This is a genomic window from Desertivirga arenae (assembly GCF_017355785.1).
GTDB classification, from domain to species: Bacteria; Bacteroidota; Bacteroidia; order Sphingobacteriales; family Sphingobacteriaceae; genus Desertivirga; species Desertivirga arenae.
Map to the genome: position 1 here is coordinate 115,343 of NZ_JAFEWE010000007.1, position 57,671 is coordinate 173,013.

General features: G+C 42.0%; 40 protein-coding genes (1 of these 40 cut by a window edge). 30 read left to right on the forward strand and 10 right to left on the reverse strand.

Annotated elements, in window-relative coordinates:
- The 3 genes from J4N24_RS15185 to J4N24_RS25900 all read left to right on the forward strand — a co-directional run.
- Nucleotides 1–630: the 3' portion of an alpha-L-fucosidase gene (locus J4N24_RS15185; protein ID WP_207534552.1), read on the forward strand. Its footprint begins 1,023 nt before the window's first position; 630 of the gene's 1,653 nt are visible here — the last part of the coding sequence; its start codon lies off the left edge, out of view; it ends in the stop codon at nt 628–630.
- A 168-nt stretch (nt 631–798) separates the two neighbouring features.
- Nucleotides 799–2,412 carry a family 43 glycosylhydrolase gene (locus J4N24_RS15190; protein ID WP_207534553.1) on the forward strand — a complete coding sequence of 538 codons (1,614 nt, stop codon included), beginning with the start codon at nt 799–801 and terminating at the stop codon, nt 2,410–2,412.
- A gap of 73 nt (nt 2,413–2,485) precedes the next feature.
- The gene (locus J4N24_RS25900; protein WP_207534554.1) at nt 2,486–2,611 is read left to right on the forward strand and encodes a helix-turn-helix domain-containing protein; all 126 of its coding nucleotides are present in this window, start codon (nt 2,486–2,488) and stop codon (nt 2,609–2,611) included.
- Between the two features lie 194 nt (nt 2,612–2,805).
- Here J4N24_RS25900 and J4N24_RS15200 read toward each other — a convergent pair whose 3' ends face one another.
- From J4N24_RS15200 to J4N24_RS15225, 6 genes are all read right to left on the reverse strand, one after another.
- A complete protein-coding gene (locus J4N24_RS15200; protein ID WP_207534555.1) occupies nt 2,806–3,774 on the reverse strand; it encodes a pectinesterase family protein in 969 nt (322 codons plus the stop codon).
- 1 nt (nt 3,775) lies between these two features.
- Nucleotides 3,776–4,762 carry an alpha/beta hydrolase gene (locus J4N24_RS15205; RefSeq protein ID WP_207534556.1) on the reverse strand — a complete coding sequence of 329 codons (987 nt, stop codon included), beginning with the start codon at nt 4,760–4,762 and terminating at the stop codon, nt 3,776–3,778.
- Nucleotides 4,763–4,847: 85 nt separating this feature from the next.
- Entirely contained in the window at nt 4,848–6,482 is a 1,635-nt protein-coding gene (locus tag J4N24_RS15210) for a RagB/SusD family nutrient uptake outer membrane protein (RefSeq protein WP_207534557.1), read from the reverse strand.
- Nucleotides 6,483–6,495: 13 nt separating this feature from the next.
- The gene (locus tag J4N24_RS15215) at nt 6,496–9,783 is read right to left on the reverse strand and encodes a SusC/RagA family TonB-linked outer membrane protein (protein ID WP_207534558.1); all 3,288 of its coding nucleotides are present in this window, start codon (nt 9,781–9,783) and stop codon (nt 6,496–6,498) included.
- A gap of 159 nt (nt 9,784–9,942) precedes the next feature.
- Nucleotides 9,943–10,971: a FecR family protein gene (locus J4N24_RS15220; protein ID WP_207534559.1), complete on the reverse strand. Its 1,029-nt coding sequence runs from the start codon at nt 10,969–10,971 to the stop codon at nt 9,943–9,945.
- An 82-nt stretch (nt 10,972–11,053) separates the two neighbouring features.
- Entirely contained in the window at nt 11,054–11,635 is a 582-nt protein-coding gene (locus J4N24_RS15225; RefSeq protein WP_207534560.1) for an RNA polymerase sigma factor, read from the reverse strand.
- A gap of 326 nt (nt 11,636–11,961) precedes the next feature.
- On the opposite strand from J4N24_RS15225, the gene J4N24_RS15230 reads away from it, so the two are divergent.
- The 22 genes from J4N24_RS15230 to J4N24_RS15335 all read left to right on the forward strand — a co-directional run bounded on the left by J4N24_RS15230 (nt 11,962) and on the right by J4N24_RS15335 (nt 47,911).
- The gene (locus tag J4N24_RS15230; RefSeq protein ID WP_207534561.1) at nt 11,962–14,043 is read left to right on the forward strand and encodes a glycoside hydrolase family protein; all 2,082 of its coding nucleotides are present in this window, start codon (nt 11,962–11,964) and stop codon (nt 14,041–14,043) included.
- 72 nt (nt 14,044–14,115) lie between these two features.
- Nucleotides 14,116–15,027 (forward strand): poly(ethylene terephthalate) hydrolase family protein, encoded by a 912-nt coding sequence (locus tag J4N24_RS15235; RefSeq protein WP_207534562.1) that lies wholly within the window; start codon nt 14,116–14,118, stop codon nt 15,025–15,027.
- A 352-nt stretch (nt 15,028–15,379) separates the two neighbouring features.
- Nucleotides 15,380–17,719, forward strand: coding sequence for a GH92 family glycosyl hydrolase (locus J4N24_RS15240; RefSeq protein ID WP_242691645.1), 2,340 nt, complete (start codon nt 15,380–15,382; stop codon nt 17,717–17,719).
- A 416-nt stretch (nt 17,720–18,135) separates the two neighbouring features.
- Nucleotides 18,136–19,866 (forward strand): RagB/SusD family nutrient uptake outer membrane protein, encoded by a 1,731-nt coding sequence (locus tag J4N24_RS15245; RefSeq protein WP_207534563.1) that lies wholly within the window; start codon nt 18,136–18,138, stop codon nt 19,864–19,866.
- Nucleotides 19,867–19,891: 25 nt separating this feature from the next.
- The gene (locus J4N24_RS15250) at nt 19,892–20,341 is read left to right on the forward strand and encodes a DUF5004 domain-containing protein (RefSeq protein WP_207534564.1); all 450 of its coding nucleotides are present in this window, start codon (nt 19,892–19,894) and stop codon (nt 20,339–20,341) included.
- An 11-nt stretch (nt 20,342–20,352) separates the two neighbouring features.
- Nucleotides 20,353–21,345 (forward strand): DUF4961 domain-containing protein, encoded by a 993-nt coding sequence (locus tag J4N24_RS15255; RefSeq protein ID WP_207534565.1) that lies wholly within the window; start codon nt 20,353–20,355, stop codon nt 21,343–21,345.
- A gap of 92 nt (nt 21,346–21,437) precedes the next feature.
- Complete coding sequence (locus J4N24_RS15260; RefSeq protein ID WP_242691646.1) at nt 21,438–24,509, forward strand: SusC/RagA family TonB-linked outer membrane protein; 3,072 nt, start codon at nt 21,438–21,440, stop codon at nt 24,507–24,509.
- A 21-nt stretch (nt 24,510–24,530) separates the two neighbouring features.
- Nucleotides 24,531–26,309, forward strand: a complete 1,779-nt coding sequence (locus J4N24_RS15265) for a RagB/SusD family nutrient uptake outer membrane protein (protein ID WP_242691647.1) — start codon at nt 24,531–24,533, stop codon at nt 26,307–26,309.
- A gap of 85 nt (nt 26,310–26,394) precedes the next feature.
- Complete coding sequence (locus J4N24_RS15270; protein ID WP_242691648.1) at nt 26,395–29,358, forward strand: SusC/RagA family TonB-linked outer membrane protein; 2,964 nt, start codon at nt 26,395–26,397, stop codon at nt 29,356–29,358.
- Nucleotides 29,359–29,389: 31 nt separating this feature from the next.
- Nucleotides 29,390–31,276 (forward strand): DUF5005 domain-containing protein, encoded by a 1,887-nt coding sequence (locus tag J4N24_RS15275; protein ID WP_207534568.1) that lies wholly within the window; start codon nt 29,390–29,392, stop codon nt 31,274–31,276.
- 60 nt (nt 31,277–31,336) lie between these two features.
- The gene (locus J4N24_RS15280; RefSeq protein ID WP_207534569.1) at nt 31,337–32,728 is read left to right on the forward strand and encodes an SGNH/GDSL hydrolase family protein; all 1,392 of its coding nucleotides are present in this window, start codon (nt 31,337–31,339) and stop codon (nt 32,726–32,728) included.
- A gap of 6 nt (nt 32,729–32,734) precedes the next feature.
- The gene (locus J4N24_RS15285; RefSeq protein ID WP_207534570.1) at nt 32,735–35,068 is read left to right on the forward strand and encodes an alpha-L-rhamnosidase-related protein; all 2,334 of its coding nucleotides are present in this window, start codon (nt 32,735–32,737) and stop codon (nt 35,066–35,068) included.
- A 175-nt stretch (nt 35,069–35,243) separates the two neighbouring features.
- Nucleotides 35,244–35,711, forward strand: a complete 468-nt coding sequence (locus J4N24_RS15290; protein ID WP_207534571.1) for a hypothetical protein — start codon at nt 35,244–35,246, stop codon at nt 35,709–35,711.
- Nucleotides 35,708–35,929, forward strand: coding sequence for a glycosyl hydrolase-related protein (locus J4N24_RS15295; RefSeq protein WP_207534572.1), 222 nt, complete (start codon nt 35,708–35,710; stop codon nt 35,927–35,929). Before J4N24_RS15290 ends, J4N24_RS15295 begins: the two co-directional genes overlap by 4 nt.
- 56 nt (nt 35,930–35,985) lie before the next feature.
- The gene (locus J4N24_RS15300; protein WP_207534573.1) at nt 35,986–36,894 is read left to right on the forward strand and encodes a prolipoprotein diacylglyceryl transferase; all 909 of its coding nucleotides are present in this window, start codon (nt 35,986–35,988) and stop codon (nt 36,892–36,894) included.
- Between the two features lie 95 nt (nt 36,895–36,989).
- Nucleotides 36,990–39,197: a GH92 family glycosyl hydrolase gene (locus J4N24_RS15305; protein WP_207534574.1), complete on the forward strand. Its 2,208-nt coding sequence runs from the start codon at nt 36,990–36,992 to the stop codon at nt 39,195–39,197.
- 25 nt (nt 39,198–39,222) lie between these two features.
- Entirely contained in the window at nt 39,223–40,323 is a 1,101-nt protein-coding gene (locus J4N24_RS15310) for a beta-1,2-mannosidase (protein ID WP_207534575.1), read from the forward strand.
- 66 nt (nt 40,324–40,389) lie between these two features.
- Nucleotides 40,390–43,044: a glycoside hydrolase family 2 protein gene (locus J4N24_RS15315; protein WP_207534576.1), complete on the forward strand. Its 2,655-nt coding sequence runs from the start codon at nt 40,390–40,392 to the stop codon at nt 43,042–43,044.
- Nucleotides 43,045–43,086: 42 nt separating this feature from the next.
- Nucleotides 43,087–44,508 (forward strand): MGH1-like glycoside hydrolase domain-containing protein, encoded by a 1,422-nt coding sequence (locus J4N24_RS15320; protein WP_207534577.1) that lies wholly within the window; start codon nt 43,087–43,089, stop codon nt 44,506–44,508.
- 148 nt (nt 44,509–44,656) lie between these two features.
- Nucleotides 44,657–45,490, forward strand: coding sequence for an alpha/beta hydrolase (locus tag J4N24_RS15325; protein WP_242691649.1), 834 nt, complete (start codon nt 44,657–44,659; stop codon nt 45,488–45,490).
- Between the two features lie 58 nt (nt 45,491–45,548).
- On the forward strand, nt 45,549–46,727 hold the full coding sequence (locus tag J4N24_RS15330; protein WP_207534578.1) for a DUF5005 domain-containing protein: 1,179 nt from the start codon (nt 45,549–45,551) through the stop codon (nt 46,725–46,727).
- A 134-nt stretch (nt 46,728–46,861) separates the two neighbouring features.
- Complete coding sequence (locus J4N24_RS15335) at nt 46,862–47,911, forward strand: LacI family DNA-binding transcriptional regulator (protein WP_369806234.1); 1,050 nt, start codon at nt 46,862–46,864, stop codon at nt 47,909–47,911.
- A gap of 328 nt (nt 47,912–48,239) precedes the next feature.
- Here the strand turns inward: J4N24_RS15335 and J4N24_RS15340 are convergent, their stop codons facing one another.
- Complete coding sequence (locus tag J4N24_RS15340) at nt 48,240–48,452, reverse strand: hypothetical protein (protein ID WP_207534579.1); 213 nt, start codon at nt 48,450–48,452, stop codon at nt 48,240–48,242.
- Nucleotides 48,453–48,481: 29 nt separating this feature from the next.
- Here J4N24_RS15340 and J4N24_RS15345 point away from each other — a divergent pair, with 29 nt between their 5' ends.
- From J4N24_RS15345 to J4N24_RS15360, 4 genes are all read left to right on the forward strand, one after another.
- Entirely contained in the window at nt 48,482–50,794 is a 2,313-nt protein-coding gene (locus J4N24_RS15345) for a TonB-dependent receptor (RefSeq protein WP_207534580.1), read from the forward strand.
- A gap of 41 nt (nt 50,795–50,835) precedes the next feature.
- Nucleotides 50,836–51,432, forward strand: coding sequence for a hypothetical protein (locus tag J4N24_RS15350; RefSeq protein WP_207534581.1), 597 nt, complete (start codon nt 50,836–50,838; stop codon nt 51,430–51,432).
- A 141-nt stretch (nt 51,433–51,573) separates the two neighbouring features.
- On the forward strand, nt 51,574–52,578 hold the full coding sequence (gene mgrA, locus J4N24_RS15355; RefSeq protein WP_207534673.1) for an L-glyceraldehyde 3-phosphate reductase: 1,005 nt from the start codon (nt 51,574–51,576) through the stop codon (nt 52,576–52,578).
- A 2-nt stretch (nt 52,579–52,580) separates the two neighbouring features.
- Nucleotides 52,581–53,558, forward strand: a complete 978-nt coding sequence (locus J4N24_RS15360; protein WP_207534582.1) for a pectinesterase family protein — start codon at nt 52,581–52,583, stop codon at nt 53,556–53,558.
- A 50-nt stretch (nt 53,559–53,608) separates the two neighbouring features.
- Here J4N24_RS15360 and J4N24_RS15365 read toward each other — a convergent pair whose 3' ends face one another.
- Nucleotides 53,609–54,568 carry a bestrophin family protein gene (locus tag J4N24_RS15365; RefSeq protein ID WP_207534583.1) on the reverse strand — a complete coding sequence of 320 codons (960 nt, stop codon included), beginning with the start codon at nt 54,566–54,568 and terminating at the stop codon, nt 53,609–53,611.
- 121 nt (nt 54,569–54,689) lie between these two features.
- On the opposite strand from J4N24_RS15365, the gene J4N24_RS15370 reads away from it, so the two are divergent.
- On the forward strand, nt 54,690–55,883 hold the full coding sequence (locus J4N24_RS15370) for an alpha/beta hydrolase family protein (protein ID WP_207534584.1): 1,194 nt from the start codon (nt 54,690–54,692) through the stop codon (nt 55,881–55,883).
- A 114-nt stretch (nt 55,884–55,997) separates the two neighbouring features.
- Here the strand turns inward: J4N24_RS15370 and J4N24_RS15375 are convergent, their stop codons facing one another.
- Together J4N24_RS15375 and J4N24_RS15380 are read right to left on the reverse strand one after the other, a co-directional pair.
- Nucleotides 55,998–57,122 (reverse strand): alpha/beta fold hydrolase, encoded by a 1,125-nt coding sequence (locus J4N24_RS15375; RefSeq protein ID WP_207534585.1) that lies wholly within the window; start codon nt 57,120–57,122, stop codon nt 55,998–56,000.
- 98 nt (nt 57,123–57,220) lie between these two features.
- Nucleotides 57,221–57,613, reverse strand: coding sequence for an SPW repeat protein (locus J4N24_RS15380; RefSeq protein ID WP_207534586.1), 393 nt, complete (start codon nt 57,611–57,613; stop codon nt 57,221–57,223).
- Nucleotides 57,614–57,671: the final 58 nt, after the last annotated feature.

Sequence of the window (57,671 nt, forward strand, 5' to 3'; positions counted from 1 at the left end):
GTTTGGGATATTGAAAGGGGGCAAAGCAACACTATAGAGCCCTTGCCATGGCAAACCGATACTTGTATTGGAAGCTGGCATTATGATAGAGAGGTGTATCGTAATAAAAGGTATAAAAGCGCTAAGACCGTAATCCAAACCTTAGCTGATGTGGTTAGTAAAAATGGTAACCTCTTGTTAAGCGTGCCAGTGAGGGGTAATGGAACAATCGACGAACAGGAACGTGAGATCGTTGAAGAGATAGGTGAATGGATGGCGGTTAATGGAGAGGGGATATATGACACCCGTCCCTGGAAGGTATTTGGAGAAGGGCCTGCAATGCATTCTTTGGCCCCTCTTTCTGCACAGGGATTTAATGAGGGAAAGGGAAAGCCTTTCACTTCTGCTGATATTCGTTTTACATCAAAAGATAATGTGATCTATGCAATTGTTCTCGGATACCCTGAAAATGGGGAAGTTTTAATTACAGGTCTAAACAGTAACACAAGGGCAGGAATGAATCAATTATCCAGTGTAGAAATGCTTGGAAATTCGCAGAAGCTCTTATTCAAAGAGGACGATATGGGCTTAAGGATTCAACTTCCAGAAAAGCCAAAGTTTAATTACGCCTTTACATTGAAAATTGTGTGATCTGGTTATAGGGTTATGTAAAAAACGTATTACGCGGGTGAAAAAAATGTCAGGATTCTTGTTCCTTCTGCCTGCATTTGCAATATTTCAGGCTTGAAGGGAGTTTAACTCCAGTTTTGAGGAAAGCGTAACCTTCAACTTTTCTTCTTAACCAATCAAACACATCAAATGTTCGTAAACGTAGATTTTGCAGCCTTTTACAGCCTTTCACGATTGCTTTTTTTCCTTATTGTACCAGGAATGATCCTGCCAGTGAGTGCGCAGAAGTTGAATATAAAAAATGACAGATTTTGGGACACAAAAGACGGTAAACCTATTTACAGTCAGGGGGGAGGGATCTTTAAGTTTAAAGATCCTAAAACAGGAATGGAAAAATTTTACTGGTACGGTGTGCATTATAAGGAAGCTGAGATATATAGAAATGCGCCTGAAAAGACCTTGCCCAGGAGTACCTTTGAGGCAGTTACCTGCTATACCTCTACAGATCTTGTGAACTGGGCCTTTGAAAGTAATGCAATGATAAAGGAAGAAGCTTTGCCCGATGGAAGATGGACATGGGTTGGCAGGCTGGGAGTGTGTTACGTTAAAGAGATGAATAAGTATGCCATGCTGGTCCAGCATGGAAATCAAGTTTTGATAGCTGTGGCGGATGCCCCCGCAGGCCCATTTAAGTGGCATCAAAAGATAAGCATGCTTGAGCGCATTGGAACTACAAATACTGGAGATCAGACAGTTTTCACTGATGAGGATACTGGTAGGTCATACCTTATTTATTCTTATGGACGCGGAAGAAATAGGATCTATGTATCGGAGATAGGTGTAAGAGATGGCAAAATAGATCTGCTGGATTGTACTAAGATCTTCGAAGGCGCTGGTCGCGAAGGAAATTGTATGTTCAAATACAAAGGCAAGTATTATATGGCAGCTTCCAATCTCTATGGCTGGGATGCTTCTTTGGCTTATTACCTGGTAGCAAATGATATCCGCGGCCCTTTTGTGCCAACTAATAATATGTTAGTCATGGACGGAAGCGGCAATGACTATGCTCATGTTACGCAGACTGGATTCTTCGTTACGATTAAAGGAAGCAAGCAGGAAACTGTAATTTATTGTGGCGACCGCTGGGCTGATTTTGCAGGTAATGGTTTAGGATATAATCAGTGGGTTCCGATCTCTTTTGCTGATGATAAGCCTTATTTCAATTCTCTGAATTCATGGGACTTAAATGTTAGAACGGGTGAGTGGAATGTAGCAAGGGATAATAATTATGTCCTGAACGGTAGTTTTGAGGCTGACAGAAAAAGGATCCCAAGCGTGGTTAAACCTGAACAAACTTTTCTTCTTGGTTGGGAAACCACTATAATCACTGGAAACAAGATCTCACTTGATACGACCAGTTCTCCTGCGCTTAACTACTTTAATACGGAAGAAGACCGAAGAACGGTAATAGGCGAAAAGAGCCTTAACATAAGTGATCAGATTGCTTTTGAACGTAATGTTTCTCAAACAGTCAAATCAACCCCTTATGTTACCTTAAAAGATGGTTTCTATACCTTAAAAGCTACAATTAAGAATACAAGTGGATTTTCCAAATTGCTTATGTATGCCGAAAGTGGAGGCAAACGTCTTGAGAATAAGGTGAAGACTGAACATCCTACCTGGAAAGTAATCGAATTAAAGCGTGTACCAGTAAAAAACGGTAAAGTTGAAATAGGTTTTAAAGCCGGGGGTAAGGCTAACTCCAGCTGTCGGATAGACGATGTTTCTTTGATCCTTGAATAAGTTTCTTTTTCAAAGGAGGAGCACTGCCCCTTAAGCAGGTCAGTGCTCCTGGATTTCTGAGCAGGGTCAACTTATGAAGCTTAAAACTATTTCTCAGATCTGTTATATTGTAGGCTTCACCACCCCCAGCTATTTCACCCGGGCCTTTAAAACTAAATATGGAATAACCCCTTCAGATTTTATTGCAAAACGCGGTTGAAATAGTAAAACCTGGATTCCTGACTAATCCAGATCCTATTTGAACCAGCGTTATTCTAAAGGCTCGCTGTGGGATTATTTCAACTAATTTAAAAAACGAGCCTCAGATGGGCTGAGGCTGCGTATTCGAACCAATTAAGAGTAGCCCATACGGAGCTACAATCAATTAAAATAATTGAATAAGGGGCTTGATCATTAATACTTATACCAGCCTTGTTCTTTTTCTAAGGCGGTCCTAGGGGAATTAAATATCTTTTCCGGAGTATAAAGTTTTGCCTCTCTTGCTGTCAATTGCTTAGACCAGCTAACACGGCTTCCCGGAATATAGCCTGCTCCGGTGTTTGCGAATTCTGCATAAAACGCGGTCTTTTCAGCTTCAGGTTTTTGCCAGTTTTCCCAGCCTTCAGGTAGTATATGAGGCCCCATATTACAGCCAATAAAAACAGTTTTAGCATAGATCCTCCAGGGCCTTCCCAAATACACCTTTGTGGCAGAGCTATCTGCTATCAGATTACAGTTTAAAAATACAAAGCCATAGGGTACGCCTGCAGGGGTATTCGCGGCCGTGATATAAGAATTTGTTTTGCTTTTGATGGTGCAGTTTTGAAAGACGGCGGTGGAAGGGCCGAATATGAAATCCGTTGTGCCTTCCACATAGCAATCCACAAACAGTTGTCTGCAGTTCTCTCCCGCCAAGTACATGGTATCCTGGCAGCCAATAAACCGGCAATTTTTAAACACGGCACGATCTGATTCCAGGTGTAAAGCTACTGCCTGGCCAACAGGCCCTGCAGAATTAATAAAGGTTATGTTTTCAGCCCTGAAGTCGTTCCCCGCGATCTTTGCAGTGTAGGAGGTGAATGTGTTCGTTTTTCCCCTTCCAGAATAATCATTAAATGTGATGATAGTTTTGTCAACTGATTCACCTATAAATGTCACTTCTGTATTGGAACTCGGCAATTCTATTTTCTCATTATAAATTCCATTCTTTATCCGCAAAGTGATACGCTTCAAGGGAAAAACCCTCATAGCATTTATCGCGTCTTGAATTGTCAGGTATTCTGCACTTCCATCTTTCGCTACAGTGAACTCATATTTATAATTTTGAGCATACAGTGTTAAGGAAAATAAAAGAAAGAATGCTGTGTATAGAAGCTTCTTCATATCAACGCGGGTTGTTAGTCAATACTTTTTTTAGAAAAGTGTCAATGTACGTTACTGAGGGCTTAAACCATGGCTCGAACAGAATAAATGAGTGCGGCGCCTCAGGAAACGTTTGCACTTCAGAATATATATTCTTTTTGTCAAGTTCTCTTCTGAAATCATCCCGTCCGGCATGCATCATATTAACTGAACTGTTCAGGAATAAAACAGGAGCCTTATTCTCTTTTGCGTGGGCGAGGGGCGATGCATCTGCCCATAAGGCCGGGTTCTCCTTCTTTGAATATCCAAACCAGTAAGTGCCTGCAGAGGTAGAGCGGCTGTCGTCTCCTTCTCCCGACTCGGGATGAACGAAGGATAGAGTTCCGTCAATATCCACGATAGCCTGAACACTGGTAGAGTAATTTGCATGGCAACTGCTGTCCTCATACTGCAGATTGTTTGCCGTTGAACCTATGAAAGCTGCAAGTTCGCCTCCTGCAGAAAAGCCAAGTACAGCGATACGACCGGTATCTATCCGATATTTACTGCCTTCTGCTTTCATCCAGCGTAAAGCAGCCTTGAGGTCATAAACAGCAGCAGGGTACAGTGCTTCAGTAGAAAGTCTGTATTCTGCAGTAAAGCAGGCAAAACCTTTTTTCGCAAGGTGTTGCGCAAGCGGGTAGTGTTGAGCTCGGTTTCCGGTTCTCCAGCCACCGCCGTGGATGATCAGAATTGCAGGAGCTTTCTTCTTACGTATGGGAAGGAATGCATCCACTTTTAAATTCCTTGATCCAAGATTGCAGTAAGTGATATTTCGCAGCTCTTTCACCTCTCTGAATTTCTGCTCCTTGACGATCTTTATATCAGGAAACTGCCTCACCGTATTTCTAAAGGCGGAATAGGTAGAATAAGAAGTGTCTGGCTTACCGGTGAGGCCGGAAGTATTTTGTGCTACCAGTGGCGACAAGTATCCTGTCAGCGCTAATAGCAGGGAAAGGTATTTATACATGTTAAGGGATATAATGATAACGAAGCCCACAAGGCCGCCTTGTTATTCACCCATGGGCTAAAATAACAAGGCATTTCCTGTAGTACTAATTCGCGTAACCTGGGTTCTGTTTTAGCTTGGGATTCTTATTCAGCTCCTGTAGAGGAATTGGGAAAATTGTTTTATTTGCTCCATTTGGTGAATGAGAAAGCCAGGATTTGCTCGTAAAAACACCGAACCTGATCATGTCCTGGCGTCTGTGAGCTTCTGCTGCAAACTCCCAACCGAGCTCATCCAGGAACCTGCCGTATTGAATATCTCCAACGGCTTCCGTTGTAGTAGCCAGGTGGTTCTTCAGTCCGTATTTATATGAGGTACTACCTTGTAATTGAGCCCCGGTTACTGTCGCCAAAGAGGGATTGCCTGAAAAGCTTCGTTGGCGAACCTCTGTTACCAGGCTTGCAGCTGCGTCCGGGCTTCCTGTCCTAAGTAAACACTCCGCTTTCATCATCAGAATATCCGCATACCTAAAGAGAGGAAAGTCATTATTCATATTATTGGGTGATGAATTAGCTGCAATCTCGAACTTATTGATACGGTAACTGTGGATTTCCTGAGTTGAGTCAATACCAGGGCATTCATTCACATAGACAAGATTTTGACCAATCATGGTACCATAAGCGCACTTCAGCGGTGTTCCGCTGGAGGAGTATTGCTGACCCATCATCCAACCGTCCGTTAATCTTTTATCCTGGGGATGATAAGTGTCAATAAATTGGGGAATTGCATTTAAACCTCCATATCCTCCAGATTTGGCATTAAAAGTGAATTGGTTTTGAGGCGACATTGTCCAGGCGGCAAGGAAAAAACCTCCTGCATAAACCTCATCATGCGGAATTGCATATATTATTTCTTTAGAATTTTGGTTTTGAGCCTTGAAAACGTCTTTTTGAACCGGCTCAAGAATAAATTTCTTAGAGTCGATAATTGCATTACAAGCTTCTATACATTTACTCCATTCGGCTTGCCCAGTATATACCCCTGCGTTTAAATATACCTTTGCCAGTAAAGCGTAGGCAGCCCATTTATTATTGAAACGAGCATAAGTGCTCACATCGCTGTTTTCAGAAAGAGAGGGTATCGAAGCGGTAATCTCTTTTACTATAAAGTCGTAAACCTGCTTCCTTGTACTTTGTTCAGGTAAAAATCCTTCAGGAAGATCAAATTTATCTACTAGAGGAACGTTACCGAAATTGTCACAAAGTACCCAGTAATAGGATGCACGAAGCACCTTCAATTCTGCAAGTATACTTGCTTTATTGCTTTCATCAGTAGGTATTGCACCAGACTCTACCTGATAAATAACCCTGTTGCAATTAGTAACACCCGCGTAAGTTTTAGTCCAGAGATCCTGCCCATGAGCCTGTTCAGATGTCCACTTATGTTCATGCATACGTCTGTGCAAACCTCCGTCAACGAAACCATAAGGTTTTGCTGGTACAGCCAGCTCATCTGCTGCGATCTCCTGGGTAATGTAATAGCCTGTGGCATTAGACATCAAAACATCCCTCCAATTGGCATAGGCAGGTGCTACTAAAGAACCAATATCATTTTTTCCTGGGGTAAACGTTGATGCAATTATGCTGGAGTAACTCTCGTCTTCAAGTTTAGTACATGAGGGTACACTTAATGTTAAAATTGCGCTGCTTAATATAATGATGTAATTGCTGATCTTTTTCATGATAACGCTTCGATTAATTGATGTTTAAACTTAGCCCTAAGGTGTAAACCCTTGTTGTAGGGTACTTATCCCTGTCGTCATTACCAGGGGATAAGCCTAAGCGGTTCACTTCCGGATCCATTCCTTTGTACCCAGTTATGGTAAAGGCATTCAGAGCAGATGCATAAACCCTTGCAGATTTAAAATGACGGGAAGGAAGGTTTAAGCGGTAACCGAGGGTAATGTTATCTACCTTCCAAAAATCTCCGTTTTCAATATAGTAGCTATTATACTCTGGCGAAATACTATTGTTTAAAACTGCTTTCCCAAATACTTTGTCGTAGGCAGATTGAAGCTGGTTATATAAAGAGAACCCAGGAATTTCAGAATACATGCGCTGGAAGTTTAGGATCTGGTAATCGAACGCCCCTCGCATAGTAATGCTTAGATCAAATTTGCCATAGTTGAAATTGTTGTTCCAGCCTGCATAGTATTTAGGAAGCCCGTTACCAAGGATCTTTTTATCTGCTTCGGCTTTAGTGGCAGAAGGATTTCCATCTTTATCCTCGTAGATCCATTTTCCATCGTCTGTAATATCTAGTACCTTGTAACCATAGAAGTTACCGATGGGTTTACCAACTTCAACCCTATGTGTATAGGTTTGAACAGGAGAGCCTGTAAAGCCAACATTTATAAAGTTATTGGTAGCTTGATATAAATCGTTAGAGAGGGAAACAAGCTTATTGCTGTTTGTAGAGAAGTTCACGCTCGATTGCCAGGAGAACTTTTTGGTTCTTACAGGGCTAATATTTAACAACGCCTCGAAGCCTTTATTAGCCATTACACCAACATTGGCTGTAGTAGTGCCATAAAGGTTTGGAGGAGAGGGTACAGCATAATCATAAAGAAGCCCTTCAGTCCTTCTGTTGTAATAGTCTAGGTTTCCGCTAATGATTCCTTTAAATAGGGTAAAGTCCAGGCCTAAATTCTTTTCTTTTTTAACCTCCCATTTCAAATAGGGGTTCGGGTTACTGATCGGCGATAATCCGGAGATCCACTGCCCGTCAATAAGGTAGGTTATAGATCTTTGGGTAATAGGGTCACGGTACCCAAGCCTGCTTACTCCGAGGAACAAGGCATCAGGAGCAGTGCCTGTTACCCCATAACCCGCTCTTAATTTCAAGTCTGTAAGGAATGTAAGCTTGCTCATGAACGGCTCTTTACTTAGTCTCCAGCCTGCAGATACAGAAGGGAAGGTCCCCCAGGGATCTTTAGTGCCAACAAAACGGGAGGAAGCCTCATGTCTTAAATTTGCAGTCAGAAGATATTTCTCCCTATAGTTGTAGGTAAGCCTGCCAAAGAAGCCAATCAGGTTTGAAGCTAGCTTATTGCTCGACATGCCAGCCAGTCCGTTGCCTAATCCTGTACCGACTCCAATGTTATCTATATAAGAAAAGTTTCCTGCCGGAAAACCCAAATTCTGAATGTTAGTGCTTTCACTGGTATTGTGCTGATAGCTATATCCTCCAAGCACAGAAAAGTTATGACTGTTGATGGCTTTGTTATACTGTGCACTTAATTCAATCAGATTATCCAGGCTCTGTCCATCACTTTTAGCTGCAAAGCCTTGTCGACCATCCCGAACGGTTGATATATGGTTCTTCGTTTCTGCATAACCATATACACTGTTAAACTTGCTGCGAGACCCAAGGGCTTTTAACTGGAGACCTGTTACAGGCAACCAGGTCAGGCTTCCACTGATCCGGGTGTTCTGCGACTGGTTTTCCCCATAGGCCTCATTAATAAGTGCCAATGGGTTTTCGTAACCGGCGATAGCTGCCTGCTCGTGCCAGGTTCCATCTGCATTTGTGATTGGGGCTGTCGGGTTCCTTCCAAGAACTTGTCTCAGGATGGTTGTATTAAACCCGCCATTGCCAAGACTATTGTATTTAATATCGGTGTTCAATACATTCAAATTAACCTTCAATTTGTTATTGAACATGTTGTGGTTCACATCTACCCTTCCGTTGATTGTCCGATTGTCAGACTTAAGAAAAACACCCTCAAAATAGCGGTAACCCAATGTTGCTACGTAGTTAGTTTTGTTACTCCCACCTTTAAAAGATAAGTTTTGGCTATTGCTTATAGGTGTTTCCCGGCTGACCGCTTTTACCCAATCCGTGTTATCACCTAAATCCTGAAGAGGAAGATGTTCTTTATATTGCTCATTGCTTAGCATCTTGGGAAGGTTGGCAAATTGTTGGGTGCTTGCAAACCCATTATAGTCTATTGTAGGTTCTATATTGCCATTAGGTCTTTTAGTTGTTATTAGTATAACTCCATTAGTACCACGGGTTCCATAGATAGCAGCGGCAGAACCGTCTTTCAGAACATCCATACTTTCAATATCCTCTGGCGCAACAGTGTTTAAGTCGCCGGGTATACCATCTACCAGGATAAGAGGTTGCACACTTGAGCCCAGGGTTGCAGTTCCGCGTAGAAGGATCTGGGTAGAAGAGGTAGGATCTCCACTGGGTGTTCCGATAGCAAGACCTGCCACCTTACCTTGAAGCAGCTGACCCGCATCTTTCACTGCACCTTTGACAAAATTATCAGACTTTACGCTGGTTACTGCACTAGTTACATCTGCTTTTCGCTGAGTTCCGTATCCAATTACGACAACCTCATTCAAGCTCGTCTGCTGTTCCTGGAGCGTAATATTTAGCGTTGCCGACTCGCCAATTGTTCTCTCCTGAGTTACAAAGCCGATAAAACTGAATACGAGGATCGCGTTCTTATCAGCAACTGAAATTTTATATTTCCCGGCACCATCAGTCACCGACCCATTTGCCTGACCTTTTATTTTAACAATAACACCAGGGATCGGCCGGCCTGCTGCATCAGTAACAACCCCGCTTACCGTTAATTGCTGGGCTGCTTTATCTGATACCAGGCTAGAGGTTTTAATTGCTCCCTCTTTTACAGAGATCGTGTTATTGATCTGCTTAAAAACCAAGCCTGTTTGCCTGCCTATTGACTGGAGAAGCTCGTCAATAGATTGCTTTTTTGAAGACAGAATGATCTTGAAATCTTTCTCAAGTAGGTTCTGATCATAGAAAAATTTAAGGTCGGTTTGCTTTTCAATAGTAGTAAATGCTTCCTTCAGGCTAACCTGCATGGAGCCTACCTTTACTTTCGCTTTTGAGGGAGTTTGAGAACGTCCGTCCTCTGGTACAATAACAAAAGAGGAAAGGCAGAAAATGAAAATAAACAATATGGCATTCAACGACATAAGAAAGAACTTATGTTTTAGATTTTTCATAACTTTGAATGTTTGATAAATAAAATTTGTTAAACTTCTAAGCGCCTGCAATGACCGTCGAAAAGTGTTGCGGGCGTTTCTGTTTGCCTTCTAAAGGCAAAGCTTTAGTGGGTTAAGTAAATTTGCCTGGCATAATCATTGGTTAGTTTTGTTAATTGGTTACTTGTTAGTTGAGGAGCAATTACCTCCGCTTATAAATACCTTGTTACCCTCGATCCTATATTTAATGTTAACCGAGAATTTCATTGCTTCAAGAATATTTTTGAGGCTCTCTTGATGATAAGAGCCTATCATGCTGCATTTGCCTAGCTGAGGGTTCTCGTAAGTGATCTTAACATTGTACCACCGTTCAAGAACGGGCTTCATTTCAAAAAGTGTTTTCCCGGTAAATACAAGGTCTCCATCTTTCCAGCTAGCGAACTGATCTGTGCTTACATTGGTTTTAACTACGAATTTTGCCCCGGGAGAATAGGTGACTTGTTGTGCTGGAGTTAACATTACCGGCTTTGGGTTTAAAGGCTTTTTGTTAAACTGAAGGTCTTCGCTTACTGCTACTTTTCCAGTTCTTACAGTAATTTGCGAATATTCATTTTTGTAAGATTTCACATTAAATGAAGTACCTAAAACGGTGGTATTCACTCGTCCTGAATGAATAATAAAAGGCTTCTTAGGATCATGAAAAACTTCAAAAAAGGCTTCGCCCTCCAGTTCTAATTCTCTTTTATTCCGGTTAAATTTTTCGGGATATCGCAAACGACTACCTGAATTTAACCATACAACTGATCCGTCGTCGAGTATTAGTTTACGAACTTTTCCATTTTCTGCAGCTGCTGTAACGTATTTTGCGGGCTCAACTAAGTTTTTTACAGCTGTTTTTTGTTTGTATAAGAGAAGTGCTGCGGCAGCGACAATAATGAAGGAAGCTGCAATTCGAAGGTAACGTGGAGCAAAAGGTTTTGATGGTCTTAATGACCGGACTGGTATATTAGGAACTTCCTGAATGTTCAGGTCACCAAATTGCTCATGGTTAGCTTTTCCAGTAGCAATATCTTCTTCCAGTTGTGCTTTCAGAGCATTGTCAATTTCACCTGTCTTCAATAAATGGAAAAGTACTTCCATTTCTTCAGCACTAGCCTGATTGTTTAGATAGCGATCAACAAGTTGTTTATAAAAGTTAGTCTGGTCCATTTTGCTGGCTTCAATACTAAAGACCAGAAATCAGTTGGGTAGGGTACCCCTGGAGGAAAAAAAATATTAAAATTTTCTAGGATTACCTTAATGTATTGATAATCAGAAATAAAAAAATATCTAAACTGTTTTGAAGAGTAAGTTTAAGGGCCTTTAATGATCTTACCATATGCTTTTTCACTGCATCTTTAGAAATTCCAAGCAATGCTGAGACCTCCTGGTAACTCTTTTCTTCTTCTCGGCACATTCTAAAGATCTGTTGAGTTTGTGGAGGTAGGCTGGATAGTACTTTCTGCAGGTGGGCATAGTATTCTTCAGATACCACTTTATCTTCTGCATTTATTGAGGTAGTGGAGGCAAACAAAATTATTTTTTCTTTCATTGCCTGGTCTGCTGAAACCTTCTTGAGAAAATTAAAGGTATAATTTCGCGAAATAATAAAAAGATAGTCTTTCAAGCTTCTAACTTCACCAAGGTTGGAGCGGTTGTCCCAGAGTTTTATAAAAACTTCCTGAACAAGATCTTCCGCGACATCAGGATCTTTCACGTATCTTAAAATAAAGAGTTTTACAAGATTGAAATGCTTGCGATAAAATTCTGAAAAGGCATTACTATCTCCTGCACATATCCGTTTCAATGCAATGTCTTCTTCATGGGAAATCATATATGAGGCTTTCTCTTTTTAACTTGGTTAGTTCCCGAAGGGGTTCGATCAATCGAAGGTACAGTGTTGTTTTGATATTTACAACGGTAGTAATTGAACAAATGTGACATTCATCTCTACATCTGTGCCACATTCAAGCAGATAAGCGATCTAGTTTTGTATCGCAATTATAAACACATAGACACACATATACCCTACGCGACTAAGAGATTAACTTGCTTTTTGAGCAGGGATGCGGAAACCTGGTGCTGGAAAACCTATAATATTCCAGATAAAAGTTTCCGACTATCCTAATGTAGCAGAGGTTAAAAAGGAATAATTTTGAGATGAAAAGTAAGATCATTGTTCTAGTATTTATTGCCACATCCCTGTTTTCTGTGGTAAAAGCGCAAAGTACTCCTGGAGCCCAAAAGCAGTCTGCCAGTGGATTTATTCATACAGCAGCGGGAAATCCTTATCTTCCTCTTTGGGAGCACGTGCCGGATGGTGAACCCCGCGTTTTCGAAGATCCAGATAAGCCTGGGAAGTATCGTGCTTATATTATTGGTTCGCACGACGTAAGGTTTTCCAGCTATTGCGGAGCAGACATAAGGATGTGGTCGGCACCGGTTGAAGATTTGTCCAGCTGGCGTGATGAAGGGGCAATCTTTACCTATACTATTGATGGACAATGGGATGTAATGTATGCCCCTGATCTGGTGGAGGTGAAAAGAAGGAATGGTAAGAAGGAATATTATCTTTATCCTCATAGCCGTGGGAATAATAGAATAGCAATGGTTGCTAAGGGGGATCGCCCGGATGGACCTTTTACCCCTGTTAATCTAACTGCTGACGGAAAGCAGGTTTTGCCTGGAAGTCTCCTGGGCTTTGATCCGGCAGTGTACATCGAGCAAATTAATGATCCTAAAGACCCTGATTACAATATTGGTTTTAGAGCTTATGCCTATTGGGGCTTTCAAAAGTCTTCAGCAGCGCAGTTGGATCAGAATACCATGTATTCACTAAGACCTGGTACAGAAGTTATTGAACGCCTGATACCTGCCAGTTCCCGTTACGGAGTACTTCGGGATCCAAAAGGGACAGAATTTCCTAAGATCTATCCAGGCGAGGATCTGGGCACATTTAACTTCTTCGAGGCCTCATCCATCCGGAAGGTAGGAAATAAATACGTGTCAATATATAGTGGTTATTCAGGACCGGAATATGGAATAGGCAGCTCAAACTCTACACTGCGATATGCTATAGGGGATTCACCTTTAGGCCCATGGAAAGGGGGAGGCGTTTTGGTAGATTCACGTGCACCGGTTCTAAACCAGGACGGGTCTGCCATCGTAGGAACTAACGCAGGACATAATACGCATGGCAGTATTGAGTTAATTAATGGTCAATGGTATGTATTTTACCACAGGCCTCCGCGTGGCTTTGGTTTTGCACGCCAGGCTGTAGTTGCTCCTGTAACGATTAAATGGGACGAGAAACCGGTTTCGGAAGGTGGAACAGTTTCTATTCGTGCTTACGATCCTTTCGCGAAGGATAAGGTGTGGACAGCCAAAAGCAATGACGGAAAAGAATATAAAGGAGCTGAAGTTACTTCAGAGGGTTTCCATTTTTATGGGCTTAACCCTTATCAATATTACTCTGCGGGATATGCCTGTTACCTTTCCAATGGCGTTGCGATGGAGGATTCCTGGGATATTTGGGATAACCATATGCCGGTATCTAATGTTAGGAACGGCTCTGTTGTAGGGTTCAAATATTTCGGTTTTGGGGGGCTTAATAAAGAGAAAAATGGTCTAAAGCCTTTTGAAGGAACCAAAAAAGGGAACCAAACTGCCTTCAATCTTTTTCTTACCCCAAGAACCAGTAAATCGTTCAAAGTAAATGTTTGGTTAGATGGACCATGGGATAATACGACCTGGAAAGGTATAAAAATGGGTGAAATTATTGTACCTGCCAATGCTAAGCAGGAATCCACTCAGTTTAAAATTGACGTAGCGAAATTTGTAGAACATCTGGATAAAAAACATGCTGTTTATCTGGTTGCAGAAGGGGAAGGAGGGGAACTGCTTTTTGATCTTCAGGGTTTAGGATTTAGTTTGAAGAAAAAGGAACTTGTCCGCCCTGTTGTGCCTGTTGTGAACATTGCCGTTAATGGCAAGTCAATAGAATTACCAAAAACACCTGTCAGATCTACCAACGAGAACGGAATACTTGGTTACAATAATTATGAAGTTAATTATGCTATTTCATCTGAAGCAAGTGAAATACCGCGTATTACCGCCTCTTCCAATAATCCGGCAGTAAAAGTTTCGATAACACAGGCAACCTCATTGCCAGGTACAGCGAAAGTGAATTTTAATTACAATGGTATTGTAAAGACTTATCAAATTGTATATTCCGGTAAATAATGAACTTTAAAGTGAATGGTAACACTTAAAGTTTTTTAGGCCCCTTGGCCAAACCTATTAAATTTATATAGAATGATACGAAACTGTTTTTACTCATTGCTTTCCCTCGGTTTATTGTTCATGGCAGAGCCAGTACCGGCACAGCAAGGTCAGTCAATAACAAAGGTTTCCAGGATTGTTGAAGATGGAGGGACAGGTCCTTACCCTGCTATTATGATGACTGAAAGGTCGCTCCCTACACATACTGTCTTTCGTCCACAAAACCTCTCTGAGTTTTCCCCTAAGAATAAAATGCCCATAATAGCATGGGGTAATGGGGCTTGCGCAAACTCTCCCTGGGAACATATTAATTTTTTATCTGAAGTATCTTCTCATGGGTTTTTGGTGATAGCAATCGGTCCAATGCCTGCTGAAGGTGAAAAGGGTGAAACGGGAAAATCCACCTCCCCCCAGTTACTAGATGCAATCAACTGGGCGATAACTCAGAACTCTAACAAAAACAGCCCCTATTATCAAAAGATCAACATCGATAAAATAGCTGTAAGTGGAATGTCTTGTGGGGGCTTGCAAACATTAGAAGTAGCATCAGATCCAAGGGTGAGTACTATTGTTGTTTGTAATAGCGGTATTTTCAAAACTCCTGGAAATGGACGGAGCGACATGCCTGATCTAACCAAAAATAGCCTTAAGAAAATTCATACACCAACTCTTTATCTATTAGGTGGCGAGAAGGATATTGCTTATGGGAATGGAATGGATGATTATCAGCAGATAAATCACGTACCAGTTTTTGTAGCAAATCTGGATGTGGGTCACGGCGGTACCTACGGTCAGCCTCACGGTGGTGAATTTGCAAGTGTGGCAACAGCATGGTTTAAGTGGCAGTTGAAGAATGACCGAAAGGCTGGGGAGATGTTTACTGGGGCAACTCCTGGCCTCGCAAAGAACTCTAAGTGGAGATTCGAAAAGAAGAATATGCCTTAAACAGTTTTCTTAATATCCGAATAGCATTCGCTTTAATACTTGCCGCTCCATTTTAAGAGCGGCATTTTTATTATGAACCAAAAGCCGGAAGTCAGAGATATTTTTTGACCCTCTTTTTTCTTATGTTAGCTGACTAACATAAGCCCTGCTTTTCAAGTGTTCGTTATCCTCCCGGTAAAACCATTATCACTTCCCTTCCTTCAAGTAAATTGAATAAAAAAAGGTTGCTAAAACGATTTTTTAACCTACTTTTGTTTAAATCGTCTTTCTAAACAACCACATCGAGGTTAGATGGAAAGGCTTTCGATGTAATAATTAAACTACTCAAGCTAACTAACACCTAAATTTTTAGATGAAATTAAGGCATTCTATGTATCAATCACTGCCAGGTAGAAAACAGGTACTGTTTTTGGTTTTCCTGACTATTCTTCTCCAGCAGGCTTTTGCTCAGGTTAAAAGCCCTGCAGATTATGTAAACCCTTTTATAGGTGCCAGTACCAGCGAAGGTGCTGCTGGAATATACCACGGTTTAGGTAAAACTTTTCCTGGCGCAACTACTCCTTTCGGAATGGTTCAGGTAAGTCCTAATACGATCACCGGTGGTGATAACGGATCAGGATATAGTTTTGAGCATAAAACAATAGAAGGCTTCGCACTTACACAAATGAGTGGGGTAGGGTGGTTTGGCGACATGGGTAACTTCCTGGTAATGCCTGCAACAGGAGCTTTACAAACTAGTTCGGGTAAGGAAAATGGGGTGAAGGGATATAGGTCATTTTACGATAAATCAAGCGAGAAAGCTTCTGCCGGATACTATAGCACCTTCCTTACGGATTATAAGATAAAAGCTGAGCTAAGTGCAACGCCACATTGTGGGATAATGCGATTCTCCTTTCCTAAACATCAAATGTCGAGGATACAAATTGATCTGGCAAGGCGGGTAGGGGGTACTTCAACTTCCCAGTACGTAAAAATGGTTGATGAGAATACGATAGAAGGTTGGATGAAATGCACTCCCGACGGTGGAGGATGGGGAAATGGAGATGGGAAGGCCGACTACACAGTTTATTTCTGTGCTAAATTTAGCAGACCTTTAAAGGAATACGGGTTTTGGAGTGCCGATATTCCAGAAAGTTGGGGCAGGAAACGTGAAGATGTTGAAAGCAAGTCTTATCAGGAACGTGTGGCTAAATCGGCGATATTAAAAGGGCTGAAAGCAATTTCGGGTAAACACCTTGGCTTTTTTGCGAATTTTAATACTGGGGAAGGAGAGCAGATCATCCTGAAAACTGGGATTTCTTACATTAGCGTTGAGGGCGCAAGAAATAACTTATCGAAAGAAATCCCAGACTGGAACTTCGCAAGAGTGCAAATAAGGGCTAAACAATTATGGAACGATGCTTTGGCTAAGATTGAGGTCAAGGGTGGTAATGAGGAGGAAAAGGTGAATTTTTACACCGCGCTTTATCATACTATGATAGATCCACGTATCTTCCAGGATGTTGACGGGAAATATCCTGGAGGTGACGGACAGGCGCACTCCTCCACTAAATTTATTAAGCGCACGATTTTCAGCGGCTGGGATGTCTTCAGGAGCCAAATGCCTCTTCAAACAATTATCAACCAGGGGCTCGTAAATGATCTGATCAATTCTTTGGTAACATTAGCTGATGAAAAGAAGTTTGATTACCTGGAACGCTGGGAAATGCTTAACTCTTACAGTGGTTGCATGATCGGTAATCCTGCAGTATCTGTGATCGCAGATGCTTATGCCAAAGGAATAAGGGGATTCGATGTGAACAAAGCCTATCAGTTGTGTAAGAATACAGTGGAGAAGTTTGGCAATGGAAGCCGCGGCTATACTTCTGAATCTTTTGGTATTGCCAACACTTTAGAGTACGCATACTCCGATTGGTGTGTTTCCCGTCTTGCCAGTGCTTTAGGGTATACGGAAGACGCCGCCACTTACCAAAGGAGAGGGAAGGCTTATCAAAACATCTTTGATCCTCAGGTGGGCTGGTTCAGGCCGAAAGACAAGGACGGCAATTGGGAGCCCTGGCCGGAGGAGGGCCGGTTGAAGCAATGGTATGGCTGCATTGAGAGTAATCCTTACCAGCAGGGCTGGTTTGTGCCTCATGACGTACCTGGAATGGTACAATTGATGGGAGGACGTGAGAAGGTTTTAACGGATCTCCAGCAATTCTTTGAAAAGGTCCCGGAGAATATGATGTGGAATGATTATTATAACCATCCAAATGAACCTGTTCATCACGTCCCGTTTCTGTTCAATCATTTAGAGGCACCTTGGCTTACACAAAAATGGACCAGGCAGATCTGCGCCAGGGCTTATAGGAACAAAGTTGAAGGTTTGGTAGGAAACGAGGATGTTGGCCAAATGTCGGCGTGGTATGTACTTGCCGCTGTTGGCCTGCACCCCATCTGCCCGGGTGATACCAGGTATGAAATTACAAGTCCTGTATTTAGTGAAGCCAGTTTAAAAACCGGAGAAGGGTCTTCTAATACCTTTAAGGTCCTTGCTAGAAATAATTCCAAAAAAAATATCTATATACAAGGTGCTACACTTAATGGCGAGCCTTATAATAAGAGCAGCATCGATTATTCAGTGATAGCAAAAGGTGGTGTGCTGGTATTACAGATGGGAAGTTCCCCCAATAAAAACTGGGGGAATTAGTTCAGGATTGCCTGAAAACCCCTCGCCAGAAAGGTCAATCATTCAGTATTTAGCAAAAAGTCCTTGATCCTGTATTACAGGTTCAAGGACTTTTTGCTAAATCGGTTTTGCTATTTGTGATTTTGCGGCCTAAATTATTTATTTTGACCTTAGTTAAACCTAAAAAATGTCTTTTATTATTTGCTAAACTCTTAAAGAACCTGCAAAGATTCAATCTAAATTATATCACCTTAGGGTTTTTCTTTCTGGAATATTAATCAGATTGTAAGAACGCTACGTTTTTTACAAAACTTGTTAAACGATTTGCTAAATCGATTTTATTAAATATTTTAGTGGAAAGATTACCGGGGTCGAGGAAATGATAAACTGCTCAAAATTCCCTGATAAAAAATAACTAATCAATTCTCTTAAAAATTATGGATAAAGCACTATCGTTTATCTCTTTGATCCTGTTTTCAGTAGTAACGGTTTCTTGTAAAAAGGAGAGCTTTTTAGGGAAAACAAAATCCACAGATCTGGATGAACAAACCGTTTTTGCAGACAGTGCTTACACAATGAACTTTCTAAACGGGATCTATAACGATATAGGATTCAGCGTTCATCCTGACCGATTTAATGGCGGAGGGCTTGATGCCGCTTCTGACGAGGCCGAAGGCTCATCGTCTGGTGCCGTCAATACCTATATTCAATTTGCCACAGGTACGGTAAATCCGGCCATTATAACCAATGATGCCTGGAGTATTAGTTATACGAACATTCGAAGGGCAAACATCTATCTGAAGCACCTCCCGGAAGCTACCTTTTCGAAGGCACTCCAGACGCGTACTAAAGCCGAAGCCCGCTTCCTCAGGGCCTGGTACTATTTCATTTTGCTGGAGCACTACGGTGGCATTCCTTTGATGGGAGATAGCGTATATAATGCAACAGATGAAGTGCCAAGAGTCCGTAATACTTTCGGGGAATGTGTAAATTATATTGTTAATGAATGTGATTCGGCTGCGAAATACCTTGACTGGACGCAGGTGGCAGAAAATTATGGAAGGGTTAATAAAGCTGCCTGTAAAAGCTTAAAGTCCCGTGTTTTGCTGTATGCTGCCAGTCCACTATTTAACGGAGGACAGCTGACTGACCGCCCAGAGCTTAGATCACTAACAGGCTATGGAACAGCAGACATTAATCGCTGGAAGCTGGCTGAAGATGCGGCGCTGGAGGTAATCAATAGTAATAACTACAATCTATTGATCGATAATACTACTGAGCCAGGCTATGGTTTTTATCAGGTATTTACGCTCAGGAAAAGTTCAGAACTCATATTTGCCCGTATGCAGGGCCCTAACCGGGAGTTGGAAGCCTTATGGCAGCCACCTACGCGCGGAGTTACTAATCCTGCAGCTTATCCTTATCTGGATCTGGCTGAAGCTTTTGGTATGGCTAACGGAAAGCCTATCCAGGATCCTGCTTCGGGGTACGACGAAAGAAACCCTTATAATAATCGCGACCCACGCTTCAACAATACCTTTATCAGAGATCAGACACTAATTGTCCGTCGTCCGGAAATTACAAAGTTCCCCGTGAATATTTATATAGATGCCACTGATCCAAGCCGGATAAGCTCTGGTCAGGATGCAATTTATAAAGGCACCCCAACAGGTTTTTATACCAATAAAATGTTAAACCGGGACGTCGTTTCCGACTGGTTTAATACGAATACTAACCGGTGCTTCCCTCTTATAAGGTATGCTGAAGTGCTGTTGAACTTTGCTGAAGCAAGAAATGAAAGGCTATCAGCGCCAGATGCGGAAGTTTATAAAGCAGTTGAGGAAATTCGAAAAAGAGCAGGCCTTAATCCCTTTGCTTTACCAGCAGGTTTGAGCACAAGCAGTATGCGTTCAATAATTCAGAATGAAAGAAGACTGGAGCTTGCTTTTGAAGGACACCGGTTTTTCGATGTGCGGAGATGGAAAATAGCTGAGACGACCGAAAATCAGCAAATGCATGGAACCGAGCCTACCAGAACAGCCAGTGGTACAACTTTCCGCACTATTAATGTTCGCAAGCATGTTTTCGATAAACGGATGTATCTATGGCCTATTCCTCTTTCTGAGGTGTCAAAATCATCACAATTGCTTCAAAATCCGGGTTACTAGTTTCTCTAATTAAAATATTAAAACAATGAAAACTTACAGAATTTCTTTACTGGTCTGCCTGGCTTTATTCGTGCTTGGTCTGGGCTTATCCGGATGTAATAAGGAGATTGCGGGTGTATCAGTGGAGCCCCTTAAAAATATAGCTGGAACATGGAAGGTTGTCCAGCTTACCAGAAATGAGGAAGATCTGTCGGAGAGGGTTGACTTGAGTGCCTTTCGATTGGTTTTAAAGGAAGATAACACGTATTCCTTCGCTGATAAGCTTCCTTTTGTAGTTAGCGATCCAGGCACATTTTCCTTAGATGATCCCCAGTATCCTTTTTACCTGCTGCTTAAGCCGGCAGGTGGAATGCCTGAAGGCAAAGTCTCTTTGCAAATGCCAGTAAAAAAAGGAAAAACTCAGTTAAGTATGACGCTACGCCCCGGGTGTGAAACCAATACCTACCGTTACACATTTGAGAGAGTTCAAGATTAAGATATCCAGATATGAAGAAATTACTTAAAAATATAAAGCTTGTGTTATTTTTTGCAGGCCTGGTACTGGTGGTATTCCTTGCGAATTGCGGATTAACACCCTTAACGATAGAGGTCCCTTCAGTAGTTAATGCAAATGAAGTAGCCACATTTATATTGAATTGCGGAACCGAGCCACGCATTGCAAATACTGATCCACCTTATACTTCTAAACTTATTGTTGGATTTATGGTGCCAAAAAGCTGGAAGGCGGCTCAAAATACAACAGTAGAGCTGATAAGTTCTGAAAAAGGTAATAGTACGCTAGTGCTAATACCCAGCGCGGAGAAGGAAGCTGCCTCTGGTCTTGCCTGGCCCGATGCTGCAAAAAAGAGATTTGGAATTGGACCAAACCTGCTGGATGATTTTGAGTGGCTGGTTTATAGAAGTGTGCCTGCTTATACTTTTATTAATAATGAAGACATCAAGTTTAAAGTTAAGATATCTTCGAAAGTTGGATCAGAAAACAGCTTTTCCAGACTTGGGTTTTTCATCCTGTCTGCCAAAGAAAATCTTAGACCAGAAGATACTGACTATACTAAATACGCATTCTCTAACAACTTTTCAGTAACTAACGGTGAGGGGGATCTTGTTGATTATGTAAATCCCCAGTTAGCAAAGGTAGAACCTGTTAAAAGCCTGGATAACGATTTCATCTCTCTTAATTTCGATGCAGGGATCATTGAAACTACTTTATCAAATACAGACGAGATTTTTCTGGAAGCCCGGGGTTTTACTAAGAGCGGACAGCAGATTGCTATAACGACTAAAGTGGATAAAACCAGGTTGAAGCCTTTGGGGGGAAAGAAATACCGAATAGACATCTGGCCGCGTGGACTCCTTAATGTTCCTCAAAATGAAACCTTAGACCGCTTTGAATACTATTTCACCAATGCAGCAGGAAATGCGAAAGTTGGATATGGAAATACGGCCGATCCGTTCAGGTATACATTTAAATGTCCATAGCTACTAAAATCTAGTCTTAAAAAAGGTACAAAAATAAAAATCTTAATACTGATAAAATGCTGAATTGCTACTTAAAAAAGTGCATATCTGGGATGCTATTGCTTTTCTTTAACGCATATCTTGCAGAAGCACAGCCTATCCCCTCTAAGATTTCTGATCGGGATCTACGCGCACAGCATGTAATTAAAGGTACAGTGCTGGATGAGTTTGGTAAGCCTCTGGTTAATGCCAGTATCAAACTTCCGGGAGGAAAGACAGCAGTACTTACTGATGATTCCGGTTCTTTCGAGATAAGTGAAAATGCAGAAGGACAGTTGATCATAATAGAGCATCCCGATTATATCACGCGGAAATTGAAATTGAAGCGGAACGCTCAACTTATTGTTAAGATGAATGAGAGTTACTTAAAAGAGCCGGAAAAGGTTCAGGTGTTATATAATAGCCGTAACACAAAGGAAGTGCTCGGATCGGTTAATTCTATCTATACTAAACAATTAACAAGCACGCCAACTCCACTTTACTTAAATGCACTTACCGGCCGTCTTGCCGGATTTTACACACAGGAAACAAGTGGTTTCAGGAATGCACGCACAACCTCTATTACCGTAAATGATCTTGCCGGAACGCTTCCAAATGAAGCTACAAGATACACCTCAGGTGTAAGTGATAACTCTGAGTTGAGCTTCAGTTTGAGAGGGCAAGCACCAGTAACTATTATAGATGGGGTACAACGCGACATTTACTCTATAGATCCTGAGCAGATAGAGTCTGTTACTGTATTAAAAGATGCACTTTCTACCTTGTTATTGGGGCAGAAGAGCTCAAGAGGCGTTTTGCAGGTAACTACTAAAAAAGGTGTTGCAGGGCCACCAAGGATATCTTTCACGGCACAGGGCGGATTTCAGAATGCCCTTAAAACCCCTAAACCCTTAAATGCTCACGAGTATGCCTATCTGTATAATGAAGCATTGCTGAACAGTAATTTACCAGTTGCTTATTCTGCGGAAGATTTCAACGCATTCCGGGATGGATCGTCTCCCTATATATCCCCTGACGTAAATTGGTATAATACCATTTTGAAGGATGATAACCCCATCAGTAAATATAGTTTAAATGTAAATGGAGGTCTTAAAAACGCCAGGTATGCTCTTGCCCTTAGTTACATGAACCAGGAGGGGATGTTTAAATCATCCGACCAGTTTGACTATAAGACCAACCTTGAGCAAAATCGCTATCTGATCAATTCTAACGTGGATGTAGATGTCTCTAAAAATTTCTCAATTGGTCTGCAGGTTTTTGGCCGTATTCAGGATGGCAGACAGCCTGGGGCAGGGACAAATAATATTTTAAACAAGCTTTATACTACCCCCAATAATGTATATCCGGTCTTTAACGAAAACGGCTCATATGGAGGATCTTCAGAGTATATAACGAACCTTTACCAGCAGACGATGGGCTCGGGATACCTGCTTGACAATACCAGGGATCTGATGGCTAATCTGGATTTGAATTACAAGTTGGATAGCTGGCTTCCTGGTTTATACGCCAGAGCTAAAGTGAACTTTTCCTCCCTTTCTTCAACGCTGGTGAACAGAGCTTTTGTTCAACCTGTCTTTGATGTTTCCCTGGATGGGACTGGACGCCCGGCATACACTAGGTTCGGGTCTATTTCTGACCAGCCCAACACTATGAATGCTACATCGACGGCCCAACTGTTTTACGTACAGGGGGCACTTGGTTATAATTTTAGTCTGGAAGGACATTCGGTAGGTGCAATGCTTTTTGTAGATCAGCAATCTTCAACGTATCAATATGACCTCCCGGGTAAATACACGAATATCGCAGCAACAACCAGTTATAATTATGATCAAAAATATTTTGCAGAAGCTGCCCTAAATTATGCAGGCTTTGACCGTTTCGAGCCAGGGAAGCAGTACGGAGTTTTTTATGCCTTTGGCCTGGGTTGGGATATCTCACGCGAAAATTTCTTAAAAGACAAATTGAGCTGGTTAGAACAATTTAAGTTAAGAGGAACTTACGGGAAAACCGGCAACAGTAATGAAAATAACCTGGGTTATTTCTCCTGGCGAGGAGCCTTTGGACAGGATGGAACCAATAGTTATCCTACATCTACCAATTATTCGCCAGTGTTTGGGCTGGTGGAAAGAAATATGGCTAATGTTAATGCTACCTGGGAAAAAGCCCATAAGCTGAACCTGGGTCTGGATATCCAGGTATTGAACCATTTTACCCTGACTGCCGATTATTTCCATGATACTTACTATGACCTTTTGCAACAGAGGGGTTCTACCACAGAAATAATCGGAATGGCCTATCCTAATGAAAATGTCGGAAAAAATCTCTACTCCGGGCAGGAGTTGACCCTCACCTATAAGAATTTCCTTAACAAATTTAATTACTTTATCACTGCCAATGCCTCCCGCTTGCACAGCAAGGTTTTATATATGGACGAATTGCAGCAACGCTACTCCTGGAACCGGAGAACGGGAATGCCGGTCGGACAAACTTTTGGGTACCTGGCTAATGGCCTTATTCAAACCCAGGAAGAGGCGGATCAGGCACCTTTACTTGCAGGAACGGTTGTATATCCGGGCGATGTTAAATTAGTGGATTTGAATAGCGACGGGGTGATAGATCAGTTTGATCAGACTGCCCTGGGCAACACAAAACCGCAGATAAACTATGGGGCCACTCTGGGATTCAATATAGCCGGTTTCGATTTTAGTGTATTATTTCAGGGAGTAAAGAACAGGACTTACCAACAAACTGATTATTCATTTGGCAATGGAGGAAAAGACCAGGGATATGAATATATGCTGGGTAGATGGACTCCTGCCACTGCTGCCAATGCAACTTATCCTAGATTGACTGTAGGTTTCAATGCGAACAATACACCTTTTCTGAATAATTCGAGCTTCTGGACGCATTCGGGAGAGTATTTCAGGGTACGTAATATTGACATCGGATATACTTTACCCTATACCATTACACGAAGACTAAGGGTGTCGGGACTACGGCTTTTTGCAAATGCGCAAAATCTGTTCACTGAGACCAGCTACGAACGCTTAGACCCTGAAGTTTACAGTAATGCAGCCTACCCGATCCAGAGAACAATTAATGCTGGTGTGAATATCAAATTGTAAGTGATCCTAAATTAATAATCAATGAAAACATCACGAGAATTAACAGGCAAAAACGGTATAGCCGACGATTATAAGGACACTTCATTTTCTTTAAAGAAGCAGATGGTCCAGGTGAAGAAGCACTATAAACTTGGTTTTCTGATAGGGATAGCAGCAGTATTTGCTTCCTGTAAAAGAGACCTCGAAACAGTGCCAATTGAGCAGCAAACATTGGATGTTATATTTGATTCCAGAGATTCTGCTGGCGCAAATGCGAACCGCTTTTTATACGATTCTTATCTGCACCTTCCCACTATACATAACCGCGTTGGAGGAGATTATCTGGATGCAGGCACTGATGATGCAATTTCATCGACTACCACAAATACCTCTGTTTTTCAGCTAGCCACGGGTGCATATACAGCTAATAATTATCCGGATAACCAATGGTCTAATCTTTATACAGGGATCCGGCAAACGAACATATTCATCTCTAATATTGACAGGGTTCCACTAAAAGGAAAACTGAGTAATGGAACACCCTTCAACCGGGTATGGAAAGCTGAATCCAAATTCTTGAGAGCTTTCTATTATTTTGAGTTATTAAAACGATACGGAGGTGTGCCCCTGCTGGGTAACCGTATACTTTCTTTGGCAGACGATGTGAACATTCCAAGAAGTTCCTTTGATGATTGCGTTGAATTTATCGTTAGTGAATGCGATGCTATCAAGGATAGTTTGAGGACTAATCCGATAGACGCTACTAATATAGAAAGGCCGAACAGGGCCGCTGCTCTGGCATTGAAAGCGCGGGTGTTGCTTTATGCTGCAAGCCCACTTTATAATGGAGGCAATATTGAGGGCGGAAATCAATTTACTGGTTATAGTTCATACAATGCAGAGCGCTGGCAAAGAGCGGCAAATGCTGCGCGGGAGCTTATTGACGAGAACGCACTGAGTCTTGATCCCGGATTTGAAAATGTCTTTCTAAATCAGATGAGCCCCGAAAGGATCTTTGCGAGACAAGGTGGAAATAACCAGTCGGTTGAGAATAACAATGGGCCCATTGGTTATACTTCGTCAATTAATAACGGCAGGACTAGTCCCACTCAGGAACTAGTGAACTCTTTCGGAATGTCTAATGGGAAATCAATTGCAGAAATTGGTTCAGGATACAATCAGAACTCACCTTATGAGAACCGGGATCCAAGATTTTACGCTACCATCCTTTACAATGGGGCTCCCTGGTTAGGGAGACCTGTGCAAACCTATGAAGGCGGTGCTGACAAACCGGGTGGTGCAAGACAACAGACCCGTACCTCATATTACCTACGCAAGTTCATGGGTAATTATACAACTTCATCACAATACACCAATATATCTCATGATCATATTCTTTTCAGATATGCTGAAGTACTTCTGAATTTCGCTGAAGCAAAGAATGAGTATTTAAATACACCAGACCAGGACGTTTACAACGCAGTGGAATCCATCAGAAAGAGAGCCGGTTTAAACCCTTTTTCTCTCCCTATTGGTCTCAGTAAAGACCAGATGAGAAATCTTATCCGGAATGAAAGGAGAGTAGAACTGGCATTTGAAGAGCATCGTTACTGGGATGTGCGAAGATGGAAGATCGCGGAAACCGAATTTAATAAGGAGCTGCATGGAAAACTTATCTACAAGCTTGGTTCGGGAACTCTTACTTATCAGGATAATCCGGTGCTTCAGATGAAGTTTAAGGCACCACAAATGTATTTCGCCCCAATTCCATATTCCGAAGTTGTGAAAAATAAAAACATGGTCCAAAATCCCGGATGGTAGTGTTTTAAACCACAGGACGATCTTCAATTTTAAATCTAATTCTGAGATGAAAAAATCTTTATATACAATTCTTATCATTTTTTTGATGAGCCCTATAATATCCTTAGCCCAAACCAGGGTTTCAGGTATAGTTAAAGATGCCAGTGGTCCTTTGCCTGGCGTAAGCATAAAAGAGAAAGGGGTAGAAAGAAGTGGCGCAACTACTGATGTGAACGGAAAGTTTACTATGGTATTAAAAGGCCAGGCAAATGTGCTGGTGTTTTCCAGTATCGGCTTTCAAAGTCAGGAGCTGAAGGTTCACGACGGGCAGAAGCTGGAAGTCATACTGCAGGCAAGTAATCGCAGTCTGGAGGAGGTTGTTGTTGTTGGTTTCGGAAAAGCAAAAAGGATCACCATGACAGGCTCTGTAAGTGCAATTAAAGGTTCTGAGATAAGGGAAGTCCCAACCTCCAGTGTTCAGAACGCCCTGCAAGGAAAATTACCTGGCTTCATTGCTCAACAACGCTCTGGACAACCTGGAAAAGATGCATCTGATTTTTTTATCCGTGGGGTAAGTTCCTTAAATCCTGCAGGAAATCAGCCCTTGATTATTGTAGATGATATTGAATATTCGTATGAGCAGTTATCTCAGATTAATGTGAATGAAATAGAAAGTATTTCTATACTTAAAGACGCTTCAACCACAGCTATTTATGGGATAAAAGGGGCAAACGGAGTTCTGATCGTTACTACCCGCCGAGGTACTGCAGGTGCTCCAAAAGTTAATGTTAGGGTAGAATCAGGCCTGCAGGCTCCTGTTAGAAAACCAAATTTCCTGAATAGTTATGAGTCGGCTTTACTGGTGAATGAAGCCCTGAGTAACGACGGGCTTACACCGCAGTTCAGTAACGACGACCTGGAGCATTTTAGAAAGGGTGACGATCCTTACGGGCATCCGGATGTGAATTGGTATAAGGAAATATTTAAACCCAGTTCGATGCAGTACAATAGCAATATTGATATCTCGGGCGGGGCAGAAGCTGTGAAGTATTTTGTTTCGGGAGGGGGTTTTACCCAGAACGGAAATGTGAGGACCTTCCAGGATGAAGAGAACCAGGTAAACCCTAATTATTATTACAGGAGGTTCAATTTCAGATCTAACCTCGACGTGCAGGCTTCAAAGACGCTGAACCTCCGGTTCGACCTCAGCGGTAGGTTTAACAGGATCAACGCGCCCTATGCAGGTAACATAGTAGGGGAGGTATATGATTTTTCACGTATTCATCCTTACTCAGCTCCGTTTTTAAATCCCAATGGTAGTTATGCTTATGCAAGTGATACCAAAGGACTTCTTCCTACTATAAATGCCCGCTTAGCCACACAGGGTTACCGGTTGGAGCGAAGGAATGATCTGAATGTCCTTTTTGGCGGCACACAAAAGCTGGATGCCCTAACCAAGGGATTGTCATTTATTGGAAGAGTTGCTTATGCCAGTGTTGAATCCAACGCCCGGTTGCAAAGAAGAGATAATCCGCCATCTTACCTGTATGATCCTGACGGTGATACTTATACGCTGAACGGACCCACCTATACTTCAGGGAACTATCTTTTAAGTGCAGAACAGGGTATGTTCAATAGCCGTGTAAATATTCAGGCCTATTTGAATTACGACCGTACCTTCGGTCCGCATAACCTGCACTCGATGTTGTTATATAACCGAGAGTCATATAAGGAAAAGGATGCTTTCGTAAATGCTAATAACTGGATCCCTCAAAATTTCCAGGGTTCTACCTTCAAAGCTATTTATGACTATAAGCAGAAATACATATTGGATTTCAGCGCTGCCTATAATGGGTCTGACCGGTTCAATGCCAATAATCGCTTTGGTTTTTTTCCCGCGATGTCTGTCGGGTACAGCATTTCAAAGGAGAACTTTTTTAAGAAAAAAGCGCTGGAATTCATTGATCTTTTAAAGGTAAGGGCTTCTTATGGTATTGTAGGCTCGGATAAAGTTCAGGGTAATCGTTACCTGTACGATCAGGTATATTTGCTACAGCCCGGCATCTCATTTGGTGAAACGAATACTCCGGATTTTTCAATTGTTGAGGGGCCCCTCGGAAATCCTGACGTTACCTGGGAGAAGCAGAAAGAGTTTGATCTTGGTTTGGATGCGAACTTATTCAGGAGCAAATTGAATCTTACCGTCGACTACTTCAATAACCTGCGATACAGACAATTAATCACCCCTTCTTCTCTGCCCCTGAACATAGGGGTGGGAACATCCCCTAAAAATATTGCCCGGGTTCGCAATCGCGGGTTTGATGGAGAGTTGGGATATCGCAGTAATGCAGGGAATTTCAGCTATAATGTTTCCGCAGTCTTTTCTTACTTTAAAAATAAAATACTGTATAAAGACGAGCCTTCTCCGGCCTATCCATGGCTTATGGAAACTGGTCATTCCATCAATCAACCTTTCGGCTATACATTTACAGGTTTCGATGAAAATGGAAACCTGAAGTACAAAGATTTTAATGCCGACGGTGTAATTGATGAGAATGATAAAACGGCAATAGGTAAACCCAACTTACCAAGTACCTCTTATGGTTTAACCCTGGGCGGAAGATATAAGGGTTTTAGTATGAATATTCTGTTCCAGGGAACAGCCGGCTATAGCTTTGTTGTAAAAGGTACAGGTATCGAACCTTTTCAAAGCCAGTTTCAACCTATCCATCAGCAAAGATGGACCCCCGAAAATAGTGATAACGCACAATTTCCCCGTTTAACAACAAACCCAACCTCAATCAACAGTCCTGCAGCCTACCTGTCTGATTTTTGGCTGATAGACGCAAAGTACTTGCGGTTGAAAACCCTTGAATTGGGTTACCAGCTTCCCAACAAGGCATTGCCGCTTGGAATAAGCAATGCGAGGATCTACCTCAGTGGTTATAATCTGCTAACCTGGACTAACTACTCTAAGTATCAGCAGGATCCGGAGGTAGAGTCGAACACTGCAGGTGATACTTACCTGAACCAGCGGGTAATCAATTTAGGATTTCAGGTAGGTCTATAACCTGGGTCAGGCTTTTAAATAAAAATATAATATGAAGAAGGTTTTATTTCTATTGATATCAGGTCTGGTCCTTTTTTGGGCCTGCAAAGACAATTATATTATGCCTCCTCATCCCGGGAGGATGATTAAGCAATTTAAACTTGCAGAGGGGCAAATAGGTGAGACGGTTATTTCGCGGACTGACGGTAAAAACAAAGTAATTGTAACTGTTGGGAAATCTGTTGATCTGAAAGCGTTGACCCCCCTTATCACAGTTTCAGACAAAGCAAGTATTTCACCGGCATCGGGCCAGGTAATAGACGTTTCAGCTACAAAAAAAATTAATTATACAGTTACGGCCGAAAGTGGGCAGGTAGAAAACTGGGAAGTTATGTTCGTGGTGTTTGATCCGAATGCGGTAGATTATGCTTCCTATACGATCAAAAATATGGCAGCGGCAAAGTTTCTTCAGGTTGCCGGGGATATTAAATTCACTGAAAAATATAGGAATAATCAAAAGATAGATCTGTTTCAGGGCGCATCGGAAGGTGTTCCTGATATCTGGCAGAAATGGAAGTTGATTTATAAGCTTACTGAAAATAATATCCGTTATTATGAGATGATGAATCTGCATAGTGGCAAGCTGCTAACCTCTCCGGGAACAGCAGCAGGAGCAGAGCTTCTACAACTTTCAGAGAAAGGAACAGTAGGTGGTGATCAGCTTTGGGAAGTCAGGGAAAAATCAGCACAGGGGTTATTTTCTTTCATTAATAAAGGAAGCGGAATGGCTGTCTCCTATATAGCGGCTGTAGGAAGCAATCCGAAAGTTATACAGGAAGTTATCAGTACAGATAGCAAGCAGCAGTGGAACTTAAGCCCTATTGCCGAAACATCTTACCGTGATGATAAAGCAGTTACTTTTTTCGAGCGTAATTCAGCTATGCAGGGTTCTGTTGCTTTTGATCAGGGAACCAGTGTGCCTCTAAGTGATGGGAGAGTATTATGGATCACTCAGGATGCCTGGGACGGTGTTTCTCTGAGAGCGGGAAATGTATTTGATTGTAATCATTTCTTTAGCTATAATAATTCTGTAATGATCCAACCCTCCAGGACAGATTGGGATCCGGCACATACTCCAAATATGACCATCTCTAACAGTGCTCATAACCGGCCTAAGCAGGTGTTCAACAACCAGCCCGGAACAACCTGGTCCTGGCCGGGACTTGGTGTTCAGATTGGCAACGATGTATGGGTGCAGTGCGGGGAAGGAAAGGATTTGAACGCGACCAATCAGTCTTTGTACAAGTTAAACGAAGTTGCAGGAAATCAATGGAGCGCTATCCGCATGATGCCTGCAGGTATGAGCAACCAGATCGCCATTAATTATGCTGCAGGAATGGTAAAAAGCAATGATGGGTATGTTTATTCATTTGGCTTTCAGGGTACAGGAATAACTTCTACAAATGTCTTTGTAGCAAGGTTCGCGCAAAGTAATCCAATGAACTGGACCTTTTGGAATGGATCAAAATGGGCGGATACACCTACAACAGCCACAGAAGCCCGTGTTAGTCCCGGGATGGCAAACGTAAGTGTTTCTTACTGGAAGGGAAAATATGTAATGATGAACATGACCCAGGGGTTCTTTTGTGATAACTCCGTTCGCGAGATCTATATGTCTTATTCTGACAGTCCTACAGGACCTTTCTCCACTCCGAAAAAGGTTTACACTATTGTTGAATATTTTAAAGGAGTGTACGCGAGATATTACACCCCTGCTATTCACCCTGAGTTTGACAATGGGCGCGACGAACTGCTGTTAACGTATTGCCTTAATGTTACAGGTTGTGATCTAAGCTGGTGTGAAAACGGCGGTATGGATCCTTATTACTACAGGGTTAAAGGACTTCGGGTACCTGCATCTCTGATCTTTCCGCAATAGCGTATTTCAGATTATACGGATTATTACTATTAAGAAACACACAGAATCTCAAAAAGATATATGAAACTTAGTTTTTTACTGCCAGGCCTTGCCTGTCTTTGTACCCAACTCTCAACTGCTCAGCCTAAACCTCAACCCTTTAAATCAGGAGACCGGGTGGTTTTCGCTGGGAACAGTATTACCGAAGCAGGTTTATACGGCTCTAATATCTGGTTGTATTATATGACCCATTTCCCCGAAAGAAAAATACAAGTATTAAATGCCGGTGTTGGTGGAGATGTGGCCGAGCAAATTTACAAACGATTGGATGATGATATTCTCGCTAAAAAGCCAACAGTGCTTGCTGTGACCTTCGGAATGAATGATAGTAAGTACTTTGAGTATAACTCGCCCAATCCGGACGTGAATGGCTTTGTAAAAACATCGTATGATAGCTATCTGAAGATTGAAAAAAAACTACAGGAGCTGAAGGGTGTGAAGAAGATCATTATGGCATCCTCCCCTTATGATGAAAACGTCCAGTTGCCAAATAATAATGCTTTTAAAGGGAAATTCAAAACTATGGAAAAGATCATTGAATTTCAAAAGGCTTCAGCTTTCAACAATAACTGGAGCTATGTAGATTTCTTTTATCCAATGGCCCAGATTAATCTGCGCGAGCAGAAAAAGAACCCGGTTTATACAGCTTCAGGAAATGATCGTATCCATCCAAGCAGTGCTGGCCACCTGGTAATGGCATATATCTTTTTGAAAAGTCAGGGATTAGCAGGTTCCTGTATCGCTGATGTTAGTGTTGATTACGCTGCCGGCAAGGTAGTTAAATCAGTAAATGCAAAAAGCGATAAAGTGCTGAAAATAAAGGATGGAATACGCTTCGATTACCTTGCTAATTCTCTTCCTTTTCCCATAGATACAGTTCCACGGGTGTGGATGAACCCTGAAGTACAAAGCGAGGCCTTAAAGATCGTACCTTTTAATGAAGAATTTAATAATGAGAGGTTGGTAGTGAGAAATTTACCTGCGGGAAGGTATACATTAAGAATAGACCGGGATCCAGTTGCAGAATTCTCTGCGCATGAGCTTGCTGCAGGGATAAATATAGCTACACTTAAAAACACGCCGCAGTACCAGCAGTCATTACAAGTGCTTAAACTGAGTAATGAACGACGGGAAATTGAAGGAAAATTCAGAAGCTATTTCTGGGTTAATTACAATTTTCTGGCGGATAAGAAGATGTTGTTCGACAAGTCATCCGCTGCCAGGGATACGATCGAAAAGTATGCGCCGAGTAACGGTTGGTTGAATGGAAAGAAAAATGACTGGGAAATGGTGCGGGAGGAAAATTCAGGAAAGATGCTTGAAAGCAAAATGAATGCACTGGTCGACGAGATATACCGGGTAAACAAGCCTAAGAAACATACCATCGAAATCGTAGCTGTTTCTTTTAACTAAGCTAGAATGGAACGTATATTCAAAGTCTTTTTAACTTTTTTTATTTTATTGACCGGCCATCTGGTGTATGGCCAGTCGGAATGGCATGCGGAATGGATCGCCGGGAAAAATATTACAGGAACCGAGTATGGGGTGTACCATTTTCGTAAAACTGTTGATATAGCAATTAAGCCTGCAAAATTTATTGTTTATGTATCGGCAGATAACCGTTATAAGCTTTATGTCAATGGCCGGTTGGTATCACTTGGCCCAGCCCGGGGGGATAGTTATTCATGGAATTACGAAACGCTTGACCTTGCCCCTTACCTTAATCCTGGGAGCAATACAGTATCAGCTTTGGTGTTTAACGAATCGGAGTTTCGTCCTGAAGCTCAGGTAAGTTTCAGGACGGGATTTATTCTTCAGGGTAGCTCTCCTGCGGAAGAGATCCTGAACACTAATAATACATGGAAATGTATTCGCAGTGCAGGACATAGGCCTGTTCCTGGTTATTTCTTTGCTGCTAGTAAAGGGGAAATGATAGATATGAAGCACACAGTCAAAGGCGACTGGACAGCCCGGCGGTATGACGATTCCTCATGGCCGGCCGCTGAGAAAATTGCTGATGGCCGACCTAAAGGAAAGGCCTGGGGTACTGATTGGGCTCTGGTTCCCTCCACCTTGGCAGCAAGGGAAATGTCGTATTTACGGATCCCAAAGCTAAGAAGTGCAACAGGAGCGAATGTGCCCTCATCTTTTCCTGCTAAAAAAACATCCTTTACGATCCCGGCTAATACCCTTGCAGTATTGTTGCTCGACCAAACCTACGAAACAAACGCTTATATTACATTGAATTTTGATGGTGGAAAAGACGCGGGTATTTCTATAGGTTATGCGGAAACGCTTTATGATAAGGGAAGCAACGGCAGGCAAAAAAGTAACCGGAATGAGGTGGTGGGGAAGGAGTTTATCGGGCGAATTGACAGTTTAATTGCTGATGGGACTGATGACCAAACTTTTACCACGCTAAACTTCCGCACTTATCGTTATATCAGACTCTTAATCCATACCCAGAACGAACCCTTGATCATTCAAGACCTTTACGGGACTTTTACTGGGTATCCTTTTAAAAAAGTAGCGGTATTCGATTCGCCAAATACCGAGATTAAGCAAATATTGGATATCGGATGGCGTACAGCAAGGTTAAACGCCTGGGAGACTTATACCGACTGTCCTTATTACGAGCAGCTGCAGTATATAGGCGATACCCGGATCCAGGCTATGATATCCTATTACAATACGGATGATGACCGTCTTGCCAGGAACGCCCTTACTCAAATAGACCACTCCCGTTTACCTGAAGGAGTGACAAGAAGTTGCTATCCAACAAAGGGCACTCAGGTAATACCGCCCTTTTCTTTGTGGTACATTGGCATGTTATATGATTTCTGGATGTATCGAAATGATCCTGGATTTGTAAAGGATAAACTTATCGGAGTTAGGGGAGTGCTCGACTTTTTCAGGAAGTATCAACAGGCGGATGGATCGTTGAAAGATGTACCATACTGGGCTTTTGTAGATTGGGCGGGTAACCTGGCAGGAGAAGTTAAGGGTTCGGATGGTAGTGCGGCAATCCATGATCTGCAATTGTTGTTAGCTTTTCAATGGGCCGCGCAAATGGAAGCGAAGCTTGGGTTGCAGGACCTTGCCACTCTGTATCATCAAAGGGCCATTCAGTTGCAAAAAACGATACAGGGTAAATATTGGGATGCTGGCAGAAAGCTATATGCCGATACCAGGGAGAAGACGGGGTTTTCTCAACATGCAAATGCTCTTGCCATACTTGCCGGTGTGGTAGATCAGGATGTTATACCGGCAGTTGCTGAGGGAATGCTGAAGGATAAAAGCTTAACCCAATGTACGGTCTACTTCAAATACTACCTCAATCAGGCTTTAGTGAAGGCGGGTTTGGGGAATGATTATATGAACTGGCTGGATATCTGGCTTCAGAACATGGCATTGGGACTTACCACCTGGGCTGAGGATTCAAGTTTGGAGACGGTTCGATCTGAATGTCATGCCTGGGGATCAAGTCCTAATATCGAATTTTTCAGAACAGTATTAGGTGTTGATACGGATGCTCCAGGATTTAGCAAAGTCAGGATTAAACCTCATTTGGGTAGCCTTACCAACGTAAAGGGGGTAATTCCTCATCCCAGGGGAATGGTCAGCCTGCATTACTATGAGCATAGGGGGAAGTGGAAAATTAATATAGAACTTCCATCCGAAATTTCGGGGGTTTTTGAATGGAAGGCAAAGACCTATAAGCTTAATTCAGGGCAAAATTCTTTTGTCCTGTAGTTGTTATTTGTATAGGCAGACCCGAACGAACGATTAGATAATACAAATTTGGAAAAGATTAAGGACTTAATTAAGCATTTTCAGCGGGTAAGTTCTGTCCTAACCTGCGGAAGTTTGTTGGTTTCTAACACTGCGAGGACACAGAAAAGTTATTTTATAGACGGTTACCACGGAGGTGTTTGGGGACACTACCCTGATAGAAGAACAAAAGCTCTTTAAAAATGCTCCGTTCGACGTTGTGCATAGTAAGTTGCAGAACACCTTCTTTAACCGGTGGGACAGTATAAAGAATAATGTGATCCTCAATTGGGTAGATGTTACAGGTGCAAAAAATAGGTACGGAATGGCTTTATATAGCGATCACACCACCAGTTACAGTTATGGTAACGATTTTCCATTAAGTCTTACCCTTCAGTATTCAGGAATGGGGCTTTGGGGTATGAATTACAAGATCAAGGGGTCTTCCGTAATCCATTACAGTATAGTGCCGAATGAAGGCAATTGGGACAAGGCATTATTAAATGCTGAAAGTACTTTCATAAATGAACCCCTAATAACTGCACAAACGGCAAATTGCTCAAAGGATGGAGCCGGTAGGTCTTTATTAACCTCCTTTACCCTGGTCTGGAGCTTAGCAGTATGACTTTCGACCAGGGAGCCTTGTTCCTCAGGTTCTATAATGCCTTTGAGAGTGGGGCGGAAAATAAGGTATTACTAACGGGGCATGTTAAAAAAGCGGAGCTGGTAGAGCTTGATGGAAGAGTAAAACAATATATGACGATAAGCCGGCAGGGAGCAGAATCGGTAGTCCGTTTTTCTATCCCGGCGTTTGGCATACGAACTATTAAAGTGTATTACTAACAAGCAAAATAATGTGTATTCTTAATGCTTAAATATTTCTTGCCTTATATTTTGGTATGTTTCCAACTTTGTCTCATCTTATAAAGTACTTAACCGGCCTTGATATCTATGTCCCCGGACAAACGTTTGGATTATTTGTTGTATTAGCCTTTGCCACCTCATATTATACCTTCAGGCTTGAATTTATAAGGAAGGAGCGGTTAGGCCTTATTAAACTCTCCCCATCCCGTACCAGGCCAGGTGAACTTGAACATCCCTATCAGTTGATGGACAAATTGCTGCTCTGGGCAGCGATCTGGGGATTTATAGGTGCAAAGCTTTTCAACTGTTTCGAGGCTCCGGCGATGTTTTTCAGAGATCCGGCAGGAATGTTTTTTTCTATTGACGGCTGGACTTTTTACGGAGGATTGGTATTTGGTGCGATCTCTTATCTTGTAATTGGTTACAGGCATGGAATGCGATTAATAGACCTGGCAGATATCGGATCTCCGGGCATGCTGGTTGCTTATGGAGTGGGAAGGTTAGGGTGTCATCTTTCTGGTGACGGCGATTGGGGGAGAGTAAATCTTCACACTAAACCCTTTACATGGGTGCCCGACTGGATTTGGGCCTCCACTTATCCTCATAACGTGTTAAGGGAAGGTGAATACATCCAGGGCTGTTCCGAAGAATATTGCTCTCAACTTTTAAAGCCGGTTTATCCAACATCTCTCTATGAAGCTATAGTAATCCTATCGCTGTTTTGTCTGCTATGGAAGTTTAAAGACAAGCTGCAGCACCCCGGATCAATGTTTTCATTGTACCTCATTATAAATGGGGGAGAACGGCTTCTTATGGAGCAGATCAAGGTTAATTTGAATTATACGATTGCTGGTCTCTCTTTTTCTCAAGCAGAACTAATTGCTGCATTGTTTCTTGTATCAGGAATTGCCGGTATTACTTGTCTTAGTTTACGTAAATCTTAATCAGTTATTATTTAGTAATCTTTTTCTATTTTCTTTTTGCTAAATCGATTTTTCGGCTATATTCGTATTCTAATTATAAACTTAAAAAAACCTCAATGATTTTTTTTCCGAAGTCGGTTTCGCCTAAAGTGAAACTTCTATTAAGAAAAATATTATCTCTTTTTCTGCTATCGATTGCTGCCAAGGCCTATTCACAATCGGCCAACCATGGGGGGTATGCAAATTATGTGAACACCCAGATTGGTTCTAAAGGGAAAGGGCATGGAAAGCATGAGCAATATCTGGAGGCGGGGTATACTTTTCCTGGTGCAATGTCGCCGTTTGGAATGGTTCAGTTTACCACTACATTTTTCAATGAAGATCGTGGTTTTGTTATCAACCAAATGAGTGGAGCAGGCTGTGAGCACATGGGGAACATGCCTCTTATTCCCTTGGATGGAGACTTGAAAGTGTCGCCGGATTCCATGACCACCTTCAATCCCGGATTCAAAATCTTACGTTCCGTTGCAGGCTATTATAAATCATCAAGTGATCAGGGCGTTATTTCCGAGCTCAGTGTAACTACCCGCACGGGTATGGGTAGGTTTAGTTTTGCTCACAAGCAGGGGACAATTATTATAGGGACAGGAATTAATGCGACGAAAATCACAGACGCAAGTGTCAAGATCACTAGTCCGAAAAGTTTTGAGGGTTATGCCGATGGCGGGCAGTTCTGCGGGTCTCCTGCTAATTATAAAATCTATTTCGTAGCCCAGTTTAGTGAGCCAGCAATTACCAGCGGGACTTGGGAAGGCGCGCGTCTCCGATCTTCTGATAAAACTGCTTCAGGAGAAAATTCAGGGGTATACTTCACCTTCGATACAAGGGTAAAAAAGAAAATTTTATATAAGGTGGGTATTTCCTATGTTTCTCTTGAAAATGCACGCCAAAATCTCATAGTCGAAAATAATGCCTGGAACTTCGACGATGTAGTTTCCAAGACGCAGTCGGCCTGGAATAAATGTTTAGGGAAAATAGAGGTAAGCAAACCCGCTGATGCAACACAGTTTTATACCGGGCTTTATCATGTTTTCACTCATCCAAATATCTATAATGATGTGAATGGCGAATATATGGGCGCTGATTATAAGGTTCACAAAGTTAGCAAAGGCAATTATTATACTGCTTTTAGTAATTGGGATACCTATCGTACACAAGTCCAGCTAATTGCGATGTTACTTCCGCGGGAGACTTCAGAAATGATGAGCTCTATACTCACTTTTGCCGAGCAGTCGGGAGGTGGATTTCCCAGATGGGTCTTGAATAGCACGGAGACAGGCATAATGCAAGGTGATCCCACTTCTATTTTAGTTGCTAATGCATATGCTTTCGGTGCTAATACATTCGATCTAGCTAAGGCTTTAAAGGTAATGCGGAGAGGTGCTGAAGATCCCGATACGAAGTCTCAGAAAGAACTTACCCGGCCCATGCTAAAACAGTATCTGGAAAAGGGTTATATGCATGCTTCAATGATGCTGGAATATACTTCCGCAGACTTTGCTATCGGTCAGTTCGCGCTTCAGGCCTTCCAAGACTCCATTTTGTACCGCCGGTATCTCAAACGAGCCCAGAGCTGGAAAAATTTGTATAATCCTCAAAGTACCTGGCTGCAGTCGCGTAACGAAGATGGGAGCTGGAAACCTTATAATCACGACTGGAGAGAGCTAAGTTATAAGGGTTATTTCTGGATGCTGCCTTATAATTGGAAGAAATTAATTGACACTATAGGAGGAAAAAAGGTAGCCGAGAAAAGGTTAGACGAATTCTTCAGCAAGTTGAACGCAAACTATCATGAAGAATGGTTTGCCTCTGGAAATGAACCGGATTTTCAGGTTCCATGGGCCTACAATTGGACCGGGCAGCCTTACAAAACTCAAAATATAGTAAAACGAATTATAAAAGAACAATATGCTAATCGTCCTAATGGACTTCCCGGAAATGATGACCTGGGAGCAATGGGAGCCTTTTACGTCTTTGCTAATATCGGCATGTTCCCCGTGGTGCCGGGCTTGGGAGGATTTTCTCTAAATAGTCCCTCATTCGATGTGGTCAAATTACACCTTGCCAAAGGAACACTGATCATTAATGGTGGAAGCTCTGACAAAGCTTATATTAATAATCTTAAGCTTAATGGGAAATCATTTAATAGCACCTGGATTTCCTGGAACGCTATTCAAAAAGGAGGAATACTGAGCTTTAATTTATCTGATGTCCCAAATAAAACCTGGGGAGCTCAGACAGAGCCTCCTTCATTTGATTATTAACACACACACACACACTATTAAGGTTATGAAAAAAATGTGGCTAACAGGCTTGATGCTTTTGTCGGTTTTTGCAAATGGACAGCAATTACCTGACTGGGCATTGGGACCCTTTGTTCGACCTCAGCATGGTAATCCCGTTATTTCGCCGAGATCATCTTCCGAATTTAAATGTCCAATGCTTGATAAGCCCATCAATTGGGAGGTTAATGATACGTTCAATCCCGCAGCTACGGTTAAGGATGGAAAGATTTACGTGCTGTACCGTGCTGAAGACAAAAGGGGAGAGGGAATAGGTAACCGTACTTCTAGAATAGGTCTCGCTGAAAGTGTAGACGGGATTAGGATGAATCGGAGTACAACGCCTGTTTTGTATCCTGCCAGGGATGGTCAGGCAGAGCAGGAATGGTACGGAGGCTGCGAGGATCCAAGGGTAGCTGCCACCTCTGACGGTCGGTTCATTATGTTATATACGATGTGGAATAATAAAGTGCCCAGGCTGGGGGTGGCTATTTCCAGGGATTTAAAGAACTGGACAAAACACGGTGCTGCTTTCGCCAAAGCATATAATGGGAAGTTCTATAATATGCCAACAAAATCAGCTTCAATTCTAACAAAGATATCGAATGGAAAGCAATACATCACGAGGGTTAAGGGCAAGTACTGGATGTATTGGGGGGAGGATAACGTTTTTGCTGCTACTTCTCAGGATCTGATAAACTGGGAGCCGTTAGTGAGTTCGGAAGGCGAATTGATTAAATTAATGTCTCCCCGGGCGGGATACTTCGATAGCCAGTTAACAGAGTGTGGTCCACCCGCAATTCTCACCAATAAAGGAATTGTCTTGCTTTATAACGGGAAGAACAGGGCTACAGAAGGTGATAAAAATTATACTGCAAATGCCTATTGTGCGGGACAGGCACTTTTCGATGCCGAGCATCCTGAGAAGTTGCTTGCGCGTCTGGACAAGCCCTTTCTTATTCCTACCGAGTCTTTCGAGAAAAGCGGGCAATATCCTGCCGGAACTGTGTTTATTGAAGGTATGGCCTATCTTAGAAAGAAATGGTATTTGTATTATGGCTGTGCTGACTCGAGGGTAGGCCTTGCCATTTATAACCCCAAGCACTAGCGGCCCAGATTACAAAAATTTTAATTGAAAGCTAAATCGATTTGGTCGAGACAGAAAAATTAGACTATGATAAAAAGGGCCGAAATATGTTTTATTCTTAGCATCCTGTTGTCACAGCTCCAGGGGTTGGCACAGGGGATCACTAAAGAATTAAGGTGGAAACTGGCTGCCCAAACAGAGGTGCCAGAGGCCTCAATCATTTCCTCATCAAAATATAATACTTCTACCTGGGTAGAGGCCATCGTGCCTGGAACTATCTTTCATTCGTATGTAGTAGCAGGAAGGGAGAAAGATCCAGACTTTGGAGATAATATTTATCAGGTGGATAAAGCGAAGTATTGCAGACCATTTTGGTATCGGACTACTTTTAGTGGAAAGGGCTTTCGTCCGGGAGAACAAGTGTGGCTTAATTTTCACGGAGTTAATAAGAGGGCTGAGATATTTCTGAATGGTAAGCCGATAGCAGGGATCACTGGTCTGATGAGAAGAGCAAAATTTAATATTACCGCTGGGGTGCATGCCGGGACCAATGTTCTTGCTGTACTCATTATTCCTCCTCTCTACAATGCTACCCATAATCAGGGTCTTGCCAACCGTGAGGCCCCAACTTATCTAAGCAGTGGCAGTTGGGATTGGATGCCCGCTGTGCCGGGCTATAACAATGGAATTACAGATAGTGTTACAATTACTACTACCGGAAATGTGGCAGTTGAAGATCCTTGGGTGAGAGTTAAGCTACCCACCATGTCGCTCGCCCAACTTAGCATTCAGACAGATCTTCGAAATGCAAGTAGTCAAAGAATTTCCGGTGTACTAAGACTTACCATTAATCCGGGAAAGATTACCGTGGTAAGTAAAGCTATAACGCTTCAACCCGGGAGTGTGGAGACGGTAACACTGGATGAAAGGTCTTTTAAACAGCTAAAGATTGAAAATCCGAAACTATGGTGGCCCAATGGTTATGGTGGGAAGCCTGATGGAACACAATATCTATATTCCTGTAAAGTAGAATTCAGAGAAGACGGTAAAACGTCTGATGCAGTAACTAAGGTGTTTGGAATTCGAAAAGTAAGTTCAGATACAACTTCACTTAACGGACCTTTGCGCCTCTATATAAACAATGTCCCTATTCTTGTAAAGGGAGGAAACTGGGGAATGTCTGATTACATGCTTAAGGTGAGAGGACAGGATTATGAACCTCGCATAAGGCTGCATAGGGCAATGAATTATAGCATGATCCGGAACTGGACGGGTGAAGTTACTGATGAGGATTTTTATAATTATTGCGACAAGTACGGGATCCTCATTTGGGATGATTTCTGGCTGAACAACTTTGGCCCGATCGATAGTCTTGAAGTATTCCGTTTAAATGTAGTTCAGAAGGTGAAGAGACTGCGGAACCACCCTTCTATTGCTATCTGGTGCGGAGCCAATGAAGGTGTTCCCGGTGGGGATCCTAAGGGATCTTTGAATATGGCTATAGAAACGGCAGTGCTGGAAAATGATCTGCATGATAAACTATATATTTCCCGTTCCAATGCGGGCATTACTAACCCAAATTTTTCCATCAAAGGAGGTAGCCGGAACTTATCTGGAAGTGGGTTATGGGGTAATGTTGATCCCCGAACTTATTTCACAGATCCGCATAATAGTTATCAGTTTTCTAACAATAGTTGGGGCATGCGCAGTGAGCTTGGGATGGCAACATTTGTCAATGTGGAAAGCTTTAAGAAGTTTATGCCGAAAGAATTTTGGGTACCTCCAAGCCCTGAAGCCCTGGATAGCAAAACTAATATGTGGGCCAGGCACTTTTTCAGCACCCATGGCGAATTGGGGGGAGGAGCAACACCAGTAAAATATATCAATGATATTAACCAGAGTTATGGCCCATCAGGAACGCTGGAAGATTTCTGCAAGAAAGCGCAGCTTCTTAATCTGGAGACGATGAAGGCGATGTATGAGGGCTGGAATGATCATATGTGGAAGGATGCTTCCGGAATGTTGATATGGATGAGTCAGTCGGCCTATCCCAGTATGATATGGCAGACGTATGATTATTATTATGATTTAACCGACGCTTATTTTGGGGCAAAGATAGCCTGTGAGCCTGTTCATATTCAATGGAATCCTGCAAGCCATTCGGTAAAGATTATTAATAACAAACCTTACAGTTTAAATCAGCTTACAGCTGGAGCAGAAATATATGACATAAATGGGAGGAAGGTAAAAGCCTATCACCGCGGTACCAGGATGAGCGTGCCAGCTACTTCGTCTACTGAAGCCTTTGTTGCTTTTTCAAAAGGTGACGATACTGATTTTTCAAGGGTGTATTTTTTGAAGCTGAAACTGAAAGATAAAAAGGGGAAGCTTTTATCTGAAAATTTCTATTGGATCGGTAAGGAATATCAGAATTATACCCCTTTGAATGATCTTGCAAGGGTAAAAGATGAGTTGAAAATAAGCAAGCCGAGAGTAAGCACTGCCAAAGACAAAATTCACAGGGTGATTAGCTATAAAGTTCTTAACAGATCCTCAAAAGCAGCAGCTTTTGGAATAAGGGCACAGCTACTTCGGGAAGATGGTTCTCAAATTTTGCCCGCCATTATAAGCGACAGTTATTTTTCATTAATGCAGGGCGAATCGAAGGATCTCCAGATAGAAGTAGATCCAAAACTACTGAACGCTGGGTATAAGCTTTTTTTAAGTCCCTATAACAATTGATGAAATATTCGAAAGATCTTATTAGCATATAGAGCAATTAAAATGAAACGTTTAAGAAAATATTGGATTAGCACTGCCGTATTCGCATTCCTGATAACAGCTTTCTCTGGTGCTGGTGCTCAAACCATCAGCTCTGATAACAAAGATCTGGAAAAAGCCTTTCGTCTTGCACTGAAGGTTGTGGATGGAAATGTACGTGATGGGATATTAGCTGCAGGGGGAGACTATGGCGGCGAATGGACACGCGATATTGCCATTAATTCATGGAATGCTGCGAGCCTTTTATGGCCGGAAGTAGCTGAGAAATCTTTGTGGAGTGTTACGATCGGCAGGGATTCTATCGGACATCAGTACTGGGATAAAATTATCTGGACTATCGCCGCTCTTCATCACTATTACGTGAACGGAGACCGGAAATTCCTGAGGCAAGCTTACACTTGCTCAGCCAATACCATGAAACAATTGGAGAACAGTCAGTTTGATCCGGGTACCGGTCTTTTTATGGGACCATCTGTTTTTAATGATGGTATCGCCGGCTACCCCGAACCCATTTTTGAGCGGGGGAACCTTTCCACATTTGTTCTCGACCACAAGAATTCTCATGGTATTAAATGTTTAAGTACAAACTCAATTTATTATGAGGCTTATAAAGTACTGGAAAAAATGAGTAAGATCCTTCAAACCAATGAATATGGGGTATTCAGCTTGAAGGCAAAGAATCTTAAAGCTAATATCCTTAAGCATTTGTACAATCCTAAGTCAAATACTTTCGACTACCTTCTTGATCATACCGGGAAAGCTGATCATTCTCAAGAAGCTTTGGGTATTGCCTTTGCTGCTATTTTTGAAATCCCTGATGCAGGAAAAGCAAGGGCTATTATATCAAATGCTCACGTCTCGAAATACGGGATACCTTCTATTTATCCGGATTTTCCAAGATACTCGCCTGATACCCCAGGTCGGCATAATAATATTATCTGGCCAATGGTCAATGGATTTTATGCAAAGGCTGCCATTAATACGCGTAATTATAAGCGGTTTGAGGAAGAGCTTAAAAGTCTTACGCATCTGGCTATAGACGAAGATAAGGGTAATATGGATTTTCGTGAAATCTATAGTCCCTATACCGGAGCTGCTATTGGTGGTTGGCAGAGCAATAAATTAACACCCTCTTGCAGAAGACAAACCTGGTCAGCTACGGCCTATCTCGATATGGTAATGTACGGCCTTATTGGGATGAGATTTAGCAATGCCGGAGAAATTGAGTTCAAGCCATACCTTCCTCCGGGTATTTCCATACTTGAGCTCTCTGAGCTGAAATATAGGAATAAGTATTTGAATATTCTGGTGGAGGGGAAAGGCTCAACTATCCGGGAAATGCATGTGAATGGCAGGAAGGTCTATAAAGTTACCCCTGGTATTCTAAACCATTCTATTAATAAGGTACACATTGTGATGATGTAGGCTTGGTGCCTATCCTGTCAGTATAGATAGTACTTGTTCTCTCAATCGTTTTTACTAATAGTTTTAAGGTGTTAGGAGTTAGATTTATTGCTGGAAACTACTCTTTCTGCACTCCTTGTATAATGCCGGCATTTACTGTTTTTAGATTATGTACAAAAGAAAGTCCCTTCTCGTGATCTTATTGATGTTGTTCGCTTTCAACCTCCAAGCTGCAATGGTGGATACCGTTTCTATCTTTAGCGATAGTATGCATAAAAGTATAAAAGATGTTGTTATCCGGCCTTCAGCTTACAACCCCTCTCAAAGATACCCCGTACTGTACCTGCTGCATGGTTATAGTGGGAACTACAGCGACTGGATAAAAAAGGATCCCGAGTTATCTGGATTAGCCGATGAGTATGGTATGTTGATCGTTTGTCCTGATGGTGCTTTTGCCAGTTGGTATTTTGACAGTCCGGAGGAGAAGGGGTCTCTTTATGAAACTTACATTTCCAGAGAGCTTGTAAGTTACATTGATAAACATTACTCTACCGTTAACAAGCGGGAGGGGCGTGCTATTACTGGTCTTAGCATGGGTGGCCATGGAGCTCTCTATCTGGCCTTTAAGCATCTTGATGTTTTTGGTGCCGCTGGCAGTATGAGCGGAGGGGTGGACCTTCGTCCTTTCCCGGATAGCTTCGGACTAAACCAGGTACTTGGCAAGTACAGTCAATATCCTGAGAGGTGGGAACAGAACAGTGTCGTTAATATGCTTTATCTGATCAAGAGTAATTCGCTCGCTTTAACGTTTGATTGTGGGGCCGACGATTTTTTTTGCTTGTACAATAAACAATTGCACGAAAAGCTTTTGGAACGCAATATTCCTCACGAGTATACCTCTCGTCCCGGAGGCCACTCCTGGGAGTACTGGTGTAATTCAATAAAATACCAGGCCTTGTTCTTTAATAACTTTTTTAAAACCAGTAAGATCAAAGCTGGTTGAGGTAACCCGCTTTTCGGGCATTTGATCCTCGGAATAATTTATATATCTTGATGATTTTATGAGAAGATTAATTGCAATAGCGATAATGCTGGGAATTTCTTTTTCAGGAGGATTATTTGCCCAGGTAAAAGATTTGAACCATTTGAAGTTCTCAGTAGAGGAAGCGCCGGAATGGTCTGCTCTTTTTAAGCGTGATTCTGGGTGGTTTGGAGGAGATGGTATTTATACGATTCCACTAAATTCACCCGAAAACAAGAATGCCACATCGACGACTCAGACGCTTTTCATTTTCAGCGATTCAATGATAGGCACTATTAGAAAAGATTCCCTTCAGAACGGTTTCAGGATGATTCATAATTCTATCGCGGTATTGAAGGGGAATAAGCCATTGCCTGAAAATCTGAAATTTAATTGGAAAGAAAATTCAAAGGGCGAGGCCGAGCCTGTTTTTGAGCCTCGTACCCCCAAGACCCAGATGAATGATTACTACTGGCTGGGCGACGGTTTTGTAAATCAGAAACTGAATAATGCACTTTATATATTTGGTTATCGGATCCGCAACGTATCCGAAGAGGCTTTTGGTTTTAGGGAGATTGGTAATACCCTGATAAAAATTCCAGCCGGTTCAAAACCTCCATTCTATAATTATCAGCAGTGGGATACTCCTTTTTTTATTGAGGATGGGGAGAATGATATCGGTTCTTTTGGTGCTGGTATTTTTGTTAATACGAAATCTGCTGGTGCTCCTTCTCCTGATGGGTTTGTTTATATCTACGGAGTAAGGGGGAAGGCAAAGAATTTGCTCGTAGCGCGTGTAAAACCAGAAGATTTTGAGCGCTTTGAAAGATGGCGGTTTTGGGATGGCAAAGCTTGGAATTCTAATATGAACAAGGCCGCAACGCTTACAGACGCTGTATCAAATGAATTAAGTGTAAGTCCCCTTCCTGATGGCCGGTACGCACTCGTGTTTCAGGTAGGAGGGATAGGAACTACTGTTGGTTTGCGTTTAGGGGCCAGTCCCACCGGACCTTTCGGCCCAATTATTAAGATCTGGGATAGTAGTAAGGACGCAGAGGAAAAAACTTACGTAATGTATAATGCTAAAGTACATCCTAGTTTGTCTTCAAGGGCTGAGCTTCTTATCAGCTATAACGTTAACTCGGTTGAATTTATTAAAGATCTCAAAAAAAATCCCTACTTATACCGGCCTCGTTTTGTGCGGGTTAAATTATTCTAATCATTACATAGCTTTTGATAAGGCAATTCAAAGAGTACTTGGGTCGAAGCAGATTATATGCCTTTTATTGATGCTAAATCGATATAATTGTAAAGGAGCTTGATTTTTAAAGTATATTTGGATAAAAAACACTGGTGAAGAAGTTATCAATTGCAGATATAGCTAACCAACTTAATGTTTCGAAAAGCACGGTATCATTTGTACTTAATGGTCGGGCGGAAGAAAAACGAATCAGCAAAGAACTGGTAAGTCGGGTCGAAAAATTCGTCAAAGAAGTAGGTTATTCTCCCAACCCCATAGCTCGTGGGTTGAGGACAGGCAAATCTCATATCATTGGTTTAATGGTGGAGAGTATTTCAGATCCATTTTTTGCTCAGATTGCTAAGCTCATCGAAGATAGAGCTTATAAAAAAGGTTATCGTATCCTGTATTGCAGCACTGACAATAATACCCAGAAAACAAGGGATCTTATTGATGTTTTTCGGGAAAGAAGCGTAGATGGGTATATTATCTCTCCTCCGGTAGGGGTAGAGAAAGAAATTGACGCACTGATCAAGGCTGGGATGCCTGTAGTTTTATTTGACAGGAATTTAAAGGAGCTCGAAGTTGACTATGTGGAAATAGATAATGAGCCAAGTGCATTTAATGCTACTAAAATGTTGGTAGATCAGGGATTCAAAGACATTGCCTTCATAACTTTTTCCTCCTCCCAAAGTCAGATGTTAGGGAGGTTAGCGGGATACAGGTCAGCAATGAGCCAGGAAGGGTTAACAGATAACGTTCATGAAATTGATTATAATCCGGATGAAGAGGTGATGATTGCAACGGTTCAGAAGTATCTGAGTGAAAATAAGCAATTGGACGCGGTTCTGTTCGGGGCGATACAGGCGGGATCCTGTGGGTTGAAAGCAATTAACATCCTGAACTTAAAGGTACCTCAGGATCTGGCAGTGGTCTCTTTTGATGATCATGATATTTTTAAATTATTCGCTCCTCCTGTCACAGCAATTGCGCAGCCTATTGAAGCCATAGCTGACAGGGTTATCAGTCTTCTGTTAGACAGGTTAGAACCCGGAGGCAAAGATGCTGGTCCAGCTAAAATAATCCTTGAAACTGAATTGAAGCTTAGGAAGTCCCATCTTTCTCCGGTCAAGAAAACTATAAGAAGTAAGAAGTCGGGTTAATTGGTAGAGATTTAACTATTCAAATCTGGCACATAGCCACTTTTTTAAAAATGTTACAAAGACTTCTTTTTTATTGGCAATAAATTAAAATAAAAATATCATTTTTGCCTTCAGAACTAGAATGTCGTATTTCAGAAGATTAAATAAGGCCATTGCATTTTTCCTGTTGCTGATCTTTTCAGCGATACAGGTGATTCAATGCGTCCATGATCATACTGAAGAAATGACCTCAGTTTCTTTTAAAAAAGAAACAAATAGTGCTGCAAAGGCTGAATTTCAAAAGCCAGACGTAAAGTGTAAGGTCTGTGATTATGTTCAAAACCAACAATCAAGGCATATTCACAGTTACGATCAAATAGTCCTGACTATTCCTGGTGGTAAGTCTCTGTTGCAATCCCCAAGTTTTTCTGATAGCGTTTTTGAACGCTCTGTCCATACCTGGACAAATAAAGGTCCCCCTGTAGTTTAATTCCTTTTCTGGCATTTCTGCTGCCCGACCGTTCATTAGGCTCATAGTCTTTTGAGCCTGGTATGCGTTCATCGCATTTTCTTTCCTATAATTTTTTCCATATGAAGTATTGGGTGCTTACCATCGTTACCCTCGTTTCTGTTGTCGTGCAGGCTTCTGCGCAACAATTTGATTGTCGCTTGAAAATTGAAGGATCTGTAAGGGATTCTCTTAGCGGCCTACCCGTCCATGGCGTTTTAATTAGCGTAATTACTGCTAATAGGACTGCTATCACTGATGAACATGGGCATTTTAGTATTAACAAAATCTGTGAAGGACCAGTAATACTGGTAGTGAATACACCCGGGTTCCGGCCTTATAAAAAGGTCTTTTCGAGGGTGTCTGAACAAAGTGTATCACTTCTCTTGCAAAAGGCAGAGTTAAAACTTGAAGAAGTACACATTACAGCAGGAAAGCCATTCTCAGGCACTGTTAATATAGCCGGAAGTATAACCGCTAATCAACTCGAACAGAGCAGAGGAGGAACCCTGGCTGATGCACTTAGATCCGTTCCCGGTGTAAGTACTTTACAAACTGGCTCCTCAATTGCTAAACCAGTAGTGCAGGGATTGCATAGTAACCGGCTGCTGATCCTGAATAACGGAATCCGCCAGGAAGGGCAACAATGGGGTATGGAACATGGACCGGAAATCGACCCCTTCATAGCCCAGTCAATTACCGTGATCAAAGGTGCTGAAGGAGTTAGGTACGGACCAGAAGCAATAGCTGGAGTTATCCTGGTAAAACCTGCTGCCCTTCCAAAACAATTTGGAATAGCTGGAACACTAAATCTGGCAGGCTCGAGTAATGGCTTGGGAGGGGCTGCTTCTGGAGCGCTTGAAGGTGCAAGTAAAGGTATGCCTGGCTTCGCATGGCGTTTTCAGACCTCAGGAAGGACCTCGGGCAATATAAAAACGGCCGATTATTACCTCAATAATACAGGATTAAGAGAGCTTAACTTTTCCGGCGGGCTTGGTTACTCTCGAAAGAAACTGGAGACTGATCTCTACTTCAGCCACTTCCAGTCAGAAATAGGAATTTTTAGAGGTTCTCATATTGGAAACCTTGAGGACCTGCAGGCAGCACTTGCTAATGGAAGACCTTTCGATGAAGGCTCTTTTACCTATTCTATTGATGCACCCCGTCAAAAGGTCGCTCATAACCTGTTGAAATTGGAGAGCCACTTTCATTTAAGCAGTAAAAGCCATGTAGATCTGGTGTATGGGCTCCAGCAAAATAAGCGGCAGGAGTACGATATAAGGAGGGGAGGAAGAAGTGGCATTCCATCTCTCGATCTTACGCTTACTACACAAACCCTGGATATTTCTCTCGAAAATGATAACGGAAGTCATTGGAAACAAATAGTTGGTGTTAACGGAATTTTACAAGTAAATAATAATGTTCCCGGTACGCTTGCAACTCCTTTAATCCCTAACTATGATAGCTATAATGCAGGCCTTTTTTACATTGGAAGATATTCGAAAAGTAACTATCAGCTTGAGGGAGGTCTGCGCTATGATTATAAATATCTTGATGCCCTGGGGTATGACAGGAACCAGGATCTCTATGGTGGCACCCGTAAGTTTAATAACGTTTCTGCCAATGCAGGTGCTGTCCTGTATCTAACCAACCAATGGACGATACGTTCTAATCTCGCTTCTGCATGGCGCCCCCCGGTGGTAAGTGAGCTCTTTAGCAATGGTCTTCATCACGGCTCAGCTGCAGTGGAGATAGGCGATAAAGATCTGGCTAGTGAAAAAAGTTATAAGTGGATCAACGCGATCGAATTTCATGGTGATAATTTGAACTTCGACTTTAGTGCCTATTGGAATCGTATCAATAACTACATCTACCTTCAGCCCTCTTTGGAGCTCTATGAAAGCATCCGGGGTGTTTTTCCAACCTACTATTATAAACAAACCCACGCTCAGCTTCTCGGTGCTGATCTGGGGCTCTCCTTTGATCTATCCAGCCATTTAAAATATGGGCTGAAGGGAGCAATTGTCAGAGCAAAAGATGTACGTAATGATATTTACTTGCCATGGATCCCCTCAGACCGGATTGAAAATAGTATTAGTTTCCATTGGTCGGATCGAGGTAAGGAAACTGCTAATTATGTAACACTTAATCACCTCTATGTTGCCAGGCAGAACAGGTATGAAGAAGGTAGCGATTTTACCTCACCTCCACCTTCTTATCATTTGCTTGGCCTGCAGGCAGGAACAAGCTTTTTTTTAGGAAAGAAGAGTTTGGGCCTTAATGCTTCTGTAAACAATATTGCCAACACGTTCTACAAAGACTATATGAACAGGTTCCGGTATTACGCCCACGATCAGGGTCGAAACCTGACGTTAAGAGCTACTCTTAAATTTTAATACTACATCCATAAATGTTTAACCCTATAATTTAAAAATCAATGACAACAACTGGAATCTACAAAAAAGCATGGTTAGCCCTTGCCGTGGGAGCTATTTTAACTTTTAATGCGTGTACAAAAGACGATCCTGAGCCAGAGTTACCACAGGAAGAGTTTAAAAGCGTGGTATTCAATTTCATTGAATTGGAATCGCATGGCGATCATTACCATCAAACAACAGATACTGTTCAGGTAGTTTTTGGACAGGACGGTAATTCAATTAAAAGTCATTATGATCTTCATGCCGGCGCTGTTTACCGTTTGAAGGTAGTTGCTTACGACTTTGCTGGTCGCGAAATGCAAGATGAATTTGTGGAAGAGGCTGCCGAACACCAGATGTTTATAACCGGGGCTCAGGAGGGAGTACTTGATTATAAGTATGAAGATGACAAGGTGGGAGTAAAGGGCCTGCTTACTACTTTAAAACCCTCAAATGGATCAATGACTTTAACAGCGGTACTTCGCCATGGTCTTGATAAATCCAAAACCTCTGTAGATGACTGGGATGATGCAAATCATGCACGTTTCGGCGGTTCTGCTGATTTTACATTGAAGTTCCCTCTGCATGTAATAGAAGGAGAAGACCACGATCATTAGTTACCAGGCAGGCTTGCAAAGGCAAGCCTGCTCTGTTGCTTTATAATGCGTGTTTAGTTGAGCACTATCAATAATTCCATTTGCTGCGATTTTATTTTTATGTTCGTAGTTAAATACTATTCAACCAAGTATTCTAACAGCATGACTTATATTGCAGCAGCAGAGCGCTATCAGGGAATGGAATACCGCCGGTGCGGGAAGTCCGGTATTCAACTTTCGGCTTTTTCACTAGGCCTATGGCACAATTTCGGCTACGTAAACAATTTTGAAAACGGAAGAAATCTGTTGAAGACCGCATTTGACAATGGTATCACTCATTTCGACCTGGCTAATAATTATGGTCCTCCGTATGGATCAGCGGAAGCTAATTTCGGCAGGATGTTAAATTTGGATTTCCGATCCTATCGTGATGAATTAATTATCTCGAGCAAAGCGGGTTATGATATGTGGGAAGGTCCCTATGGAAATTGGGGCTCGAAAAAGTATTTGGTGGCAAGTCTGGATCAGAGCCTTAAGAGAATGGACCTGGACTACGTTGATATTTTTTATCATCACCGGCCTGATCCTGAAACGCCGCTTGAGGAAACAATGGCTGCACTAGATCTTATTGTCCGTCAGGGGAAGGCATTGTACGTGGGCATCTCTAATTACCGTCCCGAAGAAGCTTTGAAAGCATTCAGGATATTAAAAGACCTTGGTACTCCTTGCCTGATTCATCAACCTAAATATTCAATGTTCGAACGCTGGGTAGAAGATGGATTGTTGGATTTGCTTGAAAAGGAGGGAGTGGGATGCATTCCTTTTTCACCGCTGGCACAAGGACTCCTAACGGATAAATATCTTCATGGAATACCAGAGGATTCAAGAGTAGCAACAAGCGGGAAATTTTTGAACGAAAGTCATATCACACCTGAGAAAATAAGTAAAATAACACAGCTAAATGAAGTCGCTAAACAAAGGGGACAAAAACTAGCGCATATGGCTTTAGCATGGCTGCTTAAAGACAAAAGAGTAACCTCCGTGTTAATAGGATCCAGCAAACCTGAACAAATAGTTGATTCTATTAAGGCGCTTCAGAACACAACTTTTAGTTATGAAGAGATTACTACGATCAATGGAATTCTAAATACAGAAACCGATCTCTGAAAATGAAGTTTAAATCTCAAAAGACATTAACAGCAGGCCTAATAGCAGTTGTTTTATTATTCTTCGCTTCCTTTACTTCTGAAGGTCAAGAGAAAAAGATCGTGGTGGCACAGGATGGGAGCGCAGCATTTAAGACTATTGCTGAGGCAATTTCTTCAATCCCTGAAGGTAATACCACTCCAGTTGTTATTCTTGTCAAAAATGGTATTTATAAAGAGAAGCTTACCTTTCCGAAGACGAAATCTAATATTAGACTTATAGGAGAGGATGTAAATAGGACAATTCTAACTTATGATGATTATGCTTCAAAGAAAGATAGTGCAGGAAAAGATATAGGTACATCCAGATCTGCTAGTGTCTTTGTGCTCTCGAACGATTTTATCGCCGAAAATATAACGTTCGAAAATTCTTCGGGACCAGTAGGACAAGCGCTTGCAATATCGGTTGGAGGAGACAGGGTCTTTTTCAAAAACTGTCGTTTTCTGGGCTTTCAGGATACGATTTATACTTCAGGGGGAACTACACATCAATACTTCTACAATTGCTATATTGAAGGTACGGTCGACTTTATTTTTGGTGCGGCAACGGCTGTTTTCGAAAAATGTGAGATCTTTTGCAAAAGGGGAGGATACATCACAGCAGCCTCTACTCCTGAGGGGCAAAAATATGGCTATATTTTCAGGGAATGTAAAATTACAGGCACTGCGCCGGAGAACTCCTTTTTTCTGGGAAGACCATGGCGACCTTATGCCAAGGTGGTTTTTATAAAATGTGAGCTTCCGGCATTAATTAAAGCAGAAGGATGGCATAATTGGGGGAAAGAAAGCAACGAGAAAACAGCATTTTACGCTGAATACAAGAATAAGGGTGAAGGCTTCCAACCTGACAAACGCGTTAGGTGGTCCAGGCAATTGACAAAGAAGGAAGCATCAGAATATACCCTTGAAGAAATATTTGTTGATTGGAAACCAGGTAAATAGTCAAACGGCAGCTCCTGGAGCTAACTCAACATTCATTTGTCCCTGGTGCTTTACAACACGATGCCAGCATAGTAATCCTTGGGCTTCGGAAAATCGGTTTCTCCCATTTGTTCCTTTAAATTTGTTTCAATTGCTATACTTAATGCGGTAAGAGGAACATCTTCAATCCGATTTTCAAAAGGATCCTCTGCCCGTTCTCCCATGAGGTCAAGGCAGCGAAAAACAAAAGATATGATAACAGAGAATGGAATAGAAAGCCATCCCAGTTCTTCGATAAAAACGAACGGAAGAACGGAGGCATGAATGAACACGAACACTTTAGAAAAGCTACTATACTGCCTGGGTAGGGGCGTGTTCTTTATTCTCTCGCACCTTCCCTGGATATTGTTAAATTCAATCAACGTTTCCTCCAACCGCACAAAAAAGTACTCATTGATCCAGCCCTTGTCCATCGCCTTTTTCAAATCAACCCCCTGTTGCTCTATAAGGAAATTTGGAGGATTATTTTTGTGACTGAATTCCTCAAATTCACTTGCAGACACGAAGTCTTTCACGTCCGAATATTCATTAGGACCTTCATAGTATTCCTGTAAGCCTGACTTGTTATAATGGTGTTGCCTTCTAAGGAATACTCGCAACCCATGAACAAAACCAATGTGGCGATATATCAACTTCTTATGGAGCTGCTTAATCTCCTCCTGGATGGCAACATCTGGTGAGGAAATTAATAACATTACTTCTCTTGCCCATACTCTGCTGTAATTAACTAATAATCCCCATATCTGTCGAGCTTCCCACCACCTGTCGTAGGCATTGTTGTTTTTAAAACCTAGAAAAATAGCGAGTGCGGTACTTAAGGCAGCAATAATATTAAAAGGAATGTGTAGCCGGATAAGTTCGAAATAATCATGAATAAGGAAAACCGAAAGAGAAAGAAAAAAATAATACAAAAGACTTGGCCAGGTATAATGAAAAATGATTGACCACTTTAGTTGTCTGTATACTAACATAGAAATTTTTTCTAGTAAACTAGAAAAATAGACAATGGTTGGAGGGGGCTGATAAAATTTATAGTTCTTACTATACCAGAAAAGAGAACTCATGTCCATCTGATGTTCCAAATATCCTCTTATGTTTGCAAATCAGGCAGAGGTTCATATGAAATACTATTACAAAGTCTTCATTGGTATACTATTCTTTTTACTAACACAAGTTGCATTTGTAAAGGCACAAAAAGCGCTTAGTTTGAGAGCAGCAATCGCGGCTGAAGAAGGAGCGCTCCAACGTCAAGATAAACAGCAAAGAGCGGAAGCTGAGAAAGAATGGAAGCAAGGATATGTGGAGGCTGGACCCTACAAAATGAAATTTGATTATAAAGTATACGGGTTGAAACCACATGATGGACGAAGTTTGTATATCTCCATGCATGGGGGGGGAGGAGTGCCTGAAGCTGAGAACGACCAGCAATGGAAAAACCAGATTAAATTGTATGCACCTGCAGAAGGAGTATATTTCGTTCCCAGATCACCGACTAACAGTTGGAACCAATGGCATCAGTCTCATGTAGATTCTCTTTTCGCTAAGGTGATTCGTAACGCAGTAATTATGGAGGGCGTTAACCCTGATAAAGTTTATTTACTTGGTTACTCAGCCGGAGGAGATGGAACGTATCAGATTGCGACACGAATGGCTGATCATTTTGCTGCGGCATCTGCTATGGCAGGACACCCAGGAGATGCACGTCCTGAGAATCTTTATAATCTCCCCTTTACTATATTTATGGGAGGGAAAGACGAGGCTTATAACAGAAATGGACTTGCCGAGGTATGGCGCAGGCAACTGGATAGTCTTAGAAAGGATAATCCAGGGGGATATATTCATAAAGTAACTGTGTATGATGACCTGGGCCATTGGATGAAACGTAAGGATACTGTTGCCCTTCCCTGGTTAGCTGCATACCAAAGAAATGCGTTGCCTAAGAAAGTAGTCTGGATACAAGACGACGTAGATGATAAAGATTTTTACTGGTTGGCTGTGCCTGCTGGCGAATCAAAAACAGGGGCCAGAGCGGTAGTGTCCATACGTAATAATGTTATTAATATTGAAGAAAATGATCATCCAAACCTGATTATAATGCTTAATGACCGGCTGATCAATTTGAATCAGAAGGTGCTGATAAAGTACCAGGGAAAAGCGATTGCTAAAGAGCGGATAGGAAGATCAAAGAAGATTATCGAAGAAACAGCACAACGACTTGACCCTTCCTTAATTTTTAGTGCCGGCATTTATATTGAAAATAATGTATTTAAGGGTCAGCTGAAATAAGAGAATTCGGAGTATGAGGCTAATCGCCTATTAACTAAATTTTATCAAAAGGCCCCATTCAATTCTGTTGTTAATATTACTGGCAAATCTGTTAAACATGCCAGTAATATTGAATTATTTATTATCGGACTGTATAAATTCAACGACAGTCTGATTAAGTTCTTCGTGTCGTTCCATCAATCCCATGTGCCCTGCAGGCTTCAAAGTTATCACCCTTGATCCTGGGATACGCTGGTTCATTTCGTAGCTAGCTTCTGGCTTTGTTAGCTTGTCTGAGTCGGCAGCTACTATAAGTACCGGAATCGGGATCTGATTAAGTACCGGAGTGGAATCATAATTAAACATTCCTAGCACACCCCGTGCGGTTACGGCAGGAGGGGCCATAGCAGACAAAAGACTGGCAAAGTCTAGTTGAGCTGGCGTTTGCGTTCCGGCAAATGTAAGGAACCTTGTCATAATAAGCATATTGCCGTTTGCGTAACTCATCCAGCGGCTTAGCCAAACAAGAGGAGAAAACACAATCATTAACCAGCATATGGGTTTAAGAATTGGATTTTGTATGGTTGTTAAGAGTTTGTTTAGAATAGCAGTCCTTGTTGGATTGGTATACGTAGTATGTTCAAGTACAAGTCCTTTAATTCCCACAAGCTTTTGTTTGTATGATTTGCAAAAGGTAAGGATCGTCATGCCTCCGATACTGTGTCCCCACAAGACAGGATTTACTGGCTGGGTTTTTTCCAGAACATCGTTTAATACCCCTGCCAGGTTCTCCAGGGAAAAGTCTTTATTATCAGGCTGGCGAGACTTCCCCAAGCCGGGAAGATCAATTAAGATGAGGTGGTAATCTTTACTGAAATACCTTTTCTGATAATACCATTGCATGCTGTTTGAATTCCAGCCATGAACAAATACAATACTTTGACGGCCTTTAATACCGTAATGTTCTATATTAATCAATGACCCATCTGATCTTCTAAGTTCTTCCTGGTCTTTGCTCCGTTCAGGTTTCGGTTCATCTTCTCCCTTTCTCTTTTGTCCCAGCAGTAACTTAATTAAACTTCGGCCTCCTACAAGGATATAAAGGAGTAATACAATAGCTCCTATCAAACAGGTCCTGGCGTACTCGTCATCAAGCGTATCGCGATATAAATACCACTCCCGCCAGAGATAAATATCAGCACCCAGAAAAACAAGCGACAGTAGATCTGCAAGTAACAATCCTATTAGTAATATTGCCATAGCCACTCCTTTTTAAAAAGTTCCTTAATTATCATTAGCTGCATCTTAAGAATAAAAAAAGCCTCCCTGTCGGGAAGCTTTTTTTATCTAAACATCTTTTAATGCGAAGGACTGATACCTCTGTCTAAATGATGTCCGTGGGAGTGCTGAGACTCTCTCTCCGTAAACAAACCAGCACCAATCTCAAGAATACCAATAATCAGGTGTGGCATGTATACCTGTTCGTCGAAGTTTAGCAACCATGGAGATGCTGCCAGGAAGATACCTGCTATTACATCCATAGTCAAATGGGTTGACATTGAAAGAACCTTCTTGCCTCCTCCTTCATAATCAGTTAGGAAAGACATTAAAAGAATCATGGCACCTACAATAACTGCAGACCATTTAGCTCCTTCTACATCAGCAAACCCTAAGATCCAGGGAGCTGCAATCAATACTATACCAGTCATGTAATCTAATACTGCGTGGAATTTTCTGCTAATGAATTTCATAGATAGTTTTTTTTGTTCTATGCATGAAAGTCCAATAGACATGCCAAAAGAAATTGAA

What these genes read in the sequence shown, in the direction of transcription:
- J4N24_RS25900 (WP_207534554.1), top strand. Translation starts at nt 2,486, where the DNA reads ATGAAGCTTAAAACTATTTCTCAGATCTGTTATATTGTAGGCTTCACC.
- J4N24_RS15230 (WP_207534561.1), top strand. Translation starts at nt 11,962, where the DNA reads ATGAAAAGTAAGATCATTGTTCTAGTATTTATTGCCACATCCCTGTTT.
- J4N24_RS15345 (WP_207534580.1), top strand. Translation starts at nt 48,482, where the DNA reads ATGAAGTATTGGGTGCTTACCATCGTTACCCTCGTTTCTGTTGTCGTG.
- J4N24_RS15375 (WP_207534585.1), bottom strand. Translation starts at nt 57,122, where the DNA reads ATGGCAATATTACTAATAGGATTGTTACTTGCAGATCTACTGTCGCTT.
- J4N24_RS15285 (WP_207534570.1), top strand. Translation starts at nt 32,735, where the DNA reads ATGGAACGTATATTCAAAGTCTTTTTAACTTTTTTTATTTTATTGACC.
- J4N24_RS15380 (WP_207534586.1), bottom strand. Translation starts at nt 57,613, where the DNA reads ATGAAATTCATTAGCAGAAAATTCCACGCAGTATTAGATTACATGACT.
- J4N24_RS15365 (WP_207534583.1), bottom strand. Translation starts at nt 54,568, where the DNA reads ATGTTAGTATACAGACAACTAAAGTGGTCAATCATTTTTCATTATACC.
- J4N24_RS15310 (WP_207534575.1), top strand. Translation starts at nt 39,223, where the DNA reads ATGAAAAAAATGTGGCTAACAGGCTTGATGCTTTTGTCGGTTTTTGCA.
- J4N24_RS15315 (WP_207534576.1), top strand. Translation starts at nt 40,390, where the DNA reads ATGATAAAAAGGGCCGAAATATGTTTTATTCTTAGCATCCTGTTGTCA.
- J4N24_RS15215 (WP_207534558.1), bottom strand. Translation starts at nt 9,783, where the DNA reads ATGAAAAATCTAAAACATAAGTTCTTTCTTATGTCGTTGAATGCCATA.
- J4N24_RS15370 (WP_207534584.1), top strand. Translation starts at nt 54,690, where the DNA reads ATGTTTGCAAATCAGGCAGAGGTTCATATGAAATACTATTACAAAGTC.
- J4N24_RS15275 (WP_207534568.1), top strand. Translation starts at nt 29,390, where the DNA reads ATGAAGAAGGTTTTATTTCTATTGATATCAGGTCTGGTCCTTTTTTGG.
- J4N24_RS15245 (WP_207534563.1), top strand. Translation starts at nt 18,136, where the DNA reads ATGGATAAAGCACTATCGTTTATCTCTTTGATCCTGTTTTCAGTAGTA.
- J4N24_RS15250 (WP_207534564.1), top strand. Translation starts at nt 19,892, where the DNA reads ATGAAAACTTACAGAATTTCTTTACTGGTCTGCCTGGCTTTATTCGTG.
- J4N24_RS15305 (WP_207534574.1), top strand. Translation starts at nt 36,990, where the DNA reads ATGATTTTTTTTCCGAAGTCGGTTTCGCCTAAAGTGAAACTTCTATTA.
- J4N24_RS15240 (WP_242691645.1), top strand. Translation starts at nt 15,380, where the DNA reads ATGAAATTAAGGCATTCTATGTATCAATCACTGCCAGGTAGAAAACAG.
- J4N24_RS15325 (WP_242691649.1), top strand. Translation starts at nt 44,657, where the DNA reads ATGTACAAAAGAAAGTCCCTTCTCGTGATCTTATTGATGTTGTTCGCT.
- J4N24_RS15295 (WP_207534572.1), top strand. Translation starts at nt 35,708, where the DNA reads ATGACTTTCGACCAGGGAGCCTTGTTCCTCAGGTTCTATAATGCCTTT.
- J4N24_RS15220 (WP_207534559.1), bottom strand. Translation starts at nt 10,971, where the DNA reads ATGGACCAGACTAACTTTTATAAACAACTTGTTGATCGCTATCTAAAC.
- J4N24_RS15255 (WP_207534565.1), top strand. Translation starts at nt 20,353, where the DNA reads ATGAAGAAATTACTTAAAAATATAAAGCTTGTGTTATTTTTTGCAGGC.
- mgrA (WP_207534673.1), top strand. Translation starts at nt 51,574, where the DNA reads ATGACTTATATTGCAGCAGCAGAGCGCTATCAGGGAATGGAATACCGC.
- J4N24_RS15190 (WP_207534553.1), top strand. Translation starts at nt 799, where the DNA reads ATGTTCGTAAACGTAGATTTTGCAGCCTTTTACAGCCTTTCACGATTG.
- J4N24_RS15260 (WP_242691646.1), top strand. Translation starts at nt 21,438, where the DNA reads ATGCTATTGCTTTTCTTTAACGCATATCTTGCAGAAGCACAGCCTATC.
- J4N24_RS15200 (WP_207534555.1), bottom strand. Translation starts at nt 3,774, where the DNA reads ATGAAGAAGCTTCTATACACAGCATTCTTTCTTTTATTTTCCTTAACA.
- J4N24_RS15340 (WP_207534579.1), bottom strand. Translation starts at nt 48,452, where the DNA reads ATGAACGCATACCAGGCTCAAAAGACTATGAGCCTAATGAACGGTCGG.
- J4N24_RS15210 (WP_207534557.1), bottom strand. Translation starts at nt 6,482, where the DNA reads ATGAAAAAGATCAGCAATTACATCATTATATTAAGCAGCGCAATTTTA.
- J4N24_RS15265 (WP_242691647.1), top strand. Translation starts at nt 24,531, where the DNA reads ATGAAAACATCACGAGAATTAACAGGCAAAAACGGTATAGCCGACGAT.
- J4N24_RS15205 (WP_207534556.1), bottom strand. Translation starts at nt 4,762, where the DNA reads ATGTATAAATACCTTTCCCTGCTATTAGCGCTGACAGGATACTTGTCG.
- J4N24_RS15350 (WP_207534581.1), top strand. Translation starts at nt 50,836, where the DNA reads ATGACAACAACTGGAATCTACAAAAAAGCATGGTTAGCCCTTGCCGTG.
- J4N24_RS15270 (WP_242691648.1), top strand. Translation starts at nt 26,395, where the DNA reads ATGAGCCCTATAATATCCTTAGCCCAAACCAGGGTTTCAGGTATAGTT.
- J4N24_RS15225 (WP_207534560.1), bottom strand. Translation starts at nt 11,635, where the DNA reads ATGATTTCCCATGAAGAAGACATTGCATTGAAACGGATATGTGCAGGA.
- J4N24_RS15235 (WP_207534562.1), top strand. Translation starts at nt 14,116, where the DNA reads ATGATACGAAACTGTTTTTACTCATTGCTTTCCCTCGGTTTATTGTTC.
- J4N24_RS15360 (WP_207534582.1), top strand. Translation starts at nt 52,581, where the DNA reads ATGAAGTTTAAATCTCAAAAGACATTAACAGCAGGCCTAATAGCAGTT.
- J4N24_RS15320 (WP_207534577.1), top strand. Translation starts at nt 43,087, where the DNA reads ATGAAACGTTTAAGAAAATATTGGATTAGCACTGCCGTATTCGCATTC.
- J4N24_RS15330 (WP_207534578.1), top strand. Translation starts at nt 45,549, where the DNA reads ATGAGAAGATTAATTGCAATAGCGATAATGCTGGGAATTTCTTTTTCA.
- J4N24_RS15300 (WP_207534573.1), top strand. Translation starts at nt 35,986, where the DNA reads ATGTTTCCAACTTTGTCTCATCTTATAAAGTACTTAACCGGCCTTGAT.
- J4N24_RS15280 (WP_207534569.1), top strand. Translation starts at nt 31,337, where the DNA reads ATGAAACTTAGTTTTTTACTGCCAGGCCTTGCCTGTCTTTGTACCCAA.